Origin of the sequence: Paenibacillus hunanensis (assembly GCF_014645615.1) — a bacterium.
GTDB classification, from domain to species: Bacteria; Bacillota; Bacilli; order Paenibacillales; family Paenibacillaceae; genus Saccharibacillus; species Saccharibacillus hunanensis.
This window is the reverse complement of sequence record NZ_BMMB01000007.1, coordinates 1-57671: the sequence shown is the minus strand read 5'-3', so window position 1 is coordinate 57671 and position 57671 is coordinate 1. Positions and strand designations below refer to the sequence as shown.

General features: G+C 44.8%; 51 protein-coding genes and 1 other RNA gene (1 of these 52 running past the window's edge). 15 read left to right on the top strand and 37 right to left on the bottom strand.

All coding sequences use genetic code 11. The annotated features are described in order from the left end of the window. The 14 genes from IEX62_RS15765 to IEX62_RS15700 form a co-directional block, all read right to left on the bottom strand. A protein-coding gene (locus IEX62_RS15765) for a pseudouridine synthase (RefSeq protein ID WP_188776508.1) crosses the window boundary here: on the bottom strand, positions 1 to 401 show its 5' portion. It extends 361 nt beyond the left edge of the window; the window shows 401 of its 762 coding nt (coding positions 1-401); its start codon is at positions 399 to 401; its stop codon lies off the left edge, out of view. Positions 402 to 404: 3 nt separating this feature from the next. Then, positions 405 to 2132, bottom strand: coding sequence for an RsmB/NOP family class I SAM-dependent RNA methyltransferase (locus IEX62_RS15760; RefSeq protein WP_188776507.1), 1728 nt, complete (start codon positions 2130 to 2132; stop codon positions 405 to 407). 274 nt (positions 2133 to 2406) lie between these two features. Beyond that, the gene (locus IEX62_RS15755) at positions 2407 to 2895 is read right to left on the bottom strand and encodes a DUF309 domain-containing protein (RefSeq protein WP_188776506.1); all 489 of its coding nucleotides are present in this window, start codon (positions 2893 to 2895) and stop codon (positions 2407 to 2409) included. Then, entirely contained in the window at positions 2885 to 3703 is an 819-nt protein-coding gene (gene yjbM, locus IEX62_RS15750; RefSeq protein WP_188776505.1) for a GTP diphosphokinase, read from the bottom strand. The genes IEX62_RS15755 and yjbM overlap by 11 nt, the downstream gene beginning before the upstream one ends. Positions 3704 to 3757: 54 nt before the next feature. Then, complete coding sequence (locus IEX62_RS15745; RefSeq protein WP_188776504.1) at positions 3758 to 4852, bottom strand: quinone-dependent dihydroorotate dehydrogenase; 1095 nt, start codon at positions 4850 to 4852, stop codon at positions 3758 to 3760. A 212-nt stretch (positions 4853 to 5064) separates the two neighbouring features. Continuing rightward, positions 5065 to 6477 (bottom strand): L,D-transpeptidase, encoded by a 1413-nt coding sequence (locus IEX62_RS15740; RefSeq protein WP_188776503.1) that lies wholly within the window; start codon positions 6475 to 6477, stop codon positions 5065 to 5067. Positions 6478 to 6862: 385 nt separating this feature from the next. Continuing rightward, positions 6863 to 7099, bottom strand: coding sequence for a ferredoxin (locus tag IEX62_RS15735; protein ID WP_188776502.1), 237 nt, complete (start codon positions 7097 to 7099; stop codon positions 6863 to 6865). Between the two features lie 391 nt (positions 7100 to 7490). Further along, a complete protein-coding gene (locus IEX62_RS15730) occupies positions 7491 to 8786 on the bottom strand; it encodes a DNA polymerase IV (protein ID WP_188776501.1) in 1296 nt (431 codons plus the stop codon). 221 nt (positions 8787 to 9007) lie between these two features. After that, complete coding sequence (locus tag IEX62_RS15725) at positions 9008 to 9451, bottom strand: hypothetical protein (protein ID WP_188776500.1); 444 nt, start codon at positions 9449 to 9451, stop codon at positions 9008 to 9010. A 100-nt stretch (positions 9452 to 9551) separates the two neighbouring features. Further along, positions 9552 to 10262, bottom strand: a complete 711-nt coding sequence (locus tag IEX62_RS15720) for an SDR family oxidoreductase (protein ID WP_188776499.1) — start codon at positions 10260 to 10262, stop codon at positions 9552 to 9554. Beyond that, positions 10252 to 10623 (bottom strand): MerR family transcriptional regulator, encoded by a 372-nt coding sequence (locus tag IEX62_RS15715; protein ID WP_188776498.1) that lies wholly within the window; start codon positions 10621 to 10623, stop codon positions 10252 to 10254. Before IEX62_RS15715 ends, IEX62_RS15720 begins: the two co-directional genes overlap by 11 nt. A gap of 246 nt (positions 10624 to 10869) precedes the next feature. Beyond that, positions 10870 to 11238 (bottom strand): hypothetical protein, encoded by a 369-nt coding sequence (locus IEX62_RS15710; protein WP_188776497.1) that lies wholly within the window; start codon positions 11236 to 11238, stop codon positions 10870 to 10872. 139 nt (positions 11239 to 11377) lie between these two features. Further along, positions 11378 to 12088: a metallophosphoesterase family protein gene (locus tag IEX62_RS15705; RefSeq protein WP_188776496.1), complete on the bottom strand. Its 711-nt coding sequence runs from the start codon at positions 12086 to 12088 to the stop codon at positions 11378 to 11380. A gap of 469 nt (positions 12089 to 12557) precedes the next feature. Next, on the bottom strand, positions 12558 to 13118 hold the full coding sequence (locus tag IEX62_RS15700) for an Imm50 family immunity protein (RefSeq protein WP_188776495.1): 561 nt from the start codon (positions 13116 to 13118) through the stop codon (positions 12558 to 12560). A gap of 283 nt (positions 13119 to 13401) precedes the next feature. Here IEX62_RS15700 and cimA point away from each other — a divergent pair, with 283 nt between their 5' ends. After that, the gene (gene cimA, locus IEX62_RS15695) at positions 13402 to 15021 is read left to right on the top strand and encodes a citramalate synthase (protein WP_188776494.1); all 1620 of its coding nucleotides are present in this window, start codon (positions 13402 to 13404) and stop codon (positions 15019 to 15021) included. Between the two features lie 373 nt (positions 15022 to 15394). Here cimA and IEX62_RS15690 read toward each other — a convergent pair whose 3' ends face one another. The 7 genes from IEX62_RS15690 to IEX62_RS15660 all read right to left on the bottom strand — a co-directional run bounded on the left by IEX62_RS15690 (position 15395) and on the right by IEX62_RS15660 (position 24366). Beyond that, entirely contained in the window at positions 15395 to 16003 is a 609-nt protein-coding gene (locus tag IEX62_RS15690; protein WP_188776493.1) for a response regulator transcription factor, read from the bottom strand. Continuing rightward, complete coding sequence (locus tag IEX62_RS15685; protein ID WP_188776492.1) at positions 15981 to 17426, bottom strand: sensor histidine kinase; 1446 nt, start codon at positions 17424 to 17426, stop codon at positions 15981 to 15983. Before IEX62_RS15685 ends, IEX62_RS15690 begins: the two co-directional genes overlap by 23 nt. Before the next feature lie 266 nt (positions 17427 to 17692). Next, complete coding sequence (locus IEX62_RS15680) at positions 17693 to 17830, bottom strand: type A2 lanthipeptide (protein WP_188776491.1); 138 nt, start codon at positions 17828 to 17830, stop codon at positions 17693 to 17695. Between the two features lie 117 nt (positions 17831 to 17947). After that, positions 17948 to 18085, bottom strand: coding sequence for a type A2 lanthipeptide (locus tag IEX62_RS15675; RefSeq protein ID WP_188776491.1), 138 nt, complete (start codon positions 18083 to 18085; stop codon positions 17948 to 17950). Positions 18086 to 18310: 225 nt separating this feature from the next. After that, positions 18311 to 20356: an FtsX-like permease family protein gene (locus IEX62_RS15670; protein WP_188776490.1), complete on the bottom strand. Its 2046-nt coding sequence runs from the start codon at positions 20354 to 20356 to the stop codon at positions 18311 to 18313. 35 nt (positions 20357 to 20391) lie between these two features. Then, the gene (locus IEX62_RS15665) at positions 20392 to 21156 is read right to left on the bottom strand and encodes an ABC transporter ATP-binding protein (protein ID WP_188776489.1); all 765 of its coding nucleotides are present in this window, start codon (positions 21154 to 21156) and stop codon (positions 20392 to 20394) included. A gap of 48 nt (positions 21157 to 21204) precedes the next feature. After that, entirely contained in the window at positions 21205 to 24366 is a 3162-nt protein-coding gene (locus tag IEX62_RS15660) for a type 2 lanthipeptide synthetase LanM family protein (protein WP_188776488.1), read from the bottom strand. A gap of 328 nt (positions 24367 to 24694) precedes the next feature. On the opposite strand from IEX62_RS15660, the gene IEX62_RS15655 reads away from it, so the two are divergent. Next, positions 24695 to 25393, top strand: coding sequence for a Mov34/MPN/PAD-1 family protein (locus IEX62_RS15655; protein ID WP_268239820.1), 699 nt, complete (start codon positions 24695 to 24697; stop codon positions 25391 to 25393). A 534-nt stretch (positions 25394 to 25927) separates the two neighbouring features. Here the strand turns inward: IEX62_RS15655 and IEX62_RS15650 are convergent. Genes IEX62_RS15650 through IEX62_RS15640 form a run of 3 tightly spaced genes read right to left on the bottom strand, consistent with a single transcriptional unit; the run spans position 25928 to position 29170 of the window. Next, the gene (locus tag IEX62_RS15650; protein WP_188776486.1) at positions 25928 to 26659 is read right to left on the bottom strand and encodes an exonuclease domain-containing protein; all 732 of its coding nucleotides are present in this window, start codon (positions 26657 to 26659) and stop codon (positions 25928 to 25930) included. Then, a complete protein-coding gene (locus IEX62_RS15645) occupies positions 26656 to 27729 on the bottom strand; it encodes a DUF294 nucleotidyltransferase-like domain-containing protein (protein WP_188776485.1) in 1074 nt (357 codons plus the stop codon). Before IEX62_RS15645 ends, IEX62_RS15650 begins: the two co-directional genes overlap by 4 nt. Positions 27730 to 27778: 49 nt before the next feature. Next, positions 27779 to 29170: an ammonium transporter gene (locus IEX62_RS15640; protein ID WP_188776484.1), complete on the bottom strand. Its 1392-nt coding sequence runs from the start codon at positions 29168 to 29170 to the stop codon at positions 27779 to 27781. A gap of 415 nt (positions 29171 to 29585) precedes the next feature. Between IEX62_RS15640 and IEX62_RS15635 the strand changes: the two genes are divergently transcribed. Further along, on the top strand, positions 29586 to 30020 hold the full coding sequence (locus IEX62_RS15635) for a MerR family transcriptional regulator (RefSeq protein ID WP_188776483.1): 435 nt from the start codon (positions 29586 to 29588) through the stop codon (positions 30018 to 30020). A gap of 31 nt (positions 30021 to 30051) precedes the next feature. Further along, positions 30052 to 30729, top strand: coding sequence for a zinc metallopeptidase (locus IEX62_RS15630; RefSeq protein WP_188776482.1), 678 nt, complete (start codon positions 30052 to 30054; stop codon positions 30727 to 30729). 323 nt (positions 30730 to 31052) lie between these two features. Here IEX62_RS15630 and IEX62_RS15625 read toward each other — a convergent pair whose 3' ends face one another. Further along, entirely contained in the window at positions 31053 to 31769 is a 717-nt protein-coding gene (locus IEX62_RS15625) for a rhomboid family intramembrane serine protease (protein WP_188776481.1), read from the bottom strand. Positions 31770 to 32045: 276 nt separating this feature from the next. Between IEX62_RS15625 and tpx the strand changes: the two genes are divergently transcribed. Next, complete coding sequence (tpx, locus tag IEX62_RS15620; protein WP_188776480.1) at positions 32046 to 32567, top strand: thiol peroxidase; 522 nt, start codon at positions 32046 to 32048, stop codon at positions 32565 to 32567. Between the two features lie 220 nt (positions 32568 to 32787). On the opposite strand, the gene IEX62_RS15615 is transcribed toward tpx, so the two are convergent. From IEX62_RS15615 to IEX62_RS15595, 5 genes are all read right to left on the bottom strand, one after another. After that, complete coding sequence (locus IEX62_RS15615) at positions 32788 to 33183, bottom strand: DUF1499 domain-containing protein (RefSeq protein ID WP_188776479.1); 396 nt, start codon at positions 33181 to 33183, stop codon at positions 32788 to 32790. 366 nt (positions 33184 to 33549) lie between these two features. Then, positions 33550 to 33740, bottom strand: a non-coding RNA gene (gene ssrS, locus IEX62_RS15610) — 6S RNA. A gap of 417 nt (positions 33741 to 34157) precedes the next feature. After that, on the bottom strand, positions 34158 to 35033 hold the full coding sequence (locus IEX62_RS15605; RefSeq protein WP_188776478.1) for a YesL family protein: 876 nt from the start codon (positions 35031 to 35033) through the stop codon (positions 34158 to 34160). Positions 35034 to 35431: 398 nt separating this feature from the next. Beyond that, a complete protein-coding gene (locus IEX62_RS15600) occupies positions 35432 to 36640 on the bottom strand; it encodes an ABC transporter permease (RefSeq protein ID WP_188776477.1) in 1209 nt (402 codons plus the stop codon). A 1-nt stretch (position 36641) separates the two neighbouring features. Next, the gene (locus IEX62_RS15595; RefSeq protein WP_188776476.1) at positions 36642 to 38048 is read right to left on the bottom strand and encodes an HlyD family secretion protein; all 1407 of its coding nucleotides are present in this window, start codon (positions 38046 to 38048) and stop codon (positions 36642 to 36644) included. A gap of 420 nt (positions 38049 to 38468) precedes the next feature. Between IEX62_RS15595 and IEX62_RS15590 the strand changes: the two genes are divergently transcribed. Further along, on the top strand, positions 38469 to 39371 hold the full coding sequence (locus tag IEX62_RS15590; protein ID WP_188776475.1) for a LysR family transcriptional regulator: 903 nt from the start codon (positions 38469 to 38471) through the stop codon (positions 39369 to 39371). A 230-nt stretch (positions 39372 to 39601) separates the two neighbouring features. On the opposite strand, the gene cshA is transcribed toward IEX62_RS15590, so the two are convergent. Continuing rightward, positions 39602 to 41188, bottom strand: coding sequence for a degradosome RNA helicase CshA (gene cshA, locus IEX62_RS15585; RefSeq protein WP_188776474.1), 1587 nt, complete (start codon positions 41186 to 41188; stop codon positions 39602 to 39604). Between the two features lie 425 nt (positions 41189 to 41613). Here cshA and IEX62_RS15580 point away from each other — a divergent pair, with 425 nt between their 5' ends. From IEX62_RS15580 to IEX62_RS15565, 4 genes are all read left to right on the top strand, one after another. Further along, positions 41614 to 42435, top strand: a complete 822-nt coding sequence (locus tag IEX62_RS15580) for a YitT family protein (RefSeq protein WP_188776473.1) — start codon at positions 41614 to 41616, stop codon at positions 42433 to 42435. A 314-nt stretch (positions 42436 to 42749) separates the two neighbouring features. Beyond that, positions 42750 to 42953: a hypothetical protein gene (locus IEX62_RS15575; protein ID WP_188776472.1), complete on the top strand. Its 204-nt coding sequence runs from the start codon at positions 42750 to 42752 to the stop codon at positions 42951 to 42953. Positions 42954 to 43368: 415 nt separating this feature from the next. Then, positions 43369 to 44544, top strand: a complete 1176-nt coding sequence (locus tag IEX62_RS15570) for a putative glycoside hydrolase (protein ID WP_188776471.1) — start codon at positions 43369 to 43371, stop codon at positions 44542 to 44544. Between the two features lie 304 nt (positions 44545 to 44848). After that, positions 44849 to 46228, top strand: coding sequence for an MATE family efflux transporter (locus IEX62_RS15565; protein WP_188776470.1), 1380 nt, complete (start codon positions 44849 to 44851; stop codon positions 46226 to 46228). Positions 46229 to 46582: 354 nt separating this feature from the next. Here the strand turns inward: IEX62_RS15565 and IEX62_RS15560 are convergent, their stop codons facing one another. From IEX62_RS15560 to IEX62_RS15535, 6 genes are all read right to left on the bottom strand, one after another. Further along, entirely contained in the window at positions 46583 to 47452 is an 870-nt protein-coding gene (locus IEX62_RS15560; RefSeq protein ID WP_188776469.1) for a DUF72 domain-containing protein, read from the bottom strand. A 74-nt stretch (positions 47453 to 47526) separates the two neighbouring features. Continuing rightward, positions 47527 to 48126 carry a TetR/AcrR family transcriptional regulator gene (locus IEX62_RS15555; protein WP_188776468.1) on the bottom strand — a complete coding sequence of 200 codons (600 nt, stop codon included), beginning with the start codon at positions 48124 to 48126 and terminating at the stop codon, positions 47527 to 47529. 524 nt (positions 48127 to 48650) lie between these two features. Beyond that, the gene (gene pfkA / locus IEX62_RS15550) at positions 48651 to 49634 is read right to left on the bottom strand and encodes a 6-phosphofructokinase (protein WP_188776467.1); all 984 of its coding nucleotides are present in this window, start codon (positions 49632 to 49634) and stop codon (positions 48651 to 48653) included. Between the two features lie 23 nt (positions 49635 to 49657). After that, on the bottom strand, positions 49658 to 50740 hold the full coding sequence (locus IEX62_RS15545) for a tetraprenyl-beta-curcumene synthase family protein (RefSeq protein ID WP_188776466.1): 1083 nt from the start codon (positions 50738 to 50740) through the stop codon (positions 49658 to 49660). Between the two features lie 370 nt (positions 50741 to 51110). Next, positions 51111 to 52319, bottom strand: a complete 1209-nt coding sequence (locus IEX62_RS15540) for a cytochrome P450 (protein ID WP_229685846.1) — start codon at positions 52317 to 52319, stop codon at positions 51111 to 51113. Between the two features lie 453 nt (positions 52320 to 52772). After that, on the bottom strand, positions 52773 to 52970 hold the full coding sequence (locus tag IEX62_RS15535; protein WP_188776465.1) for a cold shock domain-containing protein: 198 nt from the start codon (positions 52968 to 52970) through the stop codon (positions 52773 to 52775). 154 nt (positions 52971 to 53124) lie between these two features. On the opposite strand from IEX62_RS15535, the gene IEX62_RS15530 reads away from it, so the two are divergent. The 5 genes from IEX62_RS15530 to IEX62_RS15510 all read left to right on the top strand — a co-directional run bounded on the left by IEX62_RS15530 (position 53125) and on the right by IEX62_RS15510 (position 57457). Beyond that, positions 53125 to 53355 carry a hypothetical protein gene (locus tag IEX62_RS15530; RefSeq protein WP_188776464.1) on the top strand — a complete coding sequence of 77 codons (231 nt, stop codon included), beginning with the start codon at positions 53125 to 53127 and terminating at the stop codon, positions 53353 to 53355. A gap of 8 nt (positions 53356 to 53363) precedes the next feature. Then, positions 53364 to 53555 (top strand): hypothetical protein, encoded by a 192-nt coding sequence (locus IEX62_RS15525; RefSeq protein WP_188776463.1) that lies wholly within the window; start codon positions 53364 to 53366, stop codon positions 53553 to 53555. A gap of 281 nt (positions 53556 to 53836) precedes the next feature. Continuing rightward, positions 53837 to 55627, top strand: coding sequence for an oligoendopeptidase F (gene pepF / locus IEX62_RS15520; RefSeq protein ID WP_188776462.1), 1791 nt, complete (start codon positions 53837 to 53839; stop codon positions 55625 to 55627). A 225-nt stretch (positions 55628 to 55852) separates the two neighbouring features. Further along, positions 55853 to 56203 carry a LapA family protein gene (locus tag IEX62_RS15515; protein ID WP_188776461.1) on the top strand — a complete coding sequence of 117 codons (351 nt, stop codon included), beginning with the start codon at positions 55853 to 55855 and terminating at the stop codon, positions 56201 to 56203. 216 nt (positions 56204 to 56419) lie between these two features. Beyond that, positions 56420 to 57457, top strand: coding sequence for a M42 family metallopeptidase (locus IEX62_RS15510; RefSeq protein WP_188776460.1), 1038 nt, complete (start codon positions 56420 to 56422; stop codon positions 57455 to 57457). Positions 57458 to 57671 lie beyond the last annotated feature (214 nt).

Sequence of the window (57671 nt, the reverse complement as noted above, 5' to 3'; positions counted from 1 at the left end):
TTGCGCGGCGACAGCAGCTCATGTGCGAGCTGACCATCATTCGTAAGCAAGAGCAGTCCCTCAGTATCCTTATCCAATCGTCCCACTGGAAATGGCTCGAAGATGCGAGAGTCATCGTCAAGCAGATCAATCACTGTGCGATCACGACGATCCTCCGTTGCTGAGATTACACCCTGAGGCTTGTTCAGCATAATATAAATGAATTCACGGTATTCTACACGCTGTCCGTCAAATTCAATCTCGCTCTGATACGGATCGACCTGTAATCCGCTATCCTTAATCGTTTGTCCATCTACTCGAATACGTCCCTGCTTCACAGCACGCTTGAGCTCGCTACGTGTCCCATAGCCAAGATTGCCAAGTATTTTATCAATTCGTTGCTTTTTAGCTGTTGTTCCCATGATCTACATCCATCTCCATCCTGCCGGGTATTCATTTTTCAGGTTGCCGTCTTGTTGCCATTTGCCCCAGCCTACGGAATAGCCGTCGATGCATACAAGCACATAGCCTTTTGCCGTGACATCTGGATCACATTCAATGCGATCCGCAGCAATCGATAACGTTTGTCCTTTTAAATAAGCAATGGATTCCGCTGAATCGAGCGCTAGATTCAGACGTCGCTTCGCTTCAGACGGAACGAGTGCTGTTGCCAGCGCATGACTGGCGGTAAAACGTCCATTTTTGAAGGTTCCCAGATACCAGCCTGGTCGAATAACCTTCAGTCCATGCAAACGCTGTTCATCCAGCGGCGATACATACAGATTGCTACCGTACACGATCATATAGCGTGGATCCGCAGAGCTTGCATCTTGGAGCTGCATATTCAGCTCCTGCTGCTGAAATGATGTCCAAGCAAGGAGTCCCTCCTCCAGCCCGTTCACTGGCTTTGTCGCAGTGCGTGCAGATTGTCCTTTTTTATCATGTTTGCCATGCGGCTTACTACCTTTAGCAGCGGAGCGACGATCATGGTTCTCATTCGTATAACCGCCTTGTGCACCTTTTGGCTCCTTACCTGCATGCCCTGATTTATCCCGACGCATGCGTTCAGTAGCTTGCCCATCGCCTGCCTTATTGTAGGCTGAAGCCTCTACATCTACAGTCTCAGCCGAAGTTATAGCAATCGAACGCTCACGACTGCGTTCTCCAGTATGATCAAGCACCGCCAGATAATGACCTTCTCCCTCAATATGATGCGGCCATAGACGGACGGTACGATCCGTTTGCGCTATCGCTTCAGCAGATGGAGGCTGCTCACCAGCTGCCATCTTATTCAGCACAGAACGCCCTTCGGCAAGCTCCTGCTCTACCTGCACTGCCCATTTACTCTGACCGGGTTGAAAATGCTCACTACCTGCTGGAACAGTTGCTTGAAACTCAGGATGCTGATCGAGAAAAACCGCGATGCTGCGCTCATTTTCCTCTGGTGCAAAGGTGCAGGTGGAATAGACAATTCGCCCTCCTGGTGCAAGCATACGTGCGACCGTTCGTAAAATATCTCGTTGCATCATCGAGCAGCTCTCTACCGAGTGATTCAGCCATTGCCGTGCCGCATCCTCATCCTTACGGAACATGCCTTCACCCGAGCAAGGTGCATCAACTAGAATTTTATCAAAAAAGCCTTCAAACCGATCTGCAATCCGATCCGGTGTCTCATTCAATACAATCGCATTGCGCACGCCGCTAAGCTCAAGATTTTTGCCCAGCGCTCGAATGCGGTCTGCGCTCAGATCATTGGTAACTAGCAAGCCCTGTCCCTGCAATGCAGCAGCAATCTGGGTCGACTTGCCACCCGGTGCGGCACACAGATCCAGCACACGATCGCCTGGCTCCACCTGTAGCGCTTCGACTGGACTCATTGCGCTTGGCTCCTGAATATAGTACAGTCCACTGTAATAATACGGATGCTTGCCTGGACGCTCCTCTGCATTCAGGTAATAGCCTGTCTCACACCATGGAATCGGACGCAGCTCGAAAGGAGACTTGCTTTGAAATTGCTCATTACTAATTTTCAATGTATTCACACGCAAGCCTGCACGCGGTGATTGCTCATAGCTCTGGAGAAAGGCATCATACTCTTCTCCTAATAACTGCTCCATACGCTGCAAAAATTGCGGTGGTAATTGTACCGCCATATTCCATATTGCTCCTTTAAATTTAAAATCAGATCGTTTTATTTATACTATAGCTAAGTTGACACATAAGTTCACGATCAACAATTACGATCTATGATAAACGGAATCAGCGATACGTAAATGCCGAGTATGCCAGCAACTATTTTAGCACAAACAGAACATGATCGGTCTGCTCAAATCAAAAAGCTTGCCGATGACGGCAAGCTTTTGTGCATAATGTAACTGTTCCATTTTATAGCTAGCGATTCGTTTTGCCAACAAATCTTATACCGTGCTAATCGTTTGGCAGCTCCTTTGACTTGGGGCCACGCTCATAGCCAGTACGTAGCGGCACATGAGGCGCGATCTTTTTGCTGGCTGCCTTTACCTCTTTACGAAGTAAGGCGTCCGTGATACTAATCTCAATGGGATAAAAATCAAAGGGCTTCTGCTCGTAGCGCTCCAGACGTGTAATATACTTACGCACATCTGCGATTAAGCGCGACATATCAATGCCAAGTGTATGGTGCGAGCTGGAGGTCAGCTTATGCAAGCTACTCTTCAGCATTTTGATCGCACCGATACGCTTGTTATAGGCGGAGTTGATCGTACCATTTCGAAAATGGAATAGCCCGACCGCGACCTGTAGCAATCCCTTGTATACCGGTTCCCTGTCCTTTTCCAGCCATAGCTCTTCCAGTACCTCGTGACATTCAAAATAATCACGATCCCGGTTGAAATAGACGAGATAGGCGACATACAGCGGGTGGAACTCATGACTCATCCTGTTCCTCTTCCACCATACGTGCGCCGGATTTGCGCATCTTTCTTACGGATTCGCCTAGCTGCTGCAAGCCGATGAAGTCTTGCTTTTCCCATAGCTCATTGAATTTTTGCTGACTTTCCAATGCCTCGGTCACTTTATGCAGGAAGTAGAGTCGATGAATATCCTTTAAGACACGCTGCACCAGATTCGCTTCATCCTCAAAGCTCTTCTGGGCATCCAGAATATCCTCACGTATGCTGGACATTTCATTATCCAAAATCATCGCTGCCTCAGCTGCCGTTTTCAGACGATCTCGAATCGGTGCAGGCAAGCTCTGACGATATTTATAATTTAGTGAGTGCTCGATCGTTGCCCAGAAATTCATCGCCAGGGTGCGAATCTGAATCTCAGCGAGCACGATCTTTTGACCGAATGCGGTCTGCACTGGATATTCAGCAATCATATGGAAGCTGCGATAGCCGCTTTCCTTAAAGTTTGTCACATAATCTTTTTCATAAAGAACAGTTAGATCCTTGCGGGCACGAATGTACTGTGCAACCCAGCGAATATCCTCCACAAACTGGCACATGATCCGGATGCCTGCGATATCCTCAATTCCTGTGTCAAGCTGATCCCTTGGAACGTCCAGACGTTTAGCTTTATCCAGAATGCTGGATATTTTTTTGACACGTCCGGTAACAAATTCGATCGGCGCGTACTCTTCTCTCTTTTTCAACTCGGCGCGCATCGTTTTGAATTTTACCTTCAATTCTTCAACCGCTTGTTCGTAGGGAAGCAAGAATAATTCCCAGTCTCTGTCATCCATCTTCATGCCTCCTCAGTGTATGACCTGTTTCTTTTAACATGTACAAGCGGTAGGTTAGCGGTGCGCTATTCCAACCGCTTCCGAAATATGTGCGAATCCGTCGCGCTGCATCAGCTCGCGAATCCCATTATGAAGCCGCCGTGTAATCTGTGGGCCTTCATAGATAAACGATGTATAAATCTCCACCAGGCTGGAGCCTGCCTTAATTTTGTCATAGGCATCCTCGCTCGAAAAAATGCCCCCGCATCCAATGATCGGCAGCTTGCCTTCCGTTTGGCGATACACACGAGAGATAATCTCTGTTGAACGTTCGGTAAGCGGACGTCCGCTCAGTCCACCTGTCTCTCCTGCATGATTATGCGTAAGTCCATCACGGGAAAGGGTCGTATTCGTCGCGATAATACCTGCTGCACCGCTTTGACGAATCGTCTCTACCATATACTCCAGCTCAGCGTCGCTCACATCTGGTGCAATTTTGACCAGTACCGATTTGGATGTACCGTGGTTTTGAGCCTGTGCATTCATTTCCTGCATCACCTCAGCGAGCAATTCCTTTAATTCATTACCATGCTGTAAGTTACGCAAATCAGGTGTATTTGGCGAACTGATATTGACGACGAAAAAGTCTGCATAGGTATATAGCTCACTAATGCACGCTTTGTAGTCTTCAGCCGCTTCTTCGTTAGGAGTCACTTTATTTTTACCAATATTGACCGCGATCGGAATCGGATGATCGACCAGATGACGCAATCGATCTGCCATTGCCCAGGCACCTTCGTTATTGAAGCCCATTCGGTTAATAAGCGCTCGATCCGACGGTAAACGAAACAAACGCGGCTGCTCGTTCCCTGGCTGAGGCTTGGGCGTAACCGTTCCGACTTCCATAAAGCCAAATCCGGATGCGGATAGGCCAGCTACCGCCTGTGCATTTTTGTCCAGACCCGCAGCAAGTCCTACTGGACCGGGAAACGTAATGCCGAATAGCTCTGTCGTCATGTCCGGTGTACTGGTGATACCATACATGGACTGCATTGCCGCGAGGGTGCCGGGAATGCGCACGCCCGCACCTAACCCTCCGATGACCAGATGATGCGCCTTTTCCGGATCCATCCGAAAGAGTACAGGCTTGAAAATATTACGGTATAACAAATTCCATTCACTCCGTTCCTGGCATAGGCCTAAAGCCATGATGCATAACGTTTTGCAAGGTTCCTCAAGGCGCCAAGCAAGATTATTCTCTATTCTAGTTTATCCTGTTCTGCCCCAAAAGAAAAGCGATCTTCTCGTTTTGAGAAGACCGCCGTTGGCGCAGTAGTGCTATACGTCACAGGTAGTGTAAACGTTCCGCCTGCTCCTATCCTTTAGTTCAGCCAGTGATACATACGGCTTGGATCGGTTTGATCCTGCTGTGGCTTTTTATTAGAGGCATAACGCTGCTTCGGAATCTGGATCTCATCGGGCAGTACATCGCTGGCGATCGTCACCTTTGTTCCTAGCGGAGCCATATCGAATAGCTCCTCCACGTCATCCTTACTCATACGCACACAGCCAAGCGATTCGTCAGCACCGATGCTATCCGGATCATTCGTACCGTGGATCGCATAATTCGTATCCGATAGCTGCATCCCACGACTACCAAATTCACCGTTCGATCTGCCATTCGGATTCATGACCTTGATTGAGAGATGGAATACGCCTTCCGGTGTTTTTGTTCCGCCTAAGCCAACTGGATAATTGCGCAGTAGCTTTGTACCGCTCACCAGACCGAGGCGATACTTTTTCTTATCCACGATAATTTCGAGCGGCTCGCTAAAATAAGGTCGATTCCCCAGTGTGCTAGCAAATAATTTTTGCATGTTACCGCTAAAGCCATTCTCCGGCATCGCTCCAGCGGCATCAAGCGGATACGGCTGCAATGTCTGGAACGACTGATCCATTAGCGTGGTCGTGCCAGAAAGCCAGTTGGCTGGAAAAGACTGATCCAGCTGTCCCAGACCCTGTGGTAGCTGTCCTCGCGCGGATTTGAAGCTGGCGAGCGCCGTCTGCATTACAGCTAGCTGCTCCTGCTGCTGCATCCACGCGGCGGCATCAGCAGCGCTGACTCCAGCGTCTCCTGGCTTACAGCGACAAGCAGCGGCATTATACGATTGTACCTGTACCTGCGCAGGCGTATCATTCGCCTGCATCGTGTACGCAACCGGTAGCACGTGCTTCCATAGCTCCCATTTGCCAGACTTCTCCATTCCGAGAATAGCCGCACGATCTGGCTCTGTTCCATGGAGCTGCTGAGCAATAAATAATGCTAAGCCACTTCCTGCTGCTGCACTGCCCCCTGAAGCCGCTGTAAAGCTAAGCGGAGCATGGTAGGCAGGCACGCTCTCAGGCTGCTGTGACTTGGTTCCGCTATTCACCCCATTTGTCGTCTCTGCTGGAGGATTCTCCATAGCCATCTGATCCTCTGCTGCGGGTAAATCAAGAGAGCGCATCAGGATTAAAAATAAAAATACGATGCTCAGCCAGATCATGCGCCGCTTGTGTAGCTTGCGATCACGTGCATGACCCATCTCCATCACTTTCGCTTCATAATCCTTCAGCACTTCTGCCGGAATCTGACTCTGCTCAAAGGCTTCATACACATCGCCTGCGCGATTGTAGCAATAGTTGGCTTTGCCCATCTGTCCGTCAGACTCGTACTCCTTCCCAAGCAAGTACCAGCCCATGCGATTGTCGGGATGCATCTTCACATAGCGTTTCAAATAAAGTAGGTTTTTCATGGTATCTCCGGACTCCCGCTCCGGATCTCCTTTCCCGGGCTTCACAGCCGTTTTATATGTACGTTGTTTCGGCTGTAACGCCAGGTTCTTTTGCCACGTTGCACGAATTTACGGCAAAAAAAGCCTATATCCCTTTTTATCGGTCAAAAGCGGTCATTTCTCGATAGAACCGACGTAGGGCTGTCGAATCAAATTATATGCTTTAGCGCGTGCTTTATTTTCAGAAATATGAAACAGCAGCTATGCGTAAGGAACCATATAGCTTATCCTCATCATCCATTTACCCGATTCGCAGGAATGAAAAAAAGCACCGCGCTGGCTATGTAGCCAAAACAGTGCTCTTTCTCTCTTATGGCATTACGTATGCGTATGAACGCGTCCGAAATTACTCGGCGTGTGGCTCATCTGCAATGATAATGGAATCGGTTGGGCAACCGTCGCAAGCGTCCAGCATGTCTTCATGCATGTCTTCTGGAATCGCTGTTACACCACGGTTACTGTCGCCGCCAAAGATCACTTCTGCCAGGCCTTCATCATCGTAGTCGTAGATGTCAGGTGCAGTAGCGCCGCATGCACCGCAAGCGATGCATGTATCTTTATCAACCCAAGTATATTTGCTCATGTGTATATCCTCCTATCATTACTTTCCAGTTGTCTATTTCTAGAACACCAGTCTGTACAGATATTCAAAATATAATACAAAGCCTCAATAATTTCAAATAAAATCCACTTGACGCGTGCGTCATCACTACTTCCTCTGTCACACAATGATCATGGAATCGAAGCTTCACTACGTCCTTTTACCCTTTCACATCCGCCATTAAACCCTGTATAAACAGCGATATAGCAAGTATCTCTTATGATTGCTCTGTTTAGAAATACGCTCCAGCATCGACCTGACTCGCTGCGAATGCAACAGATACGATATAGGATAAGCGCGGCATATGCACGTCAAAGAGAAGCTTTAATATGCAGGATCTAAAATGAACAAAACCAGCTTGAGGAGCATCGCCTCACTCTGGCTCATCAAAGTCAAAACGACGCCCATCCTTTTGCAGTGATGTTCCGCGCAGCTTATGATTACGGATCAGCACAGATGGATCATTGCCAAGCATACCTGCGGTCAATACCGCACTTTCGCCAAACTTATCACGCAGTTGATCAATGACCTCATTCAACTGCTCCTTCTGTGGCTGACGCTCATAATCAAACAGATCAAGCTGAATCGCCGCTTCACTACGTGGCAGTAGATTTTGAAGCGTCACACCGAGTAAACGTACAGCTCCCTTGCCATGCCAGTGTCTGGCATATAGCTCACACGCTTCATGATAGACCTCTTCTGCCGTGTCCGTCGGTACGCTCAGCGCACGCGAGCGCGTGATCGTCTTCATATCTGGCGTCCGAATCGTAATCTGTACCGTATGCGCCATCAGCTTCTGCCGACGCATACGCCGACACACCTGATCACTCAGATTCAGCATCACACGCCGAATATCCTCAAGCTCCTGAATATCCGCAGGTAATGTAGTCGTATGCCCGATTGATTTATTCGGCTCGTTGTCCGGCTCTACCAGGGAATGATCGATGCCATTAGCCGCCTGCTTGAGCCAGCTTCCCATCACGCCAAAACGTGCTTTCAAACGCGCTTCATCGGCTGCTGCGAGCTGACCGAGTGTGCGTATGCCCATCTCACGCAGCTTGGTAGCGGTTTTATTCCCGATCCCGAATAGCTCTGCACAGGGCTGCTCCCATAGCAGCTTCGGTACATCACGGATACGCAAAATCGAGATACCATTCGGCTTTTTCATATCAGACGCCATTTTGGCAAGCAGCTTATTAGGTGCTACACCGACAGAGCAGGGCAGACGAAGCTCATCTCGAATACGGTTTTGCAGATCAGCTGCAATCTCCAGCGGCGTGCCAAATTGGCTTGATCCCGTAATATCGAGATAACATTCATCGATCGAGGTTGCCTGTAGGAGCGGTGTATAGCTATACGCTATATTCATAAATGCAGCCGAATATTTCCGATACAAATGAAAATCAGGAGCAATTAACGTCAGTCGTGGACACTTTTGCAGTGCCTGACCTACGAGCATTCCTGTCTTCACGCCCATGCGCCGTGCTTCATAGGAGGCGGTCACGACAATGCCCTTCCGTAGCTCCACACTACCTGCGACTGCGGTAGGCTTGCCTGCATATTTGTCTGGCTGCTCCGCTGCATGCACAGAACAATAAAAGGCGTTCATATCCACATGCAAAATAACCCGTCCGCGGGTGGGATAATGACTGCTGGTGTCTTCCCTCATCTGCTCTCTCCCCCTGTCATCTCCGACTTCTCGCAGACCTGTTACTGCTATCTATAAATGAGCATAGGTGCTCGGTATAGTAAGTAAAAATTCAATAAGCAGACTGGATGACTTGCACCATTCCACTTTCTCATCGCACCCATTTTAGGAACCGTGAACCTGATATGTAGCGAATATGTGTTCTGTTTTATTATAAAAAAAGAATAGCCATCTGACAATGACTATTCAACGTTCTGCTCATCTACATGCAGCTCTAGCGTATAATTTTGACAGGCAATCTCAAACACATCATCATACGTAAACAGAATAAAATGACGCAGCTCCTTTAGCTCTTGCTTTGCGTTCTGCTTCGCTCGTTCTAACAATGGCGACTGACGATATTCCAGCCAGTCTGACTTGATATCTGTCTGCCCTATTGGCAGATGCTCCCCGTGCAAATCCAGCTCCATCGCCTTAAAATAATATACTCCCTCGAAGCACAATGTGTACTTTACAAAATCATCCGATTCGCTTTTACTTGCGAGCGTACCATTAAACTCACCGATTAACGTCACACGGCGACGCTGTAGCTCATAGTTCAGCCTGTCTACATAGATCGCATCGCGTCCGTATACATAACCGAGCGGCGTGCTGACCGCTTCGATTTCAATGTTTTGTTGTTGCACTGTGAATCCTCCTTTTTCATCATCGCTGTTGCTTTACTCCGTTTGTTTGGCTCCTATCCATCACGCACTACCATACAGTATAGAATGAATACGACCCTGTTCACCATGGAATCGCTCGGGTATCGTCAAAGAAACCACCCGTAGGGCCATCCTCATCCAATGTCGCCAGCTTCACTGCAATTGCCGCCCCCTCCTCAGGCGTACGAGTACCATGAAAGTCGTTAAAATCTGTCGCTACATGCCCTGGTGCCGCCGCATTCACCTTGATTTGTGTGCTTGCTAATTCCCTCGCATAATGAACGGTCAGCGCATTAAGAGCCGTTTTGGAAGAGGAGTACGAGATCGAAGGCTGACCTACAAATGCCCCTTGGTCTCCAAGCGAGCCTCGTAAGCTGGATACATTGACTATGCGTGCAGACGATGACTTTTTGAGTAATGGCAACATCTGATTCGTGACGGAAACGACACCGAATACATTCGTTTCATAGATGGTTCTAAATTCTTCCGCATCCGCTTCACCAGGTTTTTTTCTTGAAGCCGCTACACCTGCATTGTTAATCAAAATATCTAAATGTCCATACTGCTTCTCAATCGCTCCATAAGCCTGCTCAATAGATTGTTGATCCGTCACATCAATCTGTACAAAATAAACCTCACCTTCATGTTGTAGCTCAGCTAAAGTCATAAGGCCTCGTTCAGCATTTCGACTACCTAGAAATACAATTATACCTCGATGGGCAAGCTCTTTCACGATTGCTTTGCCAATCCCTTTATTCGCCCCTGTAACAAGTGCAATTTTTTTAGATTCCATCTGGTTTAAACTCCTGTTCGTTTTTGCGTTTGATTTTGTTTAGCTTGATGTCGATTACGTTCTGCAATTCCAGCATTTGCTGTGCAAGCTTTTCTTTGTGATCCTGAAGCCTTTGATATCGTTCTTCAGATGCTTCGAGCTGGAGGTAGCTTTTAATATCCTCTAACGACATCCCCGTTTTTTTCAGACAGGCAATAAGCTGAAGCGTGTCGATATCTTCCTGACTATACACTCTATAGCCCATTTCATTTCGAGCAATGGCAGGAATTAACCCTGTCTTTTCATAAAATAGAATCGTGTCCTTGCTCAATCCGCTGAGCATAGCTGTCTGCTTTAGAGCATACCTTTCATTCCATTGCACAATTGCAGCCCTCCCTTGTGTTCTGGTTCTATCTGATACTACACCCCGGAGTTCACTCCGGGTCAATAGTCAAAAAAGTATAATTTAAAATGTAGATCTAACCTTCCTATGTTTCTCCTACAATATAAGAGAAAGCCAGCATCATTAGCTGGCTTTGCTTGTCTCTATAGTAGATATGCACTTGCTCTGTTTACAGCTTCTCTATTCGATAACATGCTAATTGCAAATGACGTATCCCAGCGTAGCCTACAATTCCTCGCGAACCGATCCGAGTACTAGCTCACTTACGACTTCATCAATCGCCGTAAACCATGGCTCAGCCAGAGCTGTACGTGCATCTTCATAGGAGATAATATACAAATACCGCTCACCGCTTATGATCCCTTCCAGCTCTCCCCCTGAAGCTTCGTCAATATAAGTATTTAGAATATCAGGCCATTTCTCATTATCCCGCAAAATGGCAAGCTTCCCCTGATCATACTCTATCCAGTAATCTGGATCATCAGCCAAAACTAGGTTAAGCCGAGAATACAATCCGTCCATGATCGCTTGCTCCAGCTTTGAGTCAGGCGCTATAGCTCCACTCTTTATACGTACACCATATTCCATCCCCATGCTGAACCCTCCTATGTCACACTATTTATGTAGCATCCTGCTGTTCAATAGCTGTTCCAACTACAAATATCCATTTTCCACATGCCAATTGCAATCTGTTTGCCACGCCTCAATCGTCTGAGCACTTCAATAAGGTAGATCACTCACTCGATCCGATTTCAATCTGCACGATATCGTGATAGATCAACCGCTGACGCTTGGGCAGCTCTACATCATGATGATAATGCCCAAACCACCACTGACGATAATTCAGTTTATCCTGAATCGTTTGAAAATAATCATGCATCTCATCCTGCTCTACATCGGTGTCATAATGCTGCTTGATCCAGTCCAGACTTTCTGTGGAGCAGGTATGAGTAATCACCACGTCAATATCCCAACCATGCTTCTCCAATTGCTGTAATCCACAGGCATATTCCTCTGCCGACGGCATTTCACGCGCCCACCAGCTTTTGCCTTCTTTGCGATATTCACGATCATGTGAAGCCGCACCGCCAAAGGTAAAAAAGCGCTTATCTTCTATTGTATACACTTGTCCTCTCATCAGATGCAGCACACTATCATTGATCCGATGCACCCCTCCACCATTCCACTGCTCTACCGGAAATTGCTCCAGCAGATCGAAGTTCTCATGATTACCATCGATAAATACCGTTGTAAAAGGCTTCACCTCATCCAGCCATTTCAGCCAGTAGCGATCCTCCTTTTGCCCATCCCATATCAATCCAAAATCACCTGCAATAATAACGATATCCTGCTTGGTTAATTGCTTTTGCTCTGGAAAAGAACGCGTATTCAGTCGTTTAGACAGCCATGGCATACCATGAACATCCCCGGTAATATAAATCATAGCTTTCCCTCCTTTACAACACAGTATACGGATGCTATTGAACGAGTACAACCCAAACAGAAAGCATATTAGAAGTGATGGTATAGCTAAACATGGAACATGCCAGCCTAGCGGACAATCTACACTTCATACCGCAAGCATCGCTATCAAGGCAATCACATCTTTCAATCCCAAAGCCTATAGAAAAAGGCAAACGCTATACGATCGTATTCGCGCCTGCCTTTCACATCTTACCTATACATATGAATGTAGAAGCTGGATTATATCTTGATGATAGCACTGAGCTTTATATCCCGTATCCATTAACGAATTTCATAGCGCCAGAATCCATTTAGAGAATGTCATAACATAGATAATTCTCCATTATCAGATCAAGCTCCATTCCAATTCTACACTTTAATCTGACTCAAAGAATGTAGCTACCAGCTGTACAGCCAGTTCTAAGCTCGATGCTCTGTGCTCAACCCACTCAGCCTTCCACCAGCTCTGCCTTAATCTTGCCACAGAAGAAGCTACCTGACAGACCCTGCGCCCCTTCAATATCCACGACCAGATCCGTCACCTCATATCGAAAATCCATTTCCGCGATCACATTCAGACGCGCATCGGGTGGCGAAAATTCCACATCAAATGCTTCGAGGAAGGTCAGCTTTATCGATTGCTTTTCATTGGGCTCTGGCAGCTCTATGGTCAGCTCCACCTGATCCTTGCCAATATCGTAATTGGTAATAATCGCCTGCTCAAAGTCTGGAAAATAACCAAACTTCTCGATAATCGTCCCACTACCTTCAATCGAAACGGTTGGCGAAAATGCAAGCTGAATAATCGTTTTCTCGCCCCACTGCAATTGCTCTTCATTAATATGAAGCGTAATCTGCTGTGCATCCAGCGCACGCACACTACCAACGACATAATCTCCTGCCTGTACCATCACAATATCGTGTAGATCAAATGGCAATGGTTGCTCCAATGTATAATGAATCGTATAGCTTTTACCCTGCTGCTCGACTTGTTTAATTCCTATCTGCATGATGACATTCCTCCAAGAGTTTACATTTATCTTTTTCCATTGTAACAGAACGATACAACACAGCCTATGCTAGCGTATACATTAACCGCATAAGTAAGCGTGTCATTTGTGCATGATGCACAAACAAACCCATTATTTTTACCTCATATTCCGGCAAAATTACCGTATACCTGACATAGCCGATAGTGCTATAATAACCAATTATACTCAGGTTTCATGTGTCATCCACAACGATAAATGAGTGCTTATGAATCTTGGTCCAATCAAAGGGGGATTCCACATCATGTCCAAATCCATCTCGATTTTCGATACGACGCTGAGAGACGGTACACAGGGGGAAGGTATCAGTCTATCCGCAGACGACAAATTGAAAATTGCGCGAAAGCTCGATGAGCTTGGTGTGCATTATATCGAAGGCGGTATTCCGGGTAGTAACGGTAAAGATATCGAATTTTTCAAGCGTGTTCAGCAGCTGAATTTGAATGCCAAAATCACGGCTTTTGGTAGTACGCGCCGTAAGGGCAGCACCGCACAGGAGGATGCCAACCTGAAACGGATCATTGAATCCGGTGCACAGGCAGCTACACTGGTGGGCAAATCGTGGGATTTCCATGTGCATACTGCATTGCAAACGACGCTAGAGGAAAATCTAGCGATGATCGCCGACTCCATCGCTTATTTGAAGCAGCACCAGATGGAACTAATCTTCGATGCAGAGCACTTTTTTGACGGCTATAAAAATAATCCAGACTATGCAGTTTCCGTACTACGTGCAGCCAAGGATGCTGGAGCAGACTGGCTTACCCTGTGCGATACCAATGGCGGTACATTACCGCATGAGGTATATGAGATCGTATCCAGGCTGATGATCGAGCTGGAGGGGGCATCGATCGGTATTCATACCCATAATGATTGCGAGCTGGCGGTAGCCAATACACTGAGCGCTGTACAGGCTGGAGCACGCCAGGTACAGGGAACGATGAATGGCTATGGTGAGCGCTGTGGTAATGCCAATCTGTGCTCGATCATTCCGAATTTACAGCTCAAGCTCGACTATACGTGTATTGCGGACGAGCAGCTGGCACAGCTTACGAACACCGCTCGCTACGTGAGTGAGATTGCTAATGTGCATATGCCGATCAACCAGCCTTATGTAGGTAATGCAGCTTTTGCACATAAAGGCGGTATTCACGTTTCTGCCATTTTGCGTGATTCTCGTACGTATGAGCATATCGAGCCAGAACGCGTCGGTAATAAACAGCGTATCCTCGTTTCCGAGCTGGCTGGTCAGAGCAATATCCTGTCCAAAGCAAAGGAAATGAATCTGGAGCTGAATCCAGAAAACGAAGAAACAAAGCAAATTATCGGCAAAATCAAAGATTTAGAGCATCAGGGCTACCAATTCGAGGGCGCAGATGCATCGCTGGAGCTGTTACTGCGTGAAGCCAATGGCGAGCTAAGCGAATTGTTCGTCTTCGAATCGTTCAAAATGCTAGTCGAGAAAAACGCCGGCTCGGCTGTTGTATCCGAAGCCTTCGTGAAGCTACGCATTGGCGGTCAAAGCATCTACACCGCCGCAGAAGGCAACGGCCCGGTCAATGCGCTGGATAATGCGCTACGTAAAGCATTGGTCGAGCATTATCCAAGCCTGCGCGAAATGCATCTGTCTGACTATAAAGTTCGTGTGCTGGATGAAACAGACGCAACCGCATCCAAAGTACGCGTATTGATTGAATCGCAAAACCTGCAAGACACCTGGAGCACTGTCGGCGTATCCGCTAACGTGATCGAAGCGAGCTGGGAGGCACTGGTAGACAGTATCCGCTATGCTCTACTTGGTCAGAAGCTACCTGCGCATAACCAGGCGACCGCTTCGGGTACACAGGGCATTGTGAATCATTAATCAGGGTATATAGTAAAATCCCCTCAAAGCAGACAGTGAAAAAAGACCTCATCATATCATGAGATCAACACTGGAAGCTAGAGGGGATTTTTTTATAGCTCAAAAGAGCGAATTTTCAATCATGACAACGACAAACTTAATCAGGAAGCCGTTAAGCTGAGAATGAAAGCAGACTTTGCTGATCAGCGTAAATGTGGGAAGAAAATTTAACTTGAAAGTGTCGAAAAGAAACATGCTGATCCTTACCTCAAGCACAAGTGAAATACTCAAAAAAGTGCAATCTACATGTATACGGTGACGGCAACTGACCTGCTGCTAATCATCTGTATCTCCTTTTTGATCACATACGAGATTTTCGGATTGTGCATAACCATCATGGTTTATATGCTTTGATATAACCTAATTTGAGACCTTTGGTTACCGCTTCTAATGCGGAATTAACATGCAATTTATCGAAAATATGTTGAATATGGTTAGACACCGTTCGTTTACTAATAAACAGATGATCGGCTACATCCTCTCGTTTATACCCATCACTTAACATCTGCAAAATTTTAGTCTCCTGCTCGGTAAGCTGTTCAATCTCTTCTTCTTCATCTGGAAAATACGTACAACCTGCATGAATCTGAAGCAGGATATGTAACAACTGATCTGGAGATACATTTTTGTTGATAAATCCGCGTGCCCCTACTTTTTTGGCTTCATAACGATAGACTGGAAGATCGAATCCTGTCAATATCACAATATTTAAATCAGGATAAGTATTAGATATCGTTTGAGCTACAATTAAGCCATCTTCTTCACTAATATTACTCAAATTAATATCGACTAATAAAATATCCGGTCGCTTTTCCTCTATCCTTTTTATGACTTCTTCCACTTCCTGCACAGATCGAAAGCTACTCACTTCAGTATAATCTTCAAAAGCAATCTCCAAGCTTTTAGCAAATAATACATGATCATCGATTAATAAAATATTCATACGATTGTTCTCCTTTCATTGGGAGTACGATTTGAATACTCAATCCATGCGGCTTGCGTATACTAAAGCTCATCGTTCCTTCTAATAATGCAATCTGTTCTTGAATCGAATAGAGTCCGCGATGCCCCTGCTTATGCTTATATTCAGTAGGATCGAGACCTATTCCATCATCTTCAACAGTTAACTGAATCCGCTCCATATGCTGGGTTAATTTGATCCATATCTGACTTCCCTGTGAATGCTTGAAAGCATTGGTTGTAAGTTCTTTGATCAGACGATACATAATAAAATGATACGGCTCGACTAAAAATAGATCCTCTTTACAAGTGAATGAAACCGTTATTTGTTTATTGGCATAGTTTTTTTTGATGATTTGCAACAGGTTCTCGTAATTTTGCTTGAGTGTTAATGAGCTTAATAAAGTAGGATGATATTCCTGCATCTGATTGCGAATCGACGTGTTCAATCGAGTTAATGTTTCAGTAATCATCTGCTGCACTTCTGCTTTGTTGGATTTGTTCATCATATTTTTGACAGCTAATAAATCTTGTAATATCTCATCGTGCAAGTAATCGGAAAATTCTTTTTTAATCTGTTCTTCTTTCGCAATCTGTGTCACTCTACTCACATATGAATCGTATTGCTTCTGCTGTGTAGCTTGCTCCATTTCAGAAGACTGCTTGATCTGCTTGTACAATAAAAGATAATAAAAGATCAATAACCAGACAATCGAATGAAAAACAATCATATAAAACAACGGAGCGACGTTGAATATTTGCCCAAGTATACCCACACCTGCAACGGATACGAGCATTAATATCCATTTGTTCAATGTACTGAGCTGGGTAAGCTGTATAGATTTTTTTACATTATTTTGCACAATACTGTAGACCGCATATAGCGGGAAAATAAAAATAAAATAGAACACCATATTGGTAAACACATTTTTCCCTTTATCTACAAATAAAATATAAGCTCCAAAAGGAATCGCCGTAATCATCAGCGCATACGTTAGACTTTTCGATTGTTTATTAAGAAAAAATTGAATTCGCTTTTTGTTTTTAAACACGGTAATAATAATTAAAATTCCACTAATGACCCATTGCCAGAAAAACATAATCGAATACAAGTGCTTACTATAAATCGAGATTAATGTTAATAAGGAAAGCACTTTTAATATCCAATCCACTTGCTTTTTGTGGATATAAGCAGAATCTTGAAAAATAAAACGTAATAAGAAACGCAACAATGTATACGACACCAGCACATTTAAAAAAATCACGATAGTATAAAAAAAAGGCTCTTTTCCAAACATCAAAAGAATTTGCCAGGAATATAATAACAATAAATTAGCAAATTGATTTAAAATCATACTACCATTCAAATTCGTCATTTTAATATAAGACAATACATAAATAGCCATCGATATAACAACCAGCGACATGATATCGGAGAGATCACTATTCAAATGCTGAATATATTGATAATATAAAAAGCTAATCACTAACGTCTGGTTACAAAGGATGAATACCTGTTGCTTTATGTATTTATCATGCATATAGAATACCTTTCTGTGCTACGTCATCAATGCTTACAGTCCTCCTGTATAATATATCATTTTTCTGTAAAAAAAAGTAAAGCCGACATCCTTAGATATCGGCCCTATATTCCATATTATTATGCGATCATTTAACAGCACACAATAATAGAGTTAGGACAATCATCTGTCAAAGTTGTAATCCATCCATCACCTGGAGCTACTGCTGCTTGTAATTCTGCTTCTGTAATATCCTCAACAGCCGACAAATCTACACATAGTTCTTTCATATTCGAACACTCCTTTAGATTGTATTGGTGAATTACTTTGATCCATAATGATTTTAAGTGTGTAAGTATGCAGTAAACTGTTATGTTCCTTCACTTTCCTCGCCTGACAACATCAAATTAGCAGCACACAATAATGGAGTTCGGGCAATCGTCTGTCAAAGTTGTAATCCATCCATCGCCTGGAGCTACCGCTGCTTGTAACTCAGCTTCTGTAATATCTTCCACCGCCGACAAATCTACACATAATTCTTTCATATAGCACGCCTCCTCCCTGCATCATTTGTAGCCATCAATAACTACACACTAAAAATAGCAATAATTACATATTTTGGAGTGAGTAAAAAGCGCAATTTTATTGTTTTATGCGAAAATAATCAATCAGACCGAGAGCATGTATCCAAATAAAAAAGAAACACACCTGGTCGGTGTATTTCTTTTCTATAGTGATTGCGTAATGCAATTAACGGTGTCAACACTATATTATTTATAACTACGTGCACGACGTTTTGCGAAAGAAGAGACGTACCGTTTGGAATCCGGAGGTTGCATTGTAGTCGCCACCTTAACTTTACGACCCCAAATAACCTTATACGATGAATACTGAGTGATCAGATAATACACTCCATAGATCACTGTAAATATACCAATCGCTACAATCTCCGGTAACCAGAATGCACTGGAATCTCCAATTAAGTTAGGCATTAATGTTTTGAAGCATTCTAATGCAAAAATGCTGTGCAGACTACCCAAAATATAGGGAATAATCAGCGTAATAAAAATTTGATAGTTGACGATTTTTTTGATTTTTGATTTACGATATCCTAGCTTTTCTAAAATTCTAAAATCATTAATTTTGGAATACGTATTCGAAATATTAGTAAAGTACAAAATACTCCCTGTCGAAATTAAAAAGATCGTACTTGCAAAAATACTAATCAATAGAGATGAACTATTCGCTTGTAAAAAGGTCGTTCGTTTTCCAATCGCACTTTGAAAATAAACATTGTCTGTAAAAAGCGGGCTTAGCTGCGCATGAACCACCGAATTATTACGCAATCCCTCACCATAAATGCTCATAATCTGACGCGAAGGTACTCCTGTTGCTTGAATCTGCTGATATAGAGCATCCGGTACGACTAATGTACCTACACTATTGGCAAAAGAGATTGTATTTTCAAGTGTTGTATTCGCAACGTCTATATCTATTGATTGGCTTTGTGGAAGCTTTAATGTATAGACTTTGCCACGTTCATCTACATTATTTTGATTGTATTTGATAAAAATCGCTTGATTACCTGTTAGATCATTCCTATTCTGAGCATCGCCTTGCAAGGCTAATGAGCTTTGATAATCAGATGCTGAGATCAGATCAAAACCAGCTTTTTCTTTAGCACTATACTCAAACGGTAGATTTTTTGAAGATGATTCTACTTCCAGTATAGTCGTCTGCTTGGATTGTATACCATCTGCACCAACATTCTGCTTCACAATATTTAAAGCTTTCTGAGTTAATCCTTCGTCTTGTACCGGAAATTCAAACGCAGCCGGATTAGTACGTTCGATTGCTTTGACCGGATAATAAAATGTAATCACTCCAGCACCTAATAATCCTAATGCTGTCGCAGAGATCAACGTAGATACAATTAGTGTTCTAGCATTGCTAGTAATCCGTTGTACAAATTGAGGAATAGTGATAATCATCGTATTCCGATAAAAGGAATGTTTAGCGGCTTTTATTTTGTTCAAAGCATACGGTAAAAAGGAATGAATCGACAGAATCGTTCCAACAACAATCAGGATAAATGTGAGCATGGATAGAGGAGCGAATCCAACCGTCACCCATAAAGAATCGGCTCCTCTTTTAATATCGAGTGCCAGCATATAACCAGCGACCAGAGACACAAACCCAACAATCGCTTTCCATAATTTAAGTTGAATCGGTTTCTCACGTGTGCCCTCGACTTTGACCAGATCAAGTAATGTATGCTTACGAATAAATCGATAATTGGAAAATAATAAAACGATTAATGCCAGCACAACAAAAGAAACGGTAATCAGTGCTGCATCACTGTTGAACCATACAATACTGGACGGTTCCAGAGAAACACCAAGCCACTCTACCACGATCTGAATCAATACGATATACACAATACCACCGACAATAATGCCAATACCAAGTGCCAGCAAACAAATGAAAATATTTTCTAGGCCTAAAATCAAAATCACTTTATGTTTATTAAAACCGAGCAATGCATAAATACTTAATTCTTTCATTCTTCGCTTCATAAAAAACGTGTTTGAGTAGGACATATAAAACAATACAAAAGCCATCAGTAGAGGTAATACGACTTTAATCATCGCTTGTAGCTTATTATCCCCCATCAAGCGCGACACGATCAGATCATTGCTGCCAAAAGAAATAGAAAAATAGAAAATCATCAGTACAAAAGCAACTGAACCCAGGTATAAAGAATAAAAAGATAGATTTTTTTTCAAATTCTTTTGTACAATACGGAACAAACTCACATATAGACCTCCTTTAATGGTTCTTTATTCTATGCTTACATACTGGTTGCAAGCGTTCGATTGGAAAGAACCGCAATTTCTTCTAATATCTCTTCAAAAAACGTTTGGCGGCTTTTTTGAGCTTTGTGTAATTGCTTGATCGTTTGACCATCTTTTAAAATAATAATTCGGTTTGCATAGCTTGCTGAATAGGCATCATGAGTGACCATCAGAATCGTAGTGTGTAACTCTTCATTAATTTCTTTCAGCTTCTCTAACAGTTCCTGAGCAGAATTAGAGTCAAGCGCACCTGTTGGCTCGTCTGCAAATAAAATGCTTGGATTTTTGATCATTGCTCTGGCGGCGGCGGCTCGTTGACGTTGTCCACCGGATAATTCATTTGGATACTTGTGCAACTGATTTTCGATACCAAAACGCTTGGCTAATGCTCTAATAGAAGCTTCAATTTCAGTCGGCTTTTTTTTGAGTAATGTTAAGGGTACAGCTATATTTTCTTGAATCGTTAAGCTATCTAATAACAGATATTCCTGAAAAATAAATCCCAGGTAGTCTTTGCGAAAATCACTGGTTTGATTATCATTTAATCGGCTGATCTCGATTCCATTGATAAAGATTTCGCCAGCTGAAATATGATCAATTGTAGATAATACATTTAATAAGGTTGTTTTCCCTGAGCCAGAGGAACCCATAATACCTACAAATTCTCCTTTTTGAACATCAAGTGATATCTCATTTAGCGCTTTGACATGATCATAAGATTTGACAATATTTTTGGCGATCAGTACAGCATCGTTTGTCATAGTCTATTCTCCTTTACATTTGAAATAAGTGCCTGTATATAGGGATAGTTATAATAAATGAGGTAATTGTAGCGTGAGTATGGATGGAACACGATAAGGATCAACCGTTCGTAATAATTGATAACCAATCCCTGCTAAGCCGATCATCAACGTCGGTACTTGAGCTGTCTGCGGGATACCGCTATACCATTGATCCGCTTGAGCGTTCTGAACCAGATCCCCGACAATGCGTTGTGCGATATCGAAGTGTTCCGTTTGCCCTAGATGTTGAGCGGATAATAATAGTAGGTCTATATTCCCCATTGACCCATGACACAGGCAATCACTACCTCCTAAACCTTCCTCTAGTGTTTTTTCAATGGCTCGCTCAATCTCAATACGTGTCTGCTGGTCATCCATAATATTGATTACTTTGATTCTGGACATACCGATGCCTGGTGCTCCATGACACCAATTCACAGGTTCTGGAAAGTTTTTTTGAATACGATTCTGCCGATTACGTAGGTCAAACCAGTTATTTTCCTCAGGTGAATACATTTCCCGTTCATAGGCAAGAGCTTGAATCGCATAATGTCGAAATGTTTCCATACGAGTCTCTTCATACAGCTCCGCCAATGCCCATGCTATACCTGCATTGCCATGTGACATACCTGTAAGTACACTGCCGTTGCCAATTGCATTTTGCCAGCCTATACTATGATCATTTATTGGAATAGCATGCTTGATCAGATGCTCTCCGCATTGAATCGCTATCGATAACACTTCATCTTGAACACAATCTTGATAGATTTGCAGCGCTACAAGCAGTGTTCCGGCACAACCTGCCATCAGATCATATTGATCATCCTCAGCTATTTGTTTGCCGCAATGTAAAATATGCTGTATGCCTTGCTCTTTGAGGTCTTGTCGCTGTAGCAATAGACCTAAATAGTAATAGCTATAGGCATAGCTAGCTTCTCCTGTAAAAGCAGATAACGATTGCGGTTTGTTATATAGCATCTTGTCCAGATCGACAGCGACAAGAATCTTTTCAACTACGTCCAGATAACGAGCTTGTTCAGTCATCTGATATATCGTAGCGAAAAATAGTGCATTGCCAAGTAATCCTTCATACAATGAGTTATCTAACGGATTCATAATCCACTGCTCATCATTGCCAATCGATATATTGGCCCAGCTAATATCAGCAAAATCTGTAGTCGTCGTACTGAGCGTGATCAATTGATCAGCAATTCGGATAGCTTCTTCAATAAAATAAGAGGCTGGCTTCTGCTCTAAATGATCATACGAACGATAATCCTTTTTATACTGTTTGAGATCCCACTTTTTGATCGGTGTGGCTAATGCCGTCTGAATCATCTGTACTTGAAATGATAAATCGTTATGCTGCTCATCCATCGCTTCTATACGTTGTATGACTCGATCCAATAACGTTTCTTGATGAAAAAACTCGTATTCGTTATCGCGGCTATCATAGATCGATGTATGATTGACATACGAATAAAAATACGGAATATCCATATGCAACAAATCATAAATTTCGGCTGGAATAATAGGTAACAGACGATGATTACGACTGGAAATCGCCCACATCCGGTCAAATAAACGATTACGATATAACGCATCGATCAAATAATTAGGATTGGTCGAAGCATTTAATAAGGTGCTATAATCGCTCGTATTACGGACAATCGTACGCACTTTATCTTTGGCAAAACTCCGAATCCATCCATGTTGTCCGATAAAATCCGACTTGTGCTCAGTAATAATCTGATATGCCTTCTCAAATCCTTTCACGATTGAAGCGACATATTGTCTTGGATTGACTCTGATCCCATTGAGCAGAGGAATATTCTTTTTGTAGGTAGTTGTGTAACTGGTACGAACTAGCTTGATCTGATCTGTGTAATTATGTTCAAAAGCAAATTTCCCTTTAGCGATCGTTTTGTCTCCTGCTCCAGTCAGACCACTGACATCTAGATTCGACTGTTTATCCAATTTGGCAGGCAGCAGACAGGTACGAATCACTGAATCTTTAATGGTATACAGCACTTTTTTATAAGCAGTTTCCTCCTGTAAGTCCTGGCTATCATAGCCTTGAAATGAAGATTCCAAATCGACAAAATATGGATTATTGCCTGACATAATTACATTTTCAGCATGCATATCGCTTCCCATCAATACATGCAATAAGCAGATATAGACGCCTACTTTGTAATACAATTGTTCAATCTCTGCTTCTGACGTACTACTAACTTGTTCGATATAGGCTTGCCATCCATAATCTTCATAAGCAATTACAGGCAACGGCTGAATTGCATATTCTAATCCTTGATTATTCATATATTCGATAATCTGATTCACATGAATATTCACTTGCAAAGGCTTCGGTTTATATACCACCTTGCCGTGTTCAAATCCGCAGATCAGCACAGTTTTCTTACCACAATGACTGTCTCCCTTATTCATTTCTATCGTAGTCAAAGCTCCTAATACTCCAAATCGTTCTTGAATTTGATTAAAATCTGAAATCAGATGGTCTACGGCTTCAAGTAAAAAGTTTTTCTGCTGTATACTTTCTTCAATAATCATGCGAAACATCGTTGGATACTCATAAACTAACTGTGTAAAGTACTGCCGTTGCTGCAACTTACTACAAAAATTCTGATATCTTGCTTCAGGCGTATTTCCTGTTAATAGAGAATGCGTACTAAGCTTGTTAATCTCTATGGTTAAGACTTTTACAGATAATTTCAGTACCGTTTGTAACGTAGCTTCCAAAATTGAAGATACCACTGCCTGTTGATCCACTTTAGCAGTCTGAGGAAGATCGGCATCAATGATCTGCTGCATCCAGTGTAAAAAAGGATATGTAAAACATAAATAAGGATGGTCTGTAGGAATATGTCCTTTTACCGCATATAACACACTTTCGTTAGCATCAAAATTACACATCAATTGCTGTAGATCATCAATCCATTGTTGTTGATCGGTCAGCTCTATATCGGGAGCAAGATGATCGGTTAGCGAGTTGAATTCTTGTTCAGACTTACTGTAACTTTCCAAAAAAGCATATCTATACTGTACAGGCAATTGAATATATTCTGTCCATTGCTCCAATGCTTCATTGGTTGTAGATAAAGGTTCAGTGATAACTCGTTCTTGTAGATACGTGGCTGTTTTTAATTTACAAATATCTAATAAGGTCATAACGTGTTTCTCCCCTTTGCATTGGATGATCTGTAATCTGAACTACTATGTATTATAATTGTGATCCTCTGGATTGGATTGAGTATTGAACGCACATTTGCATGTACGATACGATGTATATAGTTCTAACGATTACTCGCTATACTACAAGACCAATCTGGTGATAACGCATGATCAAATACACGCAAAAAAGACTTCCCTCTTCTGACGGAAAGTCTTTTACATGATCCTATTGTATAGGGGTACCCTTAATTTTTTGTACGGCTGTCAATGTACTTTAACTTAGATACGTGCTTATCATACTTCAGTATATCTTTTTACATCTATAATGCCTTTCATTAAAAAAATTCTCCAGGTGCTGGAGAATCTATGCCAAACAATCAATGAAAAGTCTCTTAGCCTATCCCATATACACAGAAAGAAGGTCGTACACTTGAAGCAACATCCACACCATTCAAACCAGATAGACCGAGCAACCGTTCACATCGCCCAATCCGTTTGGCACGAGCTAATCGACCATATGCGGTCAGCTCCGGCGCATGAGGTGTGCGGAATATTGCTCGGTACAAAAACGACTACAGGCACCCAGCTCCATTCCTACCGAAGACTGCATAACGTTTCCCTTAACCCTGCACATCATTTTCAACTCGACCCAGCCGAATGGATTCACTGCTGCTATAACGAGCCCAACCTCGTCGGTCTGTTCCACTCTCATCCTCACACCGCGCCGTTGCCATCACAGGAGGATCTAGAGCGACTACCCGACTTTGCCAGTATGATCTCCGTCTACTTAATCGGAACCCTCTCTATAGCAAGCAGCGAGCCAGAACAAGACCATCCACAGACCTATCCTAAGCCTTCATCATCTAATCAAACCCCATATGCACCAACTCATCCTTCAGATCATCATTCCGAGCCTATCCGCGCCTACAATATCATCCAACATTCTCCCGAACGAATAGCAACCAACCCCACTCATTCATCCTTACAATACGATCTGACACCTATACAACTCCTACAAAAATAAAGCTGTCTAACCAACAGCTTTATCTACCTGATCTATTCAAGTGTCTATAAAATATTACCCCAAAACTACAATATCAAGCTAGAATACTCCCACCCATCACGCTACATATCAACCATCAACCTCCTATGTACTTCATTTCTTCCTATATCTACATCCCTTTAAAATGATCATTCCAAACAAAAAGTCAAAAATCATTACTTAATAAAAGCAAAAATACTGCTGAGAGCTAAACACTTCTGAAAGCTAAAATACTGCCGCTCTCCCAAATGTGTGCATAAATCCGAGCAGTTGCGAGATGCACAGAACGCAGGGAAGGAAATAAGGGGAATGGACGCCTTGTCGTGTTAGCGATCTCCTAACACGAGGTTCAATGGAAAGTGATTTTTGCACAGCAAAATATCTTACAGCTTTTGAGAACAGGAATCTACATTTCCACCTGCTTCGTAGATTCCTGTTCTCAACCCAAGGACGTCCCCTTATTCCTTCCCTAAGTAGTGTACCTCTCCAACTGCTATCCGGTTTTGCACCCAGCCACTAAAAATTACTTAAATGCGCATACAAATCCTCCAGCGTATCCACTTGCTTGTGACGCATGAGACGAAGATATTCCTGCCATAGCTGAGCTGTCATTTTGGCATCCTCCAGCGCGTGATGTCTGACCGTCACAGGAATATTAGCCTCCTCCAGCACCTCATCTAATCCGTAACTACCAAGTGAAGGCTTCAGCCATCTGGCGATCATCATCGTATCCAGTATGCGGTGAGTCAATTGAATTTTAGATGTTTTCCATAATGCGGCATTCAGAAATGCTTTGTCATGCCCAGTACCATGTGCAATCAGCACGGAGCGCCCAGCAAATGCCATAAAATCATGTAGTCCATCAATTAACGATGGCGCTCCATCGATCATTTCCTGGGTAATACCTGTAAGCGCAGAAATATTATCTGGCACGCTCACCTTTGAATTTACAAGTGTATAGAACTCATCCTGTACCTCATTACCCAGCAGCTTCACCGCTCCAAAAGACAAAATTTCATCTCCATGCTGAGGATGAAAGCCCGTCGTCTCCAAATCGAAAACGACGGTTTCCAGCCTGCTCATCGGATAATGCAGCACCTCTGGACGACGCTGCTCACGTGATAGTGAACGTATAAAAGCCATCTGCTGTGCAGATGGTGCACCAAATACCGAAGCAATCGCGGAGGGAACACCTCCACTACGTAAGCTTCGCCAAAATCCGCTTCCAGCTTTTGTAGGTTCTTTCATAAGCGTCTCCTTTCCAGAAAGCGCAATTGTCTTTGCAGCTCACGATGTGCTTTTTTGACAATGCCCAGACTTTCTCTAAGTTCATGGAAAAATGGCTTTTGTCGCCAGTCCTTTTGTAGCATAAAGCCCGTACTGATATACAATCCATCCTCTTCCTTCACCGGCGTTGAATTACGCATACGCAGCGCCGTTAAAAACGCCTCCTGCATCATTTCCAGCAGAGCAAGCGATGCCGCCTCCAGCTGAATCAGCCGATCGAGTCGCTTCAATGTAGATGACTCATAAATGCCATTTTGCACTGCTAAAAAACGCGATGCATTCACAAGCGGAATATATATTCCATATTTTACATCAAAATCACCTGCATGTTCACCAAAACGCTCAGGTACAATTTGCCCCAGTACATTAAGCGTCGCCTTATGACGAACTGTATTACGCAAAATCGCCGCCGACATCGCAGGCGTTTCCTTTAGACCCGCATAAAAATGAGCCTGCCAGCGCTGGGCAAGCGCCTGATCGCCTGCCATATGGCGCATATCCGAAGCAATAATCCAGTTACGCACCGGCTCCCAGCTCAATTCCTCACGCCAGCTATCCAACTGCTGCTGCCATGCTCCCAGTGTCTTGCGCCACATCGGCTCTGAGCACATCACCTTGCCCTGGCACTTCTCATACCCGACCTGCTCCAAAATGTCCGCCAGACGGCTGCCAAACGCTTCAAAATACCGTTCCTTCTGCTCGTGCTGTTCATCGCTTATGATCAAGCCATTATCCTGATCACTCCAAAGCGTCTGCTCACATCTTCCTGCGCTGCCAAAAACAATAAAAGAATATGCAACAGGAGGCGGACCGTAGCCCGCCTCAACTAATTGTTGCTCACATATTGTTACTGCCTGCCGCATAATCCTGTCATGCATATCGTTCACTGTCGCTACCCATTCGCGAATATCGCTCTCGCTCAGAGCAGCATACAGCTGCTTTTGGATCATGATACGTTTGGTTTTGAGTGATTCCGGACAAACGGCATCGGTCAGCTCCAGCAAGGGAAGATTGAGAGAAGTCTTCTTCATCGGCTTCATCCCCCAGCACTTGTAATGTTAATAGGTGTGTTTAGAAGTATTAGCTATTCGCTCTTGTACGATCTACTTCACCTACTGCTTTCATTTGCTCAGGATAACCGTAGGAACCATGCTCACTAATATCCAGACCCATCATTTCCTCTTCTTCTGTTACACGAATGCCACCCAGTGCTTTCATGATACCAAGAATAATGAAGGAAAGCACCAGTACGAAAATGAAAGTACCGATCATACCGAGCAACTGTACGCCAAGCTGGTGGAAGCCACCGCCATAGAACAGACCTGCTCCACCTACGTTAACCTGCTTAGCAAGCTCCGGTGTAGCGAACAGACCAGTAGAGATTGCACCCCACATACCAGCGATACCGTGTACAGAGAATGCGTAGATCGGATCGTCAATGCCTGCTTTTTCGAACCATTGTGCAGTAAAGAATGTAACAACACCAGCTACCAGACCGATCACAACCGCTGCCCATACATCTACGAATGCACAGGAACCTGTGATGGCTACGAGCGCAGCCAGTACGCCGTTTAGCATGCTAGGAATATCAGCTTTACCCAGTACAACCCACGAGATCAACAGTGCAGCAACACCACCCGCAGCAGCTGCCAGGTTCGTCGTCAGTGCTACATAAGTGAAGAAGCCGCCGCTTGGCGTGAGTGCACTACCAGGGTTGAAGCCCATCCAGCCGAACCAGAGAATGAATACACCGATAACGGAGAATACCTGGTTATGACCTGGAATAATGTTAGGCTTGCCATCCTTATTATATTTACCAAGACGTGGTTTCAGCATCAGCGTTGCTGCCAGACCTGCTGTTGCACCTGTCAAATGGACAACGGTGGAGCCTGCATAGTCCTGCATACCGATTGCTGCCAACCAGCCGCCGCCCCATACCCAGTGAGCGATGATTGGATAGATAATGATCATGAATAAAACACCGAAGATAATATACACGCTAAGCTTTGCACGCTCAGCGAATCCGCCAAATGCGATCGACAGCGATACCGCTGCAAACGCAAGGTGGAACAGGAACATCATGGAGATTGGAATATCAAGACCAGCAAGTGCGCCAAACAGTGGCTTCATTTCCTCGCCACTTAGGAAAAAGCCCTGATAGCCAAAAAATCCATTACCATCTCCAAAGCCAAGTCCAAAACCGAAAGCCCAGAAGGCTACCAGTGCGATGCCAAGAGTCAAAACTGTTTTACCGGCAACGTGCCCGGCATTTTTCATCCGTACAGAGCCTGCTTCCAAAAAGGCGAAGCCTGCTTGCATGAACAGTACGAGCGCGAATGCCAGGAAAACAAAGAACGTATCCAGATTCGTTTGTACTGTTGTCGCAGTAACCTCATCCGCAGCAAAAGCGCTGAACGGAAAAGTTAGAAGTGCGGATGCCGCTAACCCCATAACGGCCCATTTTTTTCTCATTTGACCCACTCCCCATGTTATATTACTTCACATATCGTGAAATCCTTAATGTCATTATAATCAGATTAAAACGCGAATGACAAGCATTTATTTTCAAAATCATGAAAATAGTTTCGTTATGCTTCAAAAAGCGTGTTTTTTCACTGGTTTCAGCATGAGTTCATATGAATTTCAGGTATCTTTAAGCCTGAACGAGTATCATATATACAAATACTTCAATATATTGTTATATCAATAGTTCTATATTTACTGTTTATAGAGAGAAAGAGCGTTTATCCCCTGCTATTATAGGGTATATTCGCTTAAGCATTACGTTTGACTGTATGGTTTAAGTTCCTGTAATATAGGCAATAGGATTCAGCAGTGTTGAATCCTCGTTTATATGAACAAAAACGGGGGTGAATACGTTGGGGATATGAAATTATACCGAATTGGAGAGCTTTCCAGAATCGCAGGGATCAGCGAACGCACGGTGGATTACTACACCAAGCTTGGTCTGATCGAGCCTGAGAGTCGCTCTCTTAAAAACTATCGTCTATATAGTTTTGAAACGTTGGCTCGTCTGGAACGTATTACAAAGTTAAAGCAGGATAAGTACACCTTAGAGGAAATCAAAGACAAATTAAGTGCATGGGATCGGGTCACCGATGAAGAGCAGGTCACCCAGCGCTTGACTGAAATTGAGCTTCATATGGAACAATTGCAGCGCGAGGTTCGTGAATTGGAGCCCCTCCTGCAACAGATGAAGCCAAATCAAGCCAGACGTGCATTTATGAATCTTGTTCCTCAAAGTGCTGCTTGCATCGAAGCGCTGAAGTTCCTGCTTGGTCAGGGTCCCGGCATGATGTGATCTGCTTTATATTTATATGGAGGAATGAACGATGAATGCGATTTTTCTTATACTCATTATAGCAGCTTTTGGTTTAACGATCTGGGCTCAGTTCCGAGTCAAGGGAACGTTTAACAAATATGCTGAGGTTCCGAATATGCGTGGCATGAGCGGTTATGACGCAGCTCGCCATATGCTAGACTCTAACGGTCTACATGATGTGCCAATCGAACCGATTGCTGGCGTGCTGACTGACCACTATGATCCGGTTAACCGTGTTGTTCGTCTGTCTGAGCCCGTCTATTATGGAACAAGCATTTCCGCTGTCTCGGTAGCGTGTCACGAGATCGGTCACGCCATCCAGCATAAGGTTCACTATCCGATGTTGGCGATTCGTCACCGTATTTTCCCGGTTGTAAACTTTGCTTCCGGTATCGCACCATTATTGTTGCTGGCGGGCTTTGTATTCCAATCATTTAACCTGATCGGTATCGGTGTTCTGTTCTTCTCGGTTGCCGTAGCATTCCAGCTGATCACCTTGCCAGTTGAGTTTAATGCAAGTAACCGCGCTCGTGATGTGATGGTCGCTGAAGGCTACGTCACTCACGAAGAAGAACGTAGCGTTGGTAAAGTATTGAACGCTGCTGCACTGACTTATGTCGCTGCTGCATTACTATCTGTACTGGAGCTGGCGCGTTATCTGTTCTTGCTCTTCGGTAACCGTGACTAATATACGCGCTGCGAATCAAGTGTAAATAAAACCTAGGTTTAACGCAAAAGCTGCTGTTCTACTCCCATGATGGGAAGGAACAGCAGCTTTTTTTGTATACACGGATCATTAGGCTGGGCTGATATTGGATACGGCGATGTGATTTGTAGTTAAATTCGTACTTAGATTCGTATATAGAGTTGTACACGGGTATGAATGAGTGTTAAACGATCAATAAGGCGAGCCATGTACAGTGTATACGGCTCGCCTTATTGATATGCTGCTATTCATGATTGTGCTTATTCTTTCTTTTACCAAAAGCACTTTACTAGAACAACGTCAGCCTATAGCTTTGGATCATTACGCTCCTGCTCTTCTCGCATCTGTTGCTCCCTCATTTGTTGTTCCTTCATGGCCTGCTCATAGCGCTGATATATACGCTGCCAGCGGCGCTCTAAGCCCGTTAAACGTAACAGCAAGCCATAGATGAAGAAGCCTGAGATCAGACCGCCTAGATGCGCCCAGATGCCGATGCCCGGCATAATGAACGTATAGACCAGACCTAATCCGAGAATCGTGTAGATCGTCTGACGTGACACACGATCTAGCATTCCACGCTGGAACAGAGCAATATACAAAAAGGCTCCATAAATGCCGTAGATCGCTCCAGAAGCTCCAGCTGCCAGATGACCTTCACTTGATTGTCGATATAGCTCAAGACTAATGATATTACCGATCAGTCCACTGGCAAAATACAGAACACCATAGCGCAGCGTGCCAAGCAGTCGCTCAAGAGGTGGCGCAAATACAATGATCGCAAATGTATTGAACAGCAAATGATCAAATCCAATATGCACAAACATTGCTGTAAACGTTCTCCACCACTGATCATAGCCGATAAGATTCGTAAGTGCTCCATATTCAACTAATGTGGCACTATTTTGCGAGCCACCATTGAATGTCATCAATAAAAAGACGACGATATTGGCGAGTGCAATAAGGGATGTGAGCGGATAAAACCGCAAAAAGCTTTTCCAGTTCTCATAACGGACAAATAGCATACGAGCTCCTTTAAGTGTGACATAGTATTTGAAGGGTTGGAGGGTAGAACTACTAGAGATGGGTCGTATCCGATGATGTATCTCCTGGTACATATCGACACAGGCTTTACTTTATTGCTTCTCCTTTATTATAATGAATTCCGACTGAATATGCGAAAAAGCAAAGTACGGACAGCACCTCGGCAGATCTGTACACCTACATATTATGTACCCCGTTGGCTGTCCTTTTATTTAGCTATTCATTTCATGTTCACTATCTCGAAGGAGGAATTTATAATGACGCAAGAACGTACTGGTGTAGCTACATTTAAAGGCAATCCGATTACACTCGTCGGCCCTGAACTGAAAGCTGGCGATGCTGCTCCTGCTTTTAACCTGAGTAAAAACCTGCTGGAGCAAGCCACACTGGCTGATTATGCAGGTAAAATCAAATTGATTAGCGTAGTTCCATCCCTGGATACAGGCGTATGTGATGCACAGACACGCCGCTTCAATGAAGCTGCTTCTGAACTCGGTGAAGATGTGGTTGTACTGACGATCAGTGCCGATCTGCCGTTCGCACAGGCACGCTGGTGTGGTGCAGCAGGTGTAGACCGCGTTGTTACCCTGTCTGACTATCGCGACAACTCCTTTGGTAAAGCATATGGCGTATTGATCAAGGAATTCGTAATCGATATGCGTGCAATCTTCGTCATTGATCGTGATGATACAGTACGCTATGTAGAGTACCTACCTGAGATGGCAGATCATCCGAATTATGATGCAGCTATCGAAGCGGTAAAAGGCTTGCTTGGGTAAGCATATAGCGATACTGAACAGCTACTGAGCAATTACGAATATTAATTTTCACACCGAAAAACCCCTTCTCCTGTTGGTATAAGAGAAGGGGTTTTATCTGATGAGCATCATGCTGTCGAATCGTATGTATCCGCATTCAAAACAGATGATATAACAGCACCATGGCTTCAATGCCGTTAACATGCCATACACATTCACGGCTGGTGCTGATTGTCTGTACTTATGGTTGATCGATCTTGTACTGAGACAGCTTTTTATCCAGAGCGCTGAACAGTGTCAAAATATTACGATAGTTCGCACCGAGATCTCCAAGCGATCCGCGCGAAGCCGAATGAATATCGATTGCACTACGAACAGGGCTTACTGATACGATCGAAACCGTAATATCCATAATACGCCCGAAGCCCGTTTTGCGCTCCAGCGTGATCTCGCCTACACTATGTACCTCATGCAGAACCTTGAAACCTGGAATTTTCTTTAATGTGGATGAAACCTCTTCCCAGGCGCGCTCACGGGAAAGATTATAGTATCTTGTTTTCATTTGTGGGTCTTTGGCGCGATCTCCTGTGCCTTCCTGGCTACGGATGATTCCAACTAACGTTCTCTTAAGCGACAAGACGTTTCCTCCTTTGCATGTACAGACCTATCATTACTATCAGTGTATCATTAGTACGTAAATAAGAAAACTAATATTCTTATAATAACGGCATGCTTGCCCATCGCGCGATGACTCGATGATATCGATAAAAGGATCGATTGGTGCTCGCTGCTCATGCGATCAGGTAGCGCGACTAGCCTGCTTTCCAGCTAACTAGTTGGGCTTTCAATTCCCATATATTCATTATCATTACTGAATCATCACTAGCTTGTAAGCGCAAACAAAAAACGTTCTGAAATCGTAGATCGTAATGATCTAGATCAGAACGCTTTTTGTTTAGAGCATGTCGACATCACGTCGGCACCTACCTTGAAAAGATTTTAAAACGGTCCCGCAAATGCCGTCCGATAACATTGTCTTCGAACCTGCTTAGCAGGTGGGTGATCGCACAACATGTATTTGAAGTCCCCACATCCAATGGATAGGGCCGGTCAGCCACAGTTGAATTTGAATCTCCCGAGACATCATCATTGGTTCAAAACAACGAGATATCGAGGCGTACATTGCAGGATGTAAATTTATTATAAACTTCATGGTGGTATTTGTAAAGTCGATTTCGCTTTTGTATTCCGTTATTTTGTAAACGTTTACAGATAGAGGTTTTTGCTAATTGACTGGCTTCTGTATTGTTCTATAGTACTTTGTACTACTCGTTTTACAATGAGAATGAGCTGTTCTCGCTGCCCGGTATTCTTTAATCGGAACATACATACATACATACATACATACATACATACATACAACACAACAGCCTAAGCACAATACGGTAGTATAAGTACGGCGCTGACAAGAAGATATGGATTGCAAAATAAAAAGACCCGTTTGTCCTATCCTACTCTACTCGGATGGGACAAACGGGTCTTCCCTATGTGTTTTATCAATCGCAGTCGTTATTTACTATACAGGAGCACAAGAGCGACATAGCTCTAGCTTTAGCGTTCACGCTCTTTTTCCTTGGTCATGCTATTTTTGACATCCTGATCCATGGAAGGCTGATTAGCTGGAACGTTTTCCAGACGTTTTGCCTGCTCATGGGGTGGCTCGTCGCCAGTTACCAGTTGCTCGTCGGCTTGCAGTTCTTTTTCCTTTTCTGCGGCTGCCTGCTTCTCGGATTGTTCTTGCATTTTCAGGAACATGCCATAGAAATTGAAGAAAGCGAACCATGCAATTGCTGAAGCAAGACAGAGCACGAAGAGCACAGGATAGCGTGTACCGATGAACAATAGTGCTACCGTTCCGAGTAGGGTCGAGAACAAGCGGAATGGACGCACGATGGAGAGAAGGATTGCATTTTTGATAATATCCTTCAGCTTCATATGATAATGTGCAATCATGGAAAAGAAGTTAAACAGCGATACAAACAGCACAAGCAGGAAGATCAGCATCACGATGCCTAACAGCTGCAAATGTGGGAACTGATTCATGTAAACAGTATAATCCACGTACATAATTACAAACAGCAGCGTATAGAAAAGACCGCCGATCATACTCTGTCGATAATTCTCTTTGTATCCCCGGAAAAATGTTTTGATAACGGATACATCACCTTCACCCATCACCCATTTACGTACAACGGTGAACAGCGCTGCTGTCGCCGGGAACAATGTGAAAGGTGCCAGAATGCCCATTGCCCAGTTCGCCTGCAAAATATCATTTTGCGTAAACTGAGGCTGACTGAAAATAAAACGCATCACCAGAAAAAATAAAAATGGTGAAGAACAAATAACCCATAACAGGTTGCTGCCGGCCAGACGCATAATCCATTCGGATAGCCGATATAATCCGCCCATTACCCCTCTAAACTCCAAAGCATTTCCCCCTTGTCTACACGGGCATCACGATGCCACAACTCTGATGATATCTAATCTAACTATAACCTAAGTTCACATGACAATACCAGCCCTATTGCAAGCGTTATCCTGGCCGTATAAGCAAAAAGGCTACCGTGCCTTGACTGACGGCAAGGAGTAGCCTGTATTGCAAGAATATATCATCTTGGCGGACGTACACATGCCTTCATAAGATTGGAGTCTGATTTATTGTACAAATAGGGTTCAATCTTAGCTTCATATAGATTAGATCACGACGATTAGATAACAGAAACTCAAAGTATCTTCTATATATGAAGTCGTCCATCTGAAATATACAGCAGTTTGCTAGATGAGCATTATCGATGCGATGTATGCTTTCAGCTTATTTCCTCCATTTATTTGCTCAGCGATTCGGTTGTCAGTGTCGCTGTAGGGTGTTCGGATTCATTATCATATTCTTTGTAACGTCGCATCGTAAGCGGGAAAATAAGAAATGATATCAGTAATGTGACCAGTCCGATCATTCCAAGTGCAATCACATTCTGCCAGATTTGATCCAGCGGCAATCCTTTTACAACAATACTACGCACCCCCTGCAAAAATTGGGTCAGTGGTAGACATTCTCCGATGACACGTAGCGCCCTAGGCATCGCTTCCAGCGGCCACGTATAGCCGGATAGCATAAACGATGGCATCGCGATCAGCATCAGCACCTGAATCGCATCAACCTGTCGCTTCGATACAACACTGAACAAAAAGCCCAGCCCACATAACGCAAAGTTAAAGCCGAGCGATAAAATCAACATCGGCCATAGCTGCCCAACAAACGGAATGCCAAAGCCAAAATGCGCAATCGAAAAGGACACGACCACATTGACCAGACCAACGAGAAAGTATGGTGTTAGCTTGGCTATAGCTAGCTTCCACGGAGCAAACCGCCAATCGTAGAAACGATGCCACAGGCCAGCTTCCTTTTGCCATGTACAGGATAGTGCAATACCGAGTAATAGACATTGCTGTAACGCAGCAGAGATGACGCCAATCGGCATATAATATTCATAGTTGAATACTGGATTGTACAGCACTCTGGAACGGTAAGGAATCGCGTTCAGCAATGCACCTGCCTGCTCGCTGCTCATCCCCTTCTTATCGAGTGTCTGCAAGGTCGCTCCGCTACTTATGCTCATAATGACCTGATTGGCGATACGCGATGCACTGTTAGAATAGATCATATTACTACCATCGATAAAGGTCATGATCGGGATATTTTCTCCATGCTGTAATCCGCTGGAGAAGTTAGGTGGGATGATCAAGCCAACACGTGCCACCCCATTTTGCACTTCCTGTACTACATCCTCTTCATTCCAGCGCTGTCCGATCACCTTGAACGTATCGGTTGCATCAAATGCCTGAACGACCTGTCGACTGAGTGCCGAGTTATCGCCATCATATACAATGACCGGCATGTCGGTAATGCGCTCATGTGAATACAAAAATCCAAACAGTACTGCATAGAGTACTGGCATCAATAGTAAGATCGCTGCCAGCTTGGGGATGCTGAACATATGCCTGCACTCTTCTATAATCGCCCGCCATGTGCTCATATTACTGTTCTCCTTTGCCAGCATACAGCACCGTGCTTCCAGTCGGTACGGCAGATGGCAATCCCGTCAACTGCACCTTTACACCAAAGGAACGAACGTCGGTATCTCCTGAGCTCTGGCTAGGCTTTTGAATGGCAAAATCAGCCGCCGCATCGATCACTTTCACTTTGCCTGTAAAGGTAGCATCATCGCTAATTAGCTTGAGCGTGACTGTATCGCCTACACGAAGTCCATTCATTGCGGTCTCGGTCATGTAAAATTTAGCCCAGCGCTGCGAGGTCGTTTCCAGTGAATAAATGGTAGAACCGGCGCTCACCAGCTCGCCCCCACGAATCGCGCGCGTTTTGATCACACCATCTGCTGGCGCATATAGCTTGGCATAGCCGGCATAGGTTTGTGCTTCTTGCAGTGCTGCCTTCGCCTGCTCTACCTGAGCCTGAGCGGCTTCAACCTTAGCTTGGGCGAGCGTCTGATTCGCCTGTGCCTGTGCTACCGTTCCATGTGCTTGCTCTGCTGCACCCTGTGCCTGATTAACAGCAGCCTGTGCTGCTTTGACATCCTCCTGTCTCAGGCTCACCTGTCCTTGACCAGCCTGTGCTTCCTTTAATGCTGCCTGCGCTTGCTGGTATTGAGCATAAGCAGCATCGATTTCCTCCTGACGACTGCCCTGTTCAGCAAGCTTTTGCTTTTCGACCGCAGCATCATATTGTGCCTGTGCTTGCTGCTGCTGTAGCTTCGCCTGATCGAGTGCAGCATCAGTAGCAAGACCCGCCTCATATAACTGCTGCGTACGGCTCAAGCTTTTCTGCGCGGTAGCAAGCGCATCACGTGCAGATGCAGTAGCTGTCTTCGCCTGTGCAATCTCCTCTGGACGTGCGCCACTTTTGACCGCCTGCCATTTTGCTTTAGCGGCTGCTACGGCGGCTTGTGCCTGCTGTACCTGACTTGCGGATGATTCAGCTGTGACCTGTACCGCTGTCGTTCCTTGCGACACCTTCACCTGTGCTGCTTGCTCTGCGGCCTGTGCCTGCGTAACGCCAGCCTGCGCTTGCGTCATACCTGCTTTTGCCTGTACTACACCTGCTTCCGCCTGTGATACATTCGCCTGTGCTGTTTTTAGAGCAGCCTGTGCTTGAGCGACCTTGTCCTGTAGCTCACTGCTGTCCAGCACAGCGAGTAGCTGCCCTTTTTTCACCGTATCGCCTTCATCCACGAGTAGCTTGCTCACCCGTCCTGCCAGCTTGAAACTGGTGCTGACCGTATCCGATTCCACATAGGCTGTTGGCATCGTTGCATTGTTTCCTGTTAGTGCATTGCCCTGACGGCTGATCAACAGGCTTAATACATAAATAGCCGCTACAATCCCTACTACAATCACACCGTACAATACATATTTTCTCTTAGTCATGTCTCCTCACTCCACTTTCTCATTAATTCGTAGATTCTGCTTTGTATAGGCTCTGAGTTGATGCCTCATATACCGTTGATGCTCATGGTGTTGGTCATACTTGTCCTATTCGCAGTCACCATCCTGCTTAAAGGCAGAATGATTGGTAGTGCTACTGGATCTTTTACGTAAAGAACTGGCATTTCCAATTGCACCCTCTATCTGCAAAACGAATCCCTCTATTCCTCATTCATCCCTATGTATAATTGATGCGAATGCGATGAATGGAACGCTTATTTGAATATATCATATACCTCAAGTACAATAAATTTATCAAAAATAGAGTAAAGTAAACTTCTAGTCAACTTAAAATAGGATGAATAAATGGATGATGTGATCGAAAGCGTAAAGTAGATGGCATCTATGAAAGAGGTTATTACGATGAACATTGAACAGCTTCAATATATTGCGGAGGTAGCAAGAACAGGCTCACTGACCAAAGCAGCCGAGCATTGCCATTTAACCGTAACCGGAGTCAGTCGAGCGATTACACTGTTTGAGCAAGAGCTGGGAACTCGCATCTTCGTTCGTTCGCGTGCTGGTGCGACCGTCACAGCCGAGGGTGAAAAGATTATTACCAAAATCAAGACCATTCTTAGCCAGATTGAGGAATTGAAGCGTGAAGCTAGCAGTTATCATGAGCTGAACAATTCAAGACTGCGTATCGCCTCTATTCCAGGACCCATCTCACTGCTCATTGAGACGCTATCAGAGATGAAGCGTGAATTTCCGGGGAGTCGATTTGATCTGATCGAGGATCATACACAGACTGTGTTAGAGAGTGTACGGAATGGGGATAGTGATATCGGCTTTGTATTATTACCAGAGCAACGAGTTATGCAGCCAGAGCTTCATTTTGAACGTATTGTGGAGGATCGGCTTATTTTGCTCTGTCATATAGATTCACCGCTGACTGAGCGTAAGATCGTTCATCCGGAAGAGCTAACCGATACGCCGCTGGTGCTGTACAATGACTCCAATATTTTGACACTTGTGCAGGAGCTTGTACCAGATAGCGATATTTTATTTAAAAGCAATAATGTCGATGCTCTGCTACGCGCAGTGCGAGCGAATCTAGCCGTAACAATCGGAACGACCTATTCCTTGCAAACGTACGGTAAAGCTTTTAATAAGGAAGTAGTTAGCCTTCCACTCCAGCTTCCGGATCGTGGAGAAACCTTTCTCTGGCTTGTCACTGCGGCAGGGGTATCGGCGTCTCGCGCAACCGAGCTGTTCATTCGTCGGTTCCGTCATGCGCTGGAGGTACAGCATCAACCGCTATGATGCATACGACTGGGCGTAGACTGGGCGTAGACTGGGCGTAGACTGGGCGTAGACTGGGCGTAGACTGGGCGTAGACTGGGCGTAGACTGGGCGTAGACTGGGCGTAGACTGGGCGTAGACTGGGCGTAAAAAAAGAGGCTACCGATTCTCGGTAGCCTCTTTGGGATGTTGCCCAGCCATCATCATTTAGTTATTAGACCATGATATAGCTTTTATTTTGAAAAGAATTCTTATTCAAAAGAATCTGTACGGTTGCTGCTAGATGGACGACGGTCGCCGCCACCGTTGTTGCTGCGTGGCTTGCGGTCACGAGAGTACTCGCTACGTCCGCCTTCACGGTTGCTGCCTTTATAGCCGCCACCGCTGCTGTATCCACCACGGTTACCACTACCACCTTCGCGATTGCCGCCTTTGTAGCCACCGCCACTACGGTTGTAACCGCCAGATGGCTTGCGTCCGCCAGAGCGAACGTCTGGTCTACGACGTTTTGCACGAATTGGATCTTCTGGAGTCAGATCGATCTGAGCATCCTTTTTGTCGCCAGTCAGCAATTTCATTGCTGCTGCCAGCAGGTTCACGGAATCATAGCTTTCCAGCAATTGAATCGCGATACCTTTGTACTCGTTCAGTGGTGCTGTATCGTCCTGTACAAGCTCCAACAGACGCTCAGCTGTAATGCGTTGTTTACCTTCGATCGCTTCAGCCAGGGATGGCAGAGGCTTACGAGTGATTTTGTGGCGCGTTACACGCTCGATGAAGTGCAGGTGATCGATCTCACGCGGTGTAACGAATGAGTACGCTGCGCCTTCTTTACCAGCACGGCCTGTACGACCAATACGGTGAACATAGCTTTCTGGATCTTGCGGCAGGTCAAAGTTCACAACGTGAGTTACGCCGGATACGTCCAGACCACGTGCTGCAACGTCAGTTGCTACGAGTACATCGATGCTGCCGTCGCGGAATTTACGCATTACGTTATCACGCTGGTTCTGAGACAGGTCACCATGCAGACCGTCTGCGGAGTAACCGCGTTTTTGCAGCGCTTCGGACAGCTCGTCTACACGACGTTTTGTACGACCGAATACGATTGCCAGCTCTGGAGATTCCATATCCAGCAAACGGGACAGTGCGTCAAACTTTTGACGCTCGTTTACTTCGATGTAGGATTGGTCGATCAGCGGTGCACTAACCTGTTTTGGAATTACGGATACGTGTTGTGGCTCTTTCAGGAACTGATTCGCCAGACGTTGAATGTTGGGTGGCATTGTTGCCGAGAACAGCATCGTTTGACGCTCATCCGGTACTTGCTTCAGGATTGACTGAATGTCTTCCATAAAGCCCATATCCAGCATTTCATCTGCTTCGTCCAGGATTACGTATTGTACGTCATCCAGCTTGATTGTTTTACGGTTGATATGGTCAAGCAAACGACCTGGTGTACCGATAATGATCTGTGGTTTCTTTTTCAATGCACGAATCTGACGGCCAATTTCCTGACCACCGTAGATTGGCAACGAACGAATACCTTTAAAACGAGCGAGCTTTTCGATTTCTTCTGCAACCTGGATCGCCAGTTCGCGTGTTGGTGCCATTACGAGTGCTCTGATTTTTTCGTCCGAACGTTCGATCTTGTTAATAACAGGGATGCTGAATGCCGCTGTTTTACCCGTACCTGTTTGTGCTTGACCGATCAGGTCACTGCCTTCCATTGCAATCGGAATGGATTTGGACTGAATTGGTGTCGCTTCCTCAAAGCCCAGCTCCATGATTGCTTTTAATACTTTTTCATCTAACCCAAAGTCTACAAATTTTGTCAAAATATTCAAACTCCTTCTATGATGGTGGACAATCCACTAACTTGTTTGTATTCTTAAGTAGCAATTGAGTAGCATATAGCTGCATATCAGGAGGTCTCACAGACCACCATGTCCGTTAGCTGGTGTTGATTATTGAATAAGTCCGGTCACTTTTAGAGCATCTGATGCAATGCTTAGTATGTCAAAGTTGGATAAAAAGGGTTATTCAATACTCTCTATGATGAAATAAACCCGTCTTGCATTTATTAAAATTCTGAATTTCATTCAGCAAAACATCCCTACTCAAGAATATCTAAATCATTATACCATAAAATACAGATGTATGACTAGCCGATTCATAATATAATTACGAATTGGGAAGAAACTTTCTATTTGGGCTCCACACACTTTCTATAACTTACTAACTAACACTAGAGGTGACCTGCATGTTAAAAAAATCAATGCCCATCCTTGGCGTATTGATCGGCTCCATTTTTACAGCCGTAGCGTTCAATATGTTCCTGATTCCTCACCAGCTGCTTAGCGGAGGGGTATCAGGACTTGCTATGTTAACCGGTTATTTTACACCGCTTAACATTAGTATGCTTTACTTTGTTTACAACATCCCACTGCTGATTGCCGGATGGTTTTTACTCGGTAAACGATATATTTTTCTCAGTATTGTGTCGGTTGTAGCAACGACATGGTTAATGACTATTGTACCGACTACCGTCGCTGCCAGTGATCTGTTGATCTCGTCTGTATTTGGCGGTGTACTGATCGGTATCGGCGTCGGTATCTCCTTCCGCGCTGGCGGTTCGACTGGCGGCTTCGATATTCTCGGTTCCATCATTACACGTTACCGTGATTTCCCGGTCGGCAATGTGATCGTCGGTCTAAACGGTCTCGTTATTATCGCGATGGGCTATCTGTCGAATAACTGGAATATCGCGCTTGCCTCGATGGTCTGTATTTATATCGCAGGTAAAGTAGTCGACCTGATTCACGTGAACCATATCAAGGTAACATTGTTTATCGTATCTAATCATACCGATGTGCTGCTGGAAAAGTTAATGCCATTGCAGCGTGGTGTGACGATGATCAAAGCAGAGGGTGCGTTTTCAAACACACCTAAGGATATGCTAATGACGGTAACGACACGTTACGAGCTAACCGAGCTGCGACGCATTATTAAAGAAACCGATCCGACTGCTTTTGTAAATATGGTGGAAACGGTCGGTATTATGGGCTCCTTCCGCAAAAGCTGAGCGAACATCTGTATTTCTTGTACTCGCGCTATTGCGCGCGTGAAGTAGGGACAGCAAGCTTCTTCTTCCTACTTCCTGTACATCTAGCTTTACCGTTTTACGTATCCGATCAACTTTTTCATGAATTGATGGTCAGCTATTCACTGAAAGTCGCTTTTTGTCGTTATATATAGTAGAATAAGCACACGCCGCCATCTGACGTAACCATTGAATTTTGTGCACGGTACTTGTTCCTTTATGCACACATGCTTTTCCTAAGTTCCCGTAAGAATGATTTCTCCTTGTTAAGCGAAATGATTCCAGGATAGGAAAGGATGATTATTGTGGAAATGGAAACTGTGAAGTTGTCACAAATTGTCATGAAATGTTTCCCGGATATGATGCCTTCCCTGAAACAGCAGGAACTCAATGCGCTTATTGTACTGCGTGATGGGCTGCGCATTTTGGAACCAAACGATGCACTGGAGATTATTCAGTATAGTATTTGCGAAAATCAGGACGAGCAGCTTCTGCAATAACGCCTGATGAGCATGAATAAGCTCCTGTAATGAACGAGTATGATACGCACGATCAGATAAAAGTACCGCTTCTGCCGAAGTCAATTCGCGAAGAAGCGGTACTTTTTTGTATATCAAGCCTGTATACCGAGCGTGATGATAACGGCACTGTTACTACGCTACTCATTGTAAAACAGTTGTATCGCTTTCTACTTATCGTTATCATTGCAATTCCATTTTTTCTTTTATTTGCTATGTTTAGTCGTTTATGAGACAGTTTAAGTACATAAATGTTTGCCTGATCCATGCTTCAGGCGCAACTAATCCCGATACAGGAGGTACTTATATGTAGATGAAGCTATACATATTTAAGTGCAACACCCGGCAATCGTAATGCTGCACACTATACTACATAAGAGATGAGGGTACTAACATTATGGATATTTTGTGGACGCTTATGCTGCTGGCGTCCACCGCTTTCGGTGGCGATCAGCAGGCTCAGACACAAACAACACAGACGGCATCCCTGCAATCCATGCTTAATCGGGTCGCGATTCAAAATCAGATGGAACAGACCGAGGTAAATGCGGATCAGACTCCTACCAAAATCGATCCACAGCCGGAAGCTCCTGTTATCAAGGGCATCTATGTTACCGCTTATAGTGCTGGCGGTGCTCGTATGGAAAAGCTACTCAAGCTGCTTGACGAGACGGAGCTCAACTCGATGGTTATCGACCTCAAGGACGATGCCGGCTACATCACGTATAAAACCGAGAATAAGGACTTGCAGAAGCTAGGCAGTCCGCAAAAATTCATCGGTGATATCGATCAGCTGATGGCACGCCTGAAAAAGCATGATGTATATCCAATTGCCCGCATCGTTGTATTCAAAGATTCGGTACTGGCGAAAAAGCATCCTGAGTTGTCCTTTGTGAAAAAGAACGGTCAGGTGTGGAGCAACGGTAAAGGCGATAACTTCGTCAATCCGTACAAAAAAGCAGTATGGGATTACAATATCGAGCTTGCTAAGGAAGCTGCTGCTAAAGGCTTTAAGGAAATTCAATTTGACTATGTACGCTTCCCGGAAGGCTTTGAAAATCACGAAAATGAGCTGAAGTTCGAGAAGAATGACAAGTCTCGCGTCGATGTGGTTGCTGAATTCGTACAATATGCACGCAAGCAGCTCGCTCCGCTTGGCGTACGAGTATCGGTTGATATTTTTGGTTATGCTGCTTCTGTACCTGCTGCCGAAGGGATCGGACAGGATTTTGCTAAAATTTCCGAAAATGTGGATGTTATCAGTCCGATGGTGTATCCGAGTCACTATACGACTGGCTGGTTTGGTGTGAAAGACCCGGATAAAAATCCATATGCAACGATCAAGGGCTCAATGGAAGACACACTGAAAAAGCTTAATCCGCTTGCCGAGCAAAAGCCAATCATTCGTCCATGGATTCAGGATTTCACCGCCAGCTGGCTGGGTAGTGGACATTATATCAAGTATGGTAAGCAGCAGGTCGATGATCAGATTCGCGCAATGAAGGATATGGGCGTGGATGAATATCTGCTGTGGAATGCATCGAACCGTTATACGGAGGGTGCGAATTTTTAATATGATTTCGTTGTTAACAGCAGTGCCTGGACAGAGATGTCCGGGCGCTGCTTTTTGTTATGGTTCTCATATAAAATAGTTATCTCTTTTTCGTTCCCTATTATAATGAATTCAGACGTTCCCATACCTATTACATGCTTCTCAATTCCCTTTTCCTCCTGTAGAATAAAGGACTGAATGCAGCATTCAGGATAGCTGCTCTGCTCCTTTTTTATCCGTCTATTTTTTCGATTAATACGTATAGATTGGATGTACATATTCTTCACAGATTAGTTATTACTCCAAATGAATGAGGTTCTTGAAAATGATTCCGACAACGACGTGGTTACAAAAGTATGCTCAATTTTTGAGAATTTTATTTCCTGTATTGATTACACAGATTGCGCTATCGCTGATTAGCTTTTTTGATACCAATATGTCCGGTCATTTCAGTCCAGAGGATCTGGCTGGCGTAGCGATTGGATCGAGTTTGTGGATTCCGATTCAGGCAGGGCTAAGCGGAATTCTGGTGGCGGTGACACCGATTGTTTCGCATCTGATCGGTGGGAATAAGCGGCGTGATGTCAATTTTAATGTGTATCAGGGGTTGCTGCTCTCTATCGTGATTGCTCTAATTGTACTGGCGATAGGCGCTCTTCTGGTTAAGCCGATTCTCGGCGCAATGAACCTGGAGACGCGCGTGCATGATGTTGCCCTGTATTTTCTGATGGCGTTATCGACGGGCATTGTACCGTTATTCGCGTACACGGTGCTACGCGGGTATATCGATGCGCTGGGACAGACGCGTTATTCGATGATCATTACGCTATGCTCGCTACCGATCAATGTGGGGTTGAATTTTTTGCTCATTTTTGGTCAATGGGGATTCCCACGACTTGGCGGTGTGGGAGCTGGAGTAGCTTCAGCGATTACGTACTGGTGTCTGCTTATTATCGCTGTGATTGTTGTGCGTAAGGCGGAGCCTTTTCGTGAGGATCAATTGCTGAGTCGATGGTATGCACCTTCTGGTAGTAAATGGCGAGAGCTGTTAAAAATCGGCGTACCGATGGGCTTTGCGATCTTTTTTGAAACAGCAGTATTTGCAGGGGTGACGCTGCTAATGAGTCGTTATGATACACTGACGATTGCAGCTCATCAAGCGGCACAGAACTTTGCCTCTACGCTATATATGCTACCGCTCAGCATCTGTACGGCGCTAACAATTGTGGTAGGTTATGAGGTTGGAGCAGGCAGGCTGAAGGATGCAAGACAGTATAGTAAGCTGGGAATCGGCACAGCGTTGCTGCTATCCATATGCACCGCAGTTATTTTACTGCTATTCCGGTATCAGGTGTCTGCGCTGTACTCGTCCGATCCGGTGTTGATTGAACTGATTGCGCACTTTATGATCTTTGCGAGCTTTTATCAGCTATCTGATGCGATTGCTACACCGGTACAGGGGGCGCTACGTGGATATAAGGATGTAAATCCTGCGTTTTTCCTTACGTTTTTGTCGTATTGGATTATCGGGTTGCCTTCTGGTTATCTACTTGCTACGTATACGACATGGGGCGCGTATGGATACTGGATCGGTCTGAGTATTGGTCTTGCCTGCGGAGCAGTGACTTTACTCGCACGCTTGCTGTGGGTGCAACGCAAAGCTGGCAGTAGCCATCATTCCGCTACTAAGCAATGGAGCACGTAGACGAATACGAAATACGAAATACGAAATACGAAATACGAAATACGAAATACGAAATACGAAATACGAAATATACGAAATACGAAATACGAAATACGAAATACGAAATACGAAATACGAAATACGAAATACGAAATACGAAATACGAAATACGAAATACGAAATACGAAATACGAAATACGAAATACGATTAATGGTATCGCTCCTTAACCCTTATGTAAATCAATAAAAAGCCAGCTTGCTACCGTGAATTCGACCTCTTATACCGATCAGGCATATTCACAGCAGAAGCTGGCTTTTCACATTTCATCACATCATCGTATCGTTTCACCTGAAATCAATTAATCGATGATCACCTTACAAATCAAATAAATCAATCTGCTCTGCCTCCGGTGGTTGCTCCTGTGGGATCGCAGGAACCTGCTGACCTAGCATAGCCATCAATTGTCTGGCATTATCAGCTGCATCCCCAGCAGAGTTATTATTGAAAATAACGCATACTTGCCTGGACTGCTGCTCTAATCGTCGCAGTCGCTCTGCCCATTCGGACAATTCCTGCTCATTGTAGCGATACAGATAACGAATCTCACGCCAATTGGGCTGACCGGAAGCATTCCAGCCGGATTCATTACGTCCATGCATACGCACAACGGTAAGCTCAGGATGCGTCGCTTCTTCAACGATGGGGACAGAACCGATTCCAGCCTGTGGTTCATCGCACACACTGTGAATCCAATTCTCCTCGCGCATGAAGCCAAGTGTTTTATCGCGCATCTGTGGTATGAACCAGCTCTGATGTCGAAACTCCAGCGCACAGGGCACCTCCCCCATCAGCTGACGGACACGACGCAATGTTCTGACATTTTCCCTTGTGCAATCAAACCAGGGTGGAAATTGAAACAGCGCGGCTTGTAGCTTATCTGCTTCCTCCATTGTGCTGATCGACAACCGAAAATTGCGAAACATTTCTTCTTCGCTATCATATGGAATTTTCCCACGTGTATGTCCGGTCATTCCCTGATAAGCCTTTACCAGAAAACGAAAATGCTCCGGCGTTTCTGCGGTCCATTTCTCCATATTATGCTTGGACTGAATCGCATAAAACGAGCTGTCCACCTCCACGACAGGGAACAGACTGCTATACACAGGCAGCTTTTGCTTGACTGCCTCTTTCGTAAGGTAAAGGGAATCATGATCTCCCCAACCCGTCAAACCAACGCTAATCATGCCTTACAATCCTCCTGGCTTTACGATCTGGTATGGCGCTAGCATCATTGCCATACAATGGGCTACTGCATTGGCTATACTTTGCTTTGCTTACGTGTTAAACCGGATACGTACAATCGGACAATATGGATGGCTAGCTGCTCTGCACTCACTGTACCTGGTAACAGCTGTGTGAAAATGATTCGCTCAATGGTGCCAACAAGGCATTCCGCTACAAGCTCCATCGACATATCCGTTGACAGATTGCCATTGCGCTGCTCCATACGTAGCATTTTTTCAATCCCCTGAACAAGCTCCATCTTGATCTCGTCAGCATCTGGCGACTGGTAAAATCCAATCCGCGTCAGATCCGGATGACTGTAAAAATACTCAAACATCGACTGAATCGTATGACAGAGCTGATCCAGAATACTGTGCTGACCTGATTCTTGTTGAGGCAACTGACTGTCGTTAATAACCGCCTGAAGACTTGTACGGAACATATCCACCAATTCTTCAAATACAGCTTCCTTGCTCTCAAAATACAAATAAAATGCAGGCTGTGATAGCTTCGCCTCACCAACAATCGAGCTCACCTTTGTCGTATGAAAGCCATGTACTGCAAATTGTCGCGCAGCAGCGTGTAATAAACGTAACCGGCTCTCCTTTCCCTTTGCTCCTTTTTCTCTAGCCAATGTAAAATAGCCCCCTCTCTTGGTTCTCAGCACTCCGTATAATTGAATTACTGAATGAAACATATAGCATTCTTCTACTCTATAGTACAATAATTTACAGCGATCTTCTAACTTTTGAGCAAAAAAATTACCGATTTATTCCAAATAATAGCCAAACACCTACGTAAAACACCTTTTTATGTAATATAAATCATATAAAAATGCCAGTTTCTTTCCCTTCATAAACATAACATATAACGACGATTTATTTCAAAATGAGCACTGGAATAGAAGATAACGTGCATTGAAAGGGTACTATAGCTATATCCGATTACATGTTAAAAACAAAAATTACATGTTAAAAACAAAAACAGACATGCGCAATATTCCCTACGCACATGTCTGTTTTGTTTTATGTTCATTACGCTCTATTGACATGATGCTGTAGCAAAAATGTATACCTGTCATCTAATCTAATAGACATCACTACACTTTTGTCCATGCAGCCTCAGCCCTTAGACAAGCATACTCTCACCGATCCACGATTATTGGGACAAACGCAGTGCCAGCTCATACGTAGCATGGTCAAAGTCTTTTTTCGTATTTACAACCTGGTCGATATCCGTCATGCTCAGCTCGCCTTTGATAATACCGCAGGCTTTGTCGGACTCGCCAGCAATGAGCATACGTACTGCATAATCACCAAGACGGCTTGCGAGGTTACGGTCGCGAGGTGTTGGTGTACCACCACGCTGAATGTGTCCCAGTACGGTTACACGTGGCTCGAGGTTTGGATATTGCAGATGCAGCTGCTCTGCTACATCTTCGCCGCGTCCAGCACCTTCAGCAACGATAATGATACTGTGACGTTTACCGCAGGCAAAGTTGTTATGCATACGATCCGCAATTTCCTTCAGATCAAACGGTACTTCAGGTACGAGAATCGATTCTGCACCGGAAGCCAGACCGGCATGCAGAGCGATATCGCCACAATGACGACCCATAACTTCAACGATCGATACACGCTCGTGGGAAGACATCGTATCACGCAGCTTGTTGATGGCATCTACAACAACGCCAACGGATGTATCAAAGCCAATCGTATAATCTGTAAACGAAATATCATTATCAATTGTACCTGGCAGACCCATCGTTTTGATGCCAAGCTTACTCAGCTTGTTCGCACCTTGATACGAACCGTCACCACCGATAACGACCAGACCGTCGATACCATGCTTGCGCAGAATGTCTGCACCTTTTTGCTGACCTTCGAGTGTCATGAATTCTTTACAGCGTGCCGATTGCAAAACGGTTCCCCCGCGCTGGATAATATCACCGACGCTGCGAAGATCCATCGGGAAAATATCCTCGTTAAGCAGACCCTGATAACCACGCTGGATACCGCACACTTCCAGTCCATAATACAGCGCACTACGCACAACGGCGCGTACGGCTGCGTTCATGCCCTGAGAGTCGCCTCCACTGGTCAAAACGGCAATTTTTTGTACTGCTGATTCTGTTGCTGACATTCTAATGTCCCCCTTATTTATGTTCAATACATATACTTACGAATCCAACGGCTATTGACCATAAAAAAGACGCGCGTAAGCGGCCCTTTTCGCATCAGCCTTCTGGAGACGGTTCGCACTTCCTGCTGTTCACTGACCTTCGGGTCGGATAAATAGAGGGCAACCAGCCCTTCGATAATCATCCGATGGAAGGACGTTCCAGGAATATGTTCCACATCGCTACGTGCCCAGTCTACAATCTGTTCAATTCGCTGGTACATCGTCTCCGGCGAATCGTAATAGTTGCAGAAATTCAAATCTCCACCGCGCCGATCCTCCTCCTGATCGATCACATAATCAAGCATAATATGCAAGCAGCATACATGAGGAAAATAAGCTTGATACGTCTGCTTGGCTCCATCATCGCCCAGATTGAATCCACTTGCAGCGAGAAACAGCATAAAAACGCCAAGCGTTGAGCCTGTCGCCGCAGCAAATTCGTTCCATTGCAAATGAGGAGTCCGGTATTCATTTTCCGCCCACCAGTTCAGGAGTGCGGCTTCCCTTAGCTCAGGCGCGATATGCTTGTGCACCTGTAGATCGCAGTATAAAGAAACCAGATCACGCACATAAGGGAATACAGCAGGGTAATCGGGGAGTTGACGTATATTTTGCTGGCAGGTTTGCACAAGCGCTTTCAGATAGCCGCCATCCTCCTGCTCGGTGCGCAGCGCATAATAATTAACCGGCTCCGCATCCGGCGTTACGGCGTCCAGCATCGATTGATGTAGCAAGCGAAAATCATCCGCATCCATCGAGGTGCTGCGATCACATAGATTATCTAAATAATCGCTAATCGTCTGAAATGCCACGATGAGCGGCAGCAAAATATGGCGCTGCGACAGGTTGGCGACCGCATAAATGGCACCACCCTCGCAGTGAAACTGTTTGGTAGCGATACTTGCAAGCGCCTGTTTCCTGAGCTCTGCGTCAGGCATGCGTTCCGCCATTTGACGCCAACCATCCAGCTCGCGACGTACCTCTGGCAAACCATGCTTATACACTCGCTTCATAAGCGAGATGGCATTACGGGGAAACGGGTAACGACTTTGCATCATATCATTCAATGGGCTGCCTCCACGTGGTTGTCTGTTGAACCTATCCTCATTATCATACATCATATTGTACACCCTCACAACGTGGCAGCGCTATGGATCACAGCGCGCCGTTGCTGCCTTTTCCAGTATTTTATAGCCATTTTACGCTTCTTGTTGGTTCCTATGTTCAAACCCACATTTTTCACAAAAAAGATAACATAAACATGATAAACCAGTTGTCTTTTCAACGCAAAAAAGGATGAACCTGAACATTTTCACAACTGCAAAAAAACTGTGAATTTCATGTTAAAGTTGTAGCACTCACCAAAAAAGCGCCGGATTCACTCACAGAAGAAGTGAATCCGGCGCAAGCTGCTATATGAAGTAGAGGATGAGGCTGCTATGAACGAAGCTGAACAGGTAAGCTTTTCACACCATATACCATCGGGCTGGGTAGTAGCTCCAGACGTTGTCCTTCGATTGCCTGTAGATCAGGAAAACGATCCAGCAGTACATTCAGTGCTGTACGAGCCTCCAGGCGTGCCAGTGGTGCACCCAGGCAGAAGTGAACGCCCATTCCAAACGCCATATGTGGATTCGGATGACGATCAATTCGATATTCGTCTGCCGCTTCGAACTTCTGCTCATCTCGATTGGCAGAGCCCATCCATGCCGTGACAAGCTGATCACGCCGAATGATCTGACCACCGATCTCTATATCCTCTACGGCCTTGCGTACCATGCCCTGCACTGGCGAACGAAAACGCAGTGCTTCCTCAATCGCTGTATCCAGCAGCTCTCGATTGCGAGCAAGCTGCTGCCAGCGTCCTGGCTGCTCGGTCAGACAGATAACCGCATTACCGATCAGATTCGTTGTTGTCTCATTACCAGCCACAAGTAGCAGCAGACAGAAGCTCAGCAGATGCGGAATATCCAGCTTCTCTCCTTCCACCTCTGCTGCCAGTAGTGCAGATACCAGATCATGCTGCGGCTGTACCTTGCGCTGTTCAATCACGCCCATAAAATATTGATACAGCTCGCGCGACGCCTGCTGCTTGCGAGCGGCAAGCTGCTGCGGGCTTTCGTCTTTGCCGCTAAAGCCTTCTACGAGCGTATCCGACCAGCCCTTAAATAGTGCACGATCCTCCTCACGCACACCGAGTAGTTCTGCGATCACGATGACAGGTAACGGAAACGACAGATCGTGAATGATATCCATCGACTTGTCTGGCTGAATCTGATCCAGTAGCTGATGCGTAATCTCAGCAATACGCGGCTCCATGGCAGCTACAGCCTTAGGCGTGAACGCCTTGTTGACGATAGCGCGATACTTTTTGTGCTTGGGTGGGTCCATCATGAGTAACATATCAGATTGCTGACCATCTGCGCCGCGGCGTGTCTGTGAACTAAAGGACTTGTAATCCGACATGACCCGATGTACATCCTCATAGCGAAATACATCCCAGCTTCCACGCTGTTCATCATAATGTACCGGAGCTTCCCGTCTCATCTTCTCATACCATGCAAAGGCAGAGCCTGCCGCCTTCACTCCCTGCGGAACGATCATATTCGGTGATAACATTGCTGATGCTTCGGAATTCGATTGCATAATCGGTTAACCTCCCGTTACTTATCGCTTTCACGTGTGCTTCATGTTTATTTGGAATGACCAACGGATACAGATCAACAGAATCAACTTGATTAACTATAATGATCCTTTACGTACACTCACCCTAAACTCACCTTGATGTATCAGCTCTGGAGGGATGAATTATTTTATATTTTATAGCACGATGATCACATCAAGCAAAAAACGCGCGGATTGTGATTGCATTCTGCTTATCGATTTATTTTATAAAATTACTTTATTACGCAATGATGCAGCAAATTTACACCGCTAGCTACTCATCCTTGCGTGCAGTTCTATTTCGCTAACCGACCTATATACCAAAAAAGCACAAGCCCCTTGCGAACAAGGAAGCTTGTGCTGTAACTAACATATGTGCTTGAACGTTCTTGGATGTTCAATGTATAAGTGATCCGTGTATAACGGAAATCAAGCTTATAGTTTTACTACGTTAGCTGCTTGTGGACCACGGTTACCTTCAGTGATGTCGAACTCAACTGCTTGGCCTTCGTCCAAAGTTTTGAAGCCGTCGCCTGTGATAGCGGAGAAGTGTACGAATACATCGTCGCTTCCTTCAACTTCGATGAAACCGAAACCTTTTTCTGCGTTGAACCATTTAACTGTACCTTTCACGTAAACAACCTCCTAAAATAGCGCCATCTATGACGCATGACTGTATTATAGCGCAACCGATTTCAAAATGCAACGAAGTTAAAGCGTTTTGATTTGCAATTCTGGAGGGCAAAAGGTATGATTTTAGCAATACCGAAGTAGGGAGATTTATACCATGATTAAAAAACACCAGATTTACAAAAGAGACAAATGGAACATGATGACCGTCGAGGTGAACGGCCGCGAATTGATTCTGCGCGAAATTTCCGATGAATGGGGCGAAGAAACGCATCGCTTCCTTAGCCGTCCAGAGATGATGCAATGGGCAAGCGATCGCTTCCCTAAAGACAAATTCGATAATGAAGCGGAATGGGAAGACATCATGAGTGCCTTCCGGGAGGTCTAAGCCGCCCGATGAACTACACTGCTATCGTTATCTTCATTATCCTTGCCTTTGTGCAGGGATTTGTTCTGATTACGTATAAGGACACCATTCCGAAGCCATTCAAGCGCTGGCTGGCAATCTTTGCAATTGTGATGCTGCTGGTTGCTTTTGGGTTAATGATTTATGGCTTCCTAATGGCTGCTAATCCGAACGGTTCTTAAATTTAAGAATACGCTCCGATGAACCAGCGCGGGATATGATTTTCATTCACATGGCAGGCAAGCTCGTATCATGTGGCATTGTAATGATGCTACAGGCGAGCTTGCCTGCTATTTGAACTATAGTTACACCTTTATACGGAAGCGAATGTGGATTGTATGTCTTTATAGCGATTCACGCAAAGTGGACTGTACTGTAGCCTTCTACATTTGTATAGGCACATGATGGCACATCGCTCCTGTTTACACCATTTAATTTTACCTACCCTGAGGAGGAATTCGAGATGCAGGAAGTATTGAAACGTTCTGAGGTTGCACCTGAGCATTGTTGGAATCTGAATGATATGTTTGCTGATCAGCAGGCATGGGATAAAGCCTATGATGAGCTAAAGGCTATGCTGCCAGAAGCAGATAAGCTGAAAGGCAAGCTGAACACAGCACAGGCTGTTAAAGAAGCCTTTGAGCTGGAAGACCGTGTCAGCATGCAGATCGAGCGCCTGTATGTGTACGCACACATGCATCAGGATGAAGATACAACCAATCCTACATACCAGGCACTAACGCAAAAGGCGAAAAAGCTAAGCGTCGATGTGAGTCAGGCGCTTTCCTTTGTAACACCGGAGATTTTGAGCCTGTCAGATGAAGAGCTGGAGCAGCTGCTAGAAGCTCCTGAGCTGCAAGCATACCGCTTCACCTTGAAGGAAATGAAGCGTGAAAAGGCGCATATTTTAACCGAAGCAGAGGAAGCCTTGCTTGCTCAGGTAGGCAATCTATCCCAGGCTCCACAAACGATCTTCGGAATGCTTAACAATGCAGACCTGAAATTCCCGAGCATTATCGATGAAAATGGTAACGAAGTGGAGCTGACTCATGGACGCTATGTTCAGTTTCTGGAAAGCCCACATCGTGAAGTTCGTGAGCGTGCATTCAAAGCCATGTACAGCACGTATGCTCGTCAAAAAAATACAATCGCTGCAACATTAACAGCGAATGTGAACAAAAATATGTTCTACTCTCGTGTACGTAAATATCCGTCTGTGCTGGAAATGTCCCTCTATGGCGACAATATTCCGAAGGATGTGTATACGAATCTGATCGATACGATTCATGAAAGTCTGCCTATCATGCACCGCTATATGGAGCTGCGTAAAAAGCTGCTCGGTGTAGATGAACTGCATATGTACGATCTCTTCGCTCCCCTTGTAGAAGAATTCAATATGGATATCACCTATGAGCAGGCCAAACAGATCGTCGCAGACGGTTTGAAGCCACTTGGTGAGGATTATCTGAACTCTCTCAACAAAGGCTATAACGAGGGCTGGATTGACGTATATGAAAATGAAGGCAAGCGCACAGGTGCGTACAGCTGGGGTGCGTACGGTACACATCCATATGTACTGCTCAACCACAAGGACAATCTGAACAGTATGTTCACCCTTGCTCACGAAATGGGACATGCACTGCATTCGTATTATTCGGACAATGCCCTCTCCTATCGTGATGCACAATATACGATTTTCCTGGCTGAAGTGGCTTCGACGACGAATGAAGCGCTGCTAATGGATTATCTACTCAAAAAGTCGACCGATCCAAAGGAAAAAATGTATCTGCTCACTTATTATGCTGATCAATTCCGTACAACAGTATTCCGTCAAACGATGTTTGCCGAGTTTGAAATGATCGTGCATGCGCGCAGTGAAGCAGGCGAATCGCTAACACCGCAGGATCTATCTCAAATCTATTACGATCTGAATGTGAAATATCATGGCGAAGGCATGACGGTAGATCAGGATATCGAGATGGAATGGGCACGTATTCCGCACTTTTATAACAGCTTCTATGTGTACAAATATGCGACAGGCTTCTCCGCAGCTACAAGCTTCTCCAAGCAAATTCTGGAGGAAGGACAGCCTGCCGTTGATCGCTATCTGGGCTTCCTGAAAAGCGGTGGTAGCGATTATTCCATCAATATTCTGGCTAAAGCTGGTGTCGATATGTCTACACCGGAGCCGATTCGTGAAGCGATGAGTGTATTTGAAAGCCTGATTAGCGAAATGGAGCAATTGACGAAGTAAGCACTGGAACGGTTACATGCCTACACTGCTTCTGCTTATCTTATAAGGATTACAGAGCAACACATCAAGCGCGCCTGCACAGGATCATCTCTTCTGTCAGGCGCGTTTGTATGTGGATAGAATGAAGCTAACTCGCTATACCTGTTTACGCAAGCAGGAATTACTTTATATAGTATTGAATGAGATAAATGTCAGAACGTAACGATTTTGAAAGGGGGATTTCATTTGAGATTTCAATGGACATTAATTCTGGGCTTGATTTTTGCAGTCATTATTGCGATTTTCGCGGTGATTAACGTGAATCCGGTACAGGTGAATTTGCTGTTCAATATGGTTCAGCTGCCGCTAATTCTGCTTATTCTGGGCTGCACGCTTGTCGGCGGACTGATCGTCGGATTTTATGGCATCTACCGCCAGTACTTTTTACAGCGTAAAATCAAGCAGCTGGAAGCTCAAATTGCACAGCTCGGTTCTGCTCCTGTCGCAGATACAGGCCCAGTTGGCAATGTGGAGTTTGACAAAATGTATGATCGTAATGAGGATACCGCGTCCTCGTTCTCCGATCGCAAGCTGTAATATCGCTTCAATGCTACTATCAAAGGATTGACTTATGAATCCACCTGCTATCTCGCTAACGCTAGCGAGACGACAGGTGGATTTTTACTGGATAACGATACGCAAAACTGGTATGTTGGTTACATTGCTTGTCGTCACCCGGACTGTCAGAGTATAGTAGATATGCATACGCTCAAGGACAGTACATACTTTTACCGTTTGAAAAAGGAGAACCTCATGAATATTTCTATTAATCGCGACTACACCCTATCCCTACTCCAAGAACTATTAGCAATACCAAGCCCTACCGGATATACTCATCGCCTGATCGAGCGCCTGCATCAGGAAGCCCTAACGCTAGGTGTAACGGCGGAGCGAAACCGCAAAGGCGGACTCGTTCTTACACTGGAAGGCAACGATCCTTCTCGCACGATTGCTCTGAGCGCTCATGTGGATACACTTGGTGCGATGGTACGTGCGATCAAGTCAGAAGGCACGATTCGCTTGTCCATAGTAGGTAGCTTTTCGATGAATAGTATTGAAAATGAATACTGCACCATTCATACACGGGATGGTCGTGTGTACACAGGTACGATTTTGACGACCAAGCCATCGGTGCATGTGTACGATGATGCTTATGAATTTAAGCGTGAAGAAGAAAATATGGAAATCCGTCTCGATGAAGTGGTTGCCTCGAAGGAAGATGTAGAAAAGCTGGGGATCGCTGTAGGTGATTATATTGCCTTCGATGCGCGTCCTGTGCTGACACCAAGCGGCTACATCAAATCTCGTCATCTGGATGACAAAGCAAGTGTTGCGGCTCTGTTCGGTCTGTTGGAATCGGCACATCAGAACAACTGGAAGCCTACACATCAGGTAAAGCTGCTCATTTCCAATTATGAAGAGGTTGGTCATGGTGCTGCTCATATTCCGCATGAGATTGATGAAATGATCGCCGTGGATATGGGCTGTATCGGTGATGATCTGTCCTGTACAGAGCTGGACGTATCGATCTGTGTGAAAGATAGCTCCGGGCCTTACGATTACGAAATGACGGGTAAGCTGGCTGAACTGGCGAAGCGTGAAGAGATTCCATTTGTACTAGATGTGTATCCGCACTACGGCTCGGATGCTTCTGCCGCGCTATCTGCTGGTAATAATATCCGTGCAGCATTGATCGGCCCAGGTGTTCATGCGTCTCATGCGATGGAGCGTACGCATAGTGATGCGGTGATCAATACGGCGAGATTGCTGGGGGCTTATATTACGGAGTAAAGTATACGAAGAATAGAATAGCTTGTACATTTAGCTTTATAGTAGAAGTGTGAATGCTATAGCTATACTAACAATTCATCTGTAGGCTTGTTCTATATTCTCATGCTTGTATTCATTCCTTTTCAGGATAAAACAAAAAAGACAGCTTGCTTCCTGGTATTATCCCCTTTAAGTAGACATTCGAAAAAAGACATCTGTTAAGATGGATTTAATC

Excerpts from the sequence above, each read along its gene's own strand:
- yjbM (WP_188776505.1), bottom strand. The coding sequence starts at position 3,703 with ATGGATGACAGAGACTGGGAATTATTCTTGCTTCCCTACGAACAAGCG.
- IEX62_RS15730 (WP_188776501.1), bottom strand. The coding sequence starts at position 8,786 with ATGAGGGAAGACACCAGCAGTCATTATCCCACCCGCGGACGGGTTATT.
- IEX62_RS15760 (WP_188776507.1), bottom strand. The coding sequence starts at position 2,132 with ATGGCGGTACAATTACCACCGCAATTTTTGCAGCGTATGGAGCAGTTA.
- IEX62_RS15645 (WP_188776485.1), bottom strand. The coding sequence starts at position 27,729 with ATGAAGAAGACTTCTCTCAATCTTCCCTTGCTGGAGCTGACCGATGCC.
- IEX62_RS15680 (WP_188776491.1), bottom strand. The coding sequence starts at position 17,830 with ATGAAAGAACTATGTGTAGATTTGTCGGCTGTTGAGGATATTACAGAA.
- IEX62_RS15675 (WP_188776491.1), bottom strand. The coding sequence starts at position 18,085 with ATGAAAGAATTATGTGTAGATTTGTCGGCGGTGGAAGATATTACAGAA.
- IEX62_RS15720 (WP_188776499.1), bottom strand. The coding sequence starts at position 10,262 with ATGGAATCTAAAAAAATTGCACTTGTTACAGGGGCGAATAAAGGGATT.
- IEX62_RS15560 (WP_188776469.1), bottom strand. The coding sequence starts at position 47,452 with ATGATTAGCGTTGGTTTGACGGGTTGGGGAGATCATGATTCCCTTTAC.
- IEX62_RS15510 (WP_188776460.1), top strand. The coding sequence starts at position 56,420 with ATGAATATTTCTATTAATCGCGACTACACCCTATCCCTACTCCAAGAA.
- tpx (WP_188776480.1), top strand. The coding sequence starts at position 32,046 with ATGACGCAAGAACGTACTGGTGTAGCTACATTTAAAGGCAATCCGATT.
- cimA (WP_188776494.1), top strand. The coding sequence starts at position 13,402 with ATGTCCAAATCCATCTCGATTTTCGATACGACGCTGAGAGACGGTACA.
- IEX62_RS15755 (WP_188776506.1), bottom strand. The coding sequence starts at position 2,895 with ATGAGTCATGAGTTCCACCCGCTGTATGTCGCCTATCTCGTCTATTTC.
- IEX62_RS15655 (WP_268239820.1), top strand. The coding sequence starts at position 24,695 with ATGCCTTTCATTAAAAAAATTCTCCAGGTGCTGGAGAATCTATGCCAA.
- IEX62_RS15740 (WP_188776503.1), bottom strand. The coding sequence starts at position 6,477 with ATGAAAAACCTACTTTATTTGAAACGCTATGTGAAGATGCATCCCGAC.
- IEX62_RS15700 (WP_188776495.1), bottom strand. The coding sequence starts at position 13,118 with ATGCAGATAGGAATTAAACAAGTCGAGCAGCAGGGTAAAAGCTATACG.
- IEX62_RS15630 (WP_188776482.1), top strand. The coding sequence starts at position 30,052 with ATGAATGCGATTTTTCTTATACTCATTATAGCAGCTTTTGGTTTAACG.
- IEX62_RS15635 (WP_188776483.1), top strand. The coding sequence starts at position 29,586 with ATGAAATTATACCGAATTGGAGAGCTTTCCAGAATCGCAGGGATCAGC.
- IEX62_RS15575 (WP_188776472.1), top strand. The coding sequence starts at position 42,750 with ATGATTATTGTGGAAATGGAAACTGTGAAGTTGTCACAAATTGTCATG.
- IEX62_RS15580 (WP_188776473.1), top strand. The coding sequence starts at position 41,614 with ATGTTAAAAAAATCAATGCCCATCCTTGGCGTATTGATCGGCTCCATT.
- IEX62_RS15540 (WP_229685846.1), bottom strand. The coding sequence starts at position 52,319 with ATGCAATCGAATTCCGAAGCATCAGCAATGTTATCACCGAATATGATC.
- IEX62_RS15625 (WP_188776481.1), bottom strand. The coding sequence starts at position 31,769 with ATGCTATTTGTCCGTTATGAGAACTGGAAAAGCTTTTTGCGGTTTTAT.
- IEX62_RS15685 (WP_188776492.1), bottom strand. The coding sequence starts at position 17,426 with ATGGCTATTTATGTATTGTCTTATATTAAAATGACGAATTTGAATGGT.
- IEX62_RS15735 (WP_188776502.1), bottom strand. The coding sequence starts at position 7,099 with ATGAGCAAATATACTTGGGTTGATAAAGATACATGCATCGCTTGCGGT.
- IEX62_RS15660 (WP_188776488.1), bottom strand. The coding sequence starts at position 24,366 with ATGACCTTATTAGATATTTGTAAATTAAAAACAGCCACGTATCTACAA.
- IEX62_RS15570 (WP_188776471.1), top strand. The coding sequence starts at position 43,369 with ATGGATATTTTGTGGACGCTTATGCTGCTGGCGTCCACCGCTTTCGGT.
- IEX62_RS15600 (WP_188776477.1), bottom strand. The coding sequence starts at position 36,640 with ATGAGCACATGGCGGGCGATTATAGAAGAGTGCAGGCATATGTTCAGC.
- IEX62_RS15690 (WP_188776493.1), bottom strand. The coding sequence starts at position 16,003 with ATGAATATTTTATTAATCGATGATCATGTATTATTTGCTAAAAGCTTG.
- IEX62_RS15640 (WP_188776484.1), bottom strand. The coding sequence starts at position 29,170 with ATGAGAAAAAAATGGGCCGTTATGGGGTTAGCGGCATCCGCACTTCTA.
- pepF (WP_188776462.1), top strand. The coding sequence starts at position 53,837 with ATGCAGGAAGTATTGAAACGTTCTGAGGTTGCACCTGAGCATTGTTGG.
- IEX62_RS15595 (WP_188776476.1), bottom strand. The coding sequence starts at position 38,048 with ATGACTAAGAGAAAATATGTATTGTACGGTGTGATTGTAGTAGGGATT.
- IEX62_RS15705 (WP_188776496.1), bottom strand. The coding sequence starts at position 12,088 with ATGATTTATATTACCGGGGATGTTCATGGTATGCCATGGCTGTCTAAA.
- IEX62_RS15565 (WP_188776470.1), top strand. The coding sequence starts at position 44,849 with ATGATTCCGACAACGACGTGGTTACAAAAGTATGCTCAATTTTTGAGA.
- IEX62_RS15665 (WP_188776489.1), bottom strand. The coding sequence starts at position 21,156 with ATGACAAACGATGCTGTACTGATCGCCAAAAATATTGTCAAATCTTAT.
- pfkA (WP_188776467.1), bottom strand. The coding sequence starts at position 49,634 with ATGTCAGCAACAGAATCAGCAGTACAAAAAATTGCCGTTTTGACCAGT.
- IEX62_RS15650 (WP_188776486.1), bottom strand. The coding sequence starts at position 26,659 with ATGAAAGAACCTACAAAAGCTGGAAGCGGATTTTGGCGAAGCTTACGT.
- IEX62_RS15525 (WP_188776463.1), top strand. The coding sequence starts at position 53,364 with ATGAACTACACTGCTATCGTTATCTTCATTATCCTTGCCTTTGTGCAG.
- IEX62_RS15530 (WP_188776464.1), top strand. The coding sequence starts at position 53,125 with ATGATTAAAAAACACCAGATTTACAAAAGAGACAAATGGAACATGATG.
- IEX62_RS15710 (WP_188776497.1), bottom strand. The coding sequence starts at position 11,238 with ATGGGGATGGAATATGGTGTACGTATAAAGAGTGGAGCTATAGCGCCT.
- IEX62_RS15590 (WP_188776475.1), top strand. The coding sequence starts at position 38,469 with ATGAACATTGAACAGCTTCAATATATTGCGGAGGTAGCAAGAACAGGC.